Raw genomic sequence first — 50,525 nt, 5'->3', positions numbered from 1 at the left:
GAAAGCAACCGGCCGGAACCGGGTAGAAATAACACCCTAAAACCGCGTGCGCACCGCGCCCCACGCACTCCCGCGGATTGCGGTGCCAACATCGCATTGTCGACCGTCCGGCGCTTCACCCGGGGAACGATGCTCACAAAACTCACAGGATTCATCGACGGCGCCTAACTCACAAAACTCACAGAAACTCATAGGATGGGTCTGTGATTGAAAATCCATTCAGACCCTCAGCAGGAGCGACTCCACCGGAGATCGTCGGCCGGGCAGGCCTCCTTGACGAATTCCAGTACGGCCTCCGGCTTGGCTCGGGCGCCCCGGGCCTGCTCACCATCTTCACCGGCGCCCGCGGGATCGGCAAGACGGTGATGCTCGGGGCAGCCCACGACGCCGCCCGCCAGGAAGGCTGGGCAGTCATCGCCGAGACCGCAACGGAAGGCTTCATGGGCCGCATCGGCGAGGCGATGCGCACTCTGACCGAGGAACTTGGCGGCGGTCCGCAGAACCGGCGCATCACCGCCATCGGCGCGGCAGGCTTCAGCATCACCACCCAGTTGGCACCCGAACGCCAGGTGGCATGGCGCAGGCTCGGCGAAGAACTTCTCCAACTCCTCAACGACAGAAACACCGGCCTGATCATCACCGTGGATGAGATTCACGCCGCGGACCGCAACGAACTGGCGCAGTTGGCGGCCAGCGTTCAACACTTCATTCAGGACCGGCTGCCGATCGGTTTGGTCTTCGCCGGACTGCCCGCCGCGGTATCGGACCTGCTCAACGAAGGCGTTGCGACGTTCCTGCGCCGGGCCGACAAAATCGACCTCCACGCAGCGGGCATCCGCGACGTCGAAAGATCCTTCACCTCCATTTTCGCCGCGGCCGGTTTCGACATACCGCCGCATCTCGTCCAGGAAGCAGCCGCCTCTACCGGCGGCTACCCCTTCCTGATCCAGCTCGTCGGCTACTTCCTCTGGCGCGAAGCCGAGAACAACAACGGCGCAGTGACCGCTGCCGAGGCGGACCGGGCAGTACAGGCCGCACACCGGCGCAACGCCCGAACCGTCATCGAAGCCGCCCTCTCAACCGCGTCCGGAAAGGACCTCGATTTCCTGCGCGCCATGGCCCAAGATGACGGACCGTCCATCGCTGGCGACATCGGACAGCGCCTCAAAGCGAAGACCAACCTCATTGCCAATTACCGCTCACGCCTGCTGGCCGCCGGCCTGGTCGAACCAGCCGGCCACGGCAAAATCGACTTCGCGATACCAGGCCTTCGCCAGTACCTGCGCAAGCTCAACGCCGACTAAACCACCCAACCGGAACAGTGCAGCCCCCGGGACCCAAGTCAGAACTCACCGGCCAGCACACGGGTTCAGCGCAGGAATGTCCAGGAACGCTGGGGCCAAGGCGAGTCGGAACCGGTCATACCGGCCACCCATGAGGCGTGTTCGCCGTGGTCCGAGGCGCGACGGGTCTGCCACGGCTTCCATATGTCCTCACGATGGGGCGCCGGGGCGCAAGCGGGTCGCTGGCGAAGAACCGGTACAAATGCGCGTACTCCCACCCAAAAGCTGCCTGGAGTAACCTGATGGCCGTCGCTCAGGGGCATGCTCCCCCGGAAAATAGAAGGGCCCGGGTTGAGACAGTCTTGAGCGAACATTGTGCCTAACAGGGGCTGCCGTGGTAACCGGTCCTAGCCTTGAACCAAGTTCCCGCCGATTGGGGGGGTGGGGTCTTGATGTGGGGAAGGGCCGGCGGCGGGGCCATCCATCAACTTCGGTGGGCCCCACCGCCGGCCCGCCACAGTGAATTCTTGGCTGGCCCCACTCTGCGCGCACAGCGGCCGAGGTCAGTCGGGCGGTGAAGTGAATCGTCGAGTATCCGCGTTGCAAACCGTCATGCCAACCATTGGGCCGAACCGATGGCCCGGAGCCCCGGCCTTAGGCGCAGGCCCGGCTCCAACTTGGCCCAACGGGCATGGACGCAGTCTCCAGCGTCGAAGGTGAGCACGTCGCGCGTCTCTGCTGTCACCGCCACAGGCTCCGGGCAGCCGTTTGCCCGGACACTTCCTGGACAAACGGCGTTCACATCGGCCCGCAGCTGCAACTGGGCTGGCTCACTCCGCGGGATTGCGTCGAAGAATCCGGAGCAGATCGCCGACCACCATCCGTAATTCCTCGAACCCGTGTTGATAGTACAGAGAGGTCATCTGGTTCAGCGGGGCATCGTCCAACTCCGCCAGCAACCTGATGGCCTCTTCGATGACCTCCTGATCGCTCTCGTAGATCTGTGGGCGTTTCGGGATATCGGGCTCTTCTGTCATGGGTTCCTCGCTTGCCGGGTGGGTTTCGGCGGAGCCGCCTGGGCCGCCCGTCATTGGCGGTGCCGCCGTCAGCGGCTGAGACCGTTTTTCGCCCGCTCCGTGCCGACGGCTGCACCTGTCCGGGTTTTGCGTGCCCTCGTTGCACCTTTGCCGATGGTGATGGCGGTGTCGGGGTGCGTCCCCTCACTCCGAACTGCGGTGAGCCGGCCGCGGATCTGCGCGTCGCTGGCCCCGGTGTCCTCCAGGGACTCGGCAAACTTTGCGTGGTGTTCGGCTGATCCGTAACCGGCGGACGACGTGCTTTCGGCTGCCCGGCCCTGGTCTGTAAGTCGATTGCTGTCGTTGCCGGTGACGCGGTTTTCGATGTGCCGGCCGACGCCGTCGAGGCGGGCGAAGAGTTCCTTTTCGGCCCGCTCATACCGCTGTTCCGAGGAAAGGAACTGAGTGCCTGTGAAGCCGCCCTCGGCAAGGAGTTTGGCTTCGTGCAGTTCCTTGGCTGCTTTCACGAACCGGGGATCTTTGAAGTGGGCGTCGCCTGCGCCGTTGAGGTTCGAAGTGGTTTCTTTGCGCAGCTGCTCGATGTCGGGCCCGTGGACGCCGTCCTTGCCGATGAGGAACAGTCGCTCTCTAATGTCGGTGTCTGCGGCCGCAGCGGCCTTGGGCGTTTTCGCGTTGTGGGACCGCTGCAAGGCTTGGGCCAGTTCGGGGTTTGCCAGGTACTCCACAGGCACGTTGTGGCGCTCCATAACAGGAGCCAGCTTCTCAGCCTGGGCTCGACGTTCTTCTGCCTGCGCAGCCGCGATCAGCTGCATAGCCTTCTCATGTTCGGCGGCGGCTTTCCGTGCTTCTTCCTGACTGCGTGCCAGCTCGTCACGCCGTGCCTTCTCGGTGGCGATGGTCGCGATTCCTGATTCAAGGTAGGCGGTGTCCGTGCCGACGTCGTATGTGTCGATGCCGTACCGGGCGAGGACTTCTTCACGGATTCGTGTAGAGACTTCAAGGGCGGTGGGATCGTGGTCTTTCCAGCCTTCAGCGACGGCGTACGCCGTTGCGATGTCGGCTGGCCGCGCATTGTCCCACCACTCGTCTTTCTGGACAGGTGCGAGGGCGGCACGGGCTGAGCCGCGTTCGGCTACGAGGCGCGCCTGGGTTTCGTGCGCCGCCTGGGCGTCGTGGTCTTCCTGCTGCAGCTGGGCTTCCTGCCGGCGGCGTGCCAGCGTCTCGGCGATCCGCGCGGCGACCATCAGGGATTGCCGCATGCTGTTGTCGAGAAAGTCGTCGATGCCGTCTGATTCACTCATGGTGTCCCCTTGCACTAGTGGTGTGATTCTTATCGGTCGAGTCCCGGCCCGGTGCCCCGGTTGGGTTGATAGGTCTTAGTTGGTGTGGCCGGGGTGGGAGTCGTGGGGACCACCGAACCGGGACGGATCGGGGCCATGCCGCGGCGGGCAATATCAACTGCCCTGGGCGGCACCGCGGCCGCCTCCCCCGGCTGGTGTTCTGCTCCTACGGGAACGGTCTTGGGCATGGTTGCGGTGAACGGGGCGAGCTGGTTCTCGACTACTGCCCGGATGCGTTGGGCTTCGCGGGTACGGCCGGACTGGGCGTGCATCTCGTACACGGCGAACGCGGTGTTGATCAGCTGCACCATGAGCGCCGTCTGAGCCGCTGTTTTGTTCTTGCTGGACGCTGCCATGAACAACATGGCGGTACCGGCAATGGAGGGAAGTGCCACGGGTTTGCCGTGCTGCCGGGGGTTGCGGAGCTGGGCTGTGCGGGACAGTTCAGCGGCCGTTGCGGCCAGCGGGCCAGGGGTTGGTTCGAGCCGGTAGGACCAGGCGGCGAAGGCACCGGAAACGTCGTGGGCTGCTTTGGCCCAGGTCGGGTGATCGTCCCGGGGGATGCTGCGGAGCTGGTCTGCCAGGGCGGTCACGTTGCGGGTGTAGTCGACCCACAGCTGCGGGTCCGGTGTAGTTCTTTCCGGGCCGTGGGTGTTGGCCTTGCGTTTGTTCCGTGCTGCGGCGTTCCATTCGGCCGCGGCCTCGGTCGCCGCTTGCGGGGTGTCCGCCCATTCCTGGCGCAGTTGTCCGAGGCGGAGGTCGGTGGCGAGGGTGCCGCCGCCGAACCAGATCGGCCGCTCCCCCGGTCGCGGGCGTTCGGCGACGGAGTAGCCAACGATGACGTCGGTGGTGTTCTTCGCGTAGCGGGGGCGGACCAGCAGACCGGTGTCTCTGGCGCGGCGGATGAACTCCGCTTCGCTGCCCGACGCGGTGGCGCTGGCCCGAACCTTCCGGGCCAGGGAGGCGCGGTACATTTCGCGGTCGTCCCGTGCGGCGGTGGCCTTCTCGGCCCGGTCATAACCGCGGGTCGCGTGGACGCTGGAGAGCTCTTCCAGGCCGTACTTGGTTTCCAGGGCGCGGCAGGTCTTTTGGGCTTTGGCGTAGTCGCCGTGGGTGGAGGCTTTGGTGCCGTCTTCACGGACCAGGGACACGGCGATGTGGATGTGGTGGTTGCCGTTCTCGCTCGTTCCGTGGTTGATCGCGACCCACCGGCACTGGGCCTTTCCACTGGCTTCGGTGAAGCCCATCGCGTCAACAAAGTCGTTCGCGATGTCACCCCACTGCTGGTCCGTCAGGGCGCCTTCCTCGGCGCGCAGACTCAGCGAGCAATGCCACACATCGGCCTGCTTGTGCCCGTTCGGAACCCGTTCCTTCGTCACCGGGTCCCAGCGGAAATCCTTCTGCAGCACCTCGACCCCGAACGCCTTCCGGGGCTGGTCCAGATGTTTCGCGATCGCCGCCGCATCATCCTTGTCCAGGACACCGTCGTCGTACCAAGCCATGATCGCCGCGTCCCCGGCGACGAGGTGCGGGTCGGTGTGCGCGTTCTTCGTCTTGTCCGTGTCCGTCGAGACCAGGTACACCATCAGGCCGGCCATCCTCGAGCCGCGGGTGATGTTCGGAATCATCCCTACATCAACCCCTCAATGGTGCGGTCGATCCGCATCGCCACTTCACGCACATACGCCAGAGCAGCCTTTGCATCCTGAGGGAACTCGTCGCCGGCGTTTGCGTGTCGGGCGATCTGGTTCACGTTGTTCGACACCCGGGCCAGCAGCGTGTGGATTGACATCAGTTCAGCAATAGCCGCCCGCCGCTCCGTCGGGGTCTCCGAGCCTTCCGACAACGCAGCGCTGACCAGCAGGTTCGGGACGGTGACTTTATGCCGGGCAGCCTTCGCGATCAGCGCTGCCTCTTCCTCCGCCGTCACCCACACATCGCGGCGCTTCTTCGTCCCCGCAGGGGAATTCGCCCGCCGCCGCCGGGAAAGCTGGGAGCGCGGCACATCCTTCTCAGACACGCACTCCCCCAATCCCTCGGTTCCCGCAGTCAAAAGCCCAGCGCAGCGACCCCGAAACCCGGGGACCCACAAGCCAGTGTGCCAAACGCCGACGCAGGAGACGTGCAGGACACGCCCGTTTACACCCGTGTAAACATATAGCTTGCTCTGCTCCAAAATGTCGCGGGGTCGGCGGCGTGTTGCGCCGTAATGGATGCAGCCTTCGGGCTAGGGTGGAGGTACGCCACGACACGCTTTCTCAGGGGGAGATAATGCGTCCAATCGAAACGTCCACCGACCGGCTGCGATCAGGCAGCCTGACCTACGAGCCCGAAGCCGCGGCCATCTGGGGCGGGAGAATTACGATCGACCTGCCGGTCGATCCGCCGGCCCCACGCCAGCATCTCCTCAAAGCAGCAACCGACCAGGTGTTGATCGGAAAACATCATGAGAGCGGCAACGAATGGGATGACGACTGGGCCGACGCCCCGGCCGTGACAATCCAGAGCTGCATCGACAAGGTCGCTAACGTGCACCTCAAGGACGCCACCGGATCAAGTGCCCACATTTGGCTCGGCGCCGAACGCCTAACAGCGTGGGTTATCCTGCCAACTCCCCTGCCCGAGCGTCCCGAAACCCAACAGCCCGGCCCCCTCTTCAAGGAGTACGCGCCGGAACCTGAGACCTATCTGCGCCACATCGAACCCAGGGCGCTGACGCCCGACCAAGAAGCCATTCTCCCGGCGGTCGTCGACTCAGTCCGCGACGTTCTCCCACCGGCACTCCAACCCCACCTCGACGACATCTCCCACCTGGTCGCCCAGGAGATCCCCGCCGCGGAAGACCTGCTGCGCGCCTACCAGCGCACCTCCATCCCGGAAGTCCTCGCCGAATACAACCGGGCAGGCACGCCCGAACCACTCGCGCCCCAAGACCAGCATGCGGTGAAAACCGCTCAGCTCTCCTTCCCACGCCACGCCACCGAAGCCCTCACGAGTGCCGCCCATGCCGTGGCGGCGACACCCTCAAAGACTGGCGCCGGCGTCTCCGCCGGCCCCGCCTTCGACCGCTGACCACCACCCGAAAAGGAACAGATCCAGCATGGCCGCTATCAACATCGAAGCCACCAAAAACCAAGCCCGCGCACTCCTGAACTCACGCATCAAGTCCGTGGAAGAACTCGTCCAGGCACGCCAGCGCGTCACCGACCTCAAAGAGCAGCTCACCGCCGCAGAACGCGACGACAAGCGCGCCTACGTCAAGGCAACCCGCGACGGCTGGAGCCCTGACGAACTGAAGAAACTCGGCCTCGAACCCGCCGCCGCAGGGCGCCGACGCAAAGCCCAGGCCAAGCCAGTAGAGAACCCCGGCACGTCAGACTCACACGGCTCACAGGCGAACTAGCCCCTCGCGCACATGGGCACGGCAAAAGCTAAAACCCTTCGGGCTTTTCCCGCACCCAAGTGCACGACGGGACCCACCTAACCGGCTGCACACAAACGCCAGGTCACCACACCCACGAACCTCGCCTCTGGTGGCCGGCGACTGTGCACAGCCTCGAAAGACGAAACGCACCAGCGGCAGCCTTCCCCATGGTCCAATCCCTCCGCTGCCGACGCACCAAAAGAGCGCTCGGGTTTTCTTCAGCAGGGACGACACAGGACTACGTCCCGGGTCATTCCTGGGCGCAATCGGAACCGCTCCCAGCGGGCTGGCTGCTAAGGCGCAGGGGGCTTCCCGGGCCGGTACAGGGCGGTGACAACCACAAGCTGCAGGGCGGCGCTCATCACCACCGCCTTCCGCAGGCCCGCGTGAACCAGCCGCAGCACTAGGGTTCACAACAAGGGCGACCTGACCGGAAACGAACAGAAGGCCGGCAACCCGTCAGGGATGCCGGCCTTCACCGTTCTCATCGTTCGCGGATCAGTCCTCCGCGGCAGCCTCCGTATCGGGAACCTGGCCGGAGGCGATGCGCTCCGCTGTCTTCTCATAGGCGGCATCAATGTACGCCGCCAGGTCATCCTCCCGGACCCGCCACACGCCGCGGTTATCTTGACTCTTCTCACGTGTAGGCATTGTTTGTTACAGGGACCCTGCGGCTCGTTCCTAACACTTTTTGGGTTGGGTGTGAGGCTAGCTTGTAAACGGTCCAGCTTGGTCACGACAAGCGTATCGCCGGCGTGCCGCCATCGCTCCACGGGGCCCAGGGCGCACCCGGATCGCTCCCGTCAGTCCGTGATCGACGAAGATCTGGTTCTCTTCAACACCAAGGGCAAGGAGAGCGTTTCGTTGGGCGGTCAGGTCCTAGTCGTTCGCGGAGACCCGGGCATAACCGATCTTCATTCCAGTCAAACAAGCATGGTTGCAGTAATCCCCCCATCACCGTGCATTTCATCGTCCGGGTCTTACGTACATTGCCCAGGCCAGCAACCGGCGCGGAACGCGGCGGCTGGCTTCCGCGGCACGATGATCGACCGGCTAACGGGCGGGTAGCGCAGTTCGTTCTCACAGCTTCCGCCCCGCGGATCGGCGGCAACGTGGCCACGTCTGCTGAGTAGGACATCGTTACTTGCGCGCGCGCCGACGTTGGCCCAGTGAGTGAACCTAAATACATTTGAGCCATGACATTGCCCTTTGTCGGAGATGACACAGTCCATCTCGATTCCGGTACCTCTATGTGGGTCCAGTTGACGCATTTCCTCATTGACCCGGCCCAGGACGACCAAGCCATTCTGGAGCGCTTAATCGAGAGCCCCGGCTACCAGCACGACTATGCTTCTCCATTTCCCTCGGCGGCGGAAGTCCGCCCATGGGGAATCCACGGGCGGTGGAGGATTGATGCCATCCACCCAGGTCTGTTCCAGGCATCGACGGCCGAAGCGGCGAAAGCCGAGATCGACGCCTGGGCAAAGGACCAAGACTGGACGGACCCGGGATACTCCCAACCCGCCGATGCCATTCAACGGCTGGAAACCATCTATTCAGTCTTGGGCTCAGGCACTGTACTGAAACTACGGAATCCCCCACCGGAAGCCGAACATGACTACGGCTTCGTCACCGGCAGCCTGGGTTTCTACGAGTACATCGTGATTGATCGGACTCTCCGCACGCTTCACGTCATAGTCGCTTCCGATGACTGAATTACACCACCCAGATGTCATCGATCGCTGAGCCGAACTTGGATTCGACGATGGCACGCAGCACGCTGAAGGATCCCTCAACGTGCATTCTGCGCCTGGGCTGTCGTGGGTCAGGTGGACGCAATGAGCCACCAACTTATTGCAGCCCGACTCGGCAGCGTGCGTCAGAAACTTTGGGGATTCAGGTTCGGAATCCGAGCATCCGGGTTAGGCTCACGGAATGAAGCTCCGGGGGCTACTTCTGATCGTGTTTGGGGTGCTGGCCGTTGTCTTGGCCCTGGTTGTATTTGTCCGCGGGGGTGTCAGCACCATCTGCCCCGCGGTCGGGTACGCCTACACGGGCGACGTGGAGTTGGTGTTTGCACACGAGCCGACGTCAGTCGCGGCATGTTTCGGTGAGGGCTGCACTCCGGCCTCCGTAACCAGGGACCCTGACGGCAGGTGGCTGGTGCCCCAGTCTGCGCCTTACCTGATACCGTCCGTCAGTGTCACCTCTGTCCTTGTGGACGCGGCGGGCTCTTCAGGTGTCCGTGTTGCGCGCGTGCTGCCGATAGAGTCAGAGCCGACCGGGGAGCACCCTGACGGTCCCGAATGCGGCGGGCCGGTGCGGTTCAAGCCAGTACCGGTGCCGCTCGGGTGAATAAAAATGGCCCCACCGTCGCCCGACCCACCATTCGCACGGCGTTCCACTCTTTGCATCCTGACTGTTTGGTGACAGTTAATCCTCTAGTTGGGTGTTGGCTGTTGTTTGCCTTGATTCGTCCTCGATAGCTTCCGATTGTGCGGATTTTTCAAGCGGTGGAAGTGACGGTCGAGAAGGACGAGATCGTTTGGGCTGTGGTGGATGACCGGTTCGTCCTGAGCGAGGAATGCCGGGGTTACGCGTTGTGGTTGGCGCACTCGGGCCGTGCCATCAATACCCAAAAGGCGTATCAGCTGAGGCTGGCGAGGTTTCTCTCTTGGTGCGCTGAAACGGGGACTCCGTGGGAAGGGCTTCGCTTCCACCAGCTCGCCGCATACAAGGCCAGTCTTGAAGGGTTGCGTGATAAGAGTGGGGACGGGTTGTCGGGGAAGACGGTCAATGCTCATGTGACGGCCGTGATGGTGTTCTTGCGATACGCCGTTGCCCGCGGCTTCGGGACTGACCAGCTGCGGGCGACGGTGGAGGGCGGCCGTCACGCCGTTGCTTCCCTTGGTCCTGAGGGGCAATGGAAGACGGCGCCAGCCAGGCTGGTGAAGGCCCGGGAGATCAAACGGCGGCCCGTGGTCCTGACCCCGTCACAGGTCAGCCGTGTCCTGGAGGCGGTCGAGAGGCCGCGGGACAGGCTCCTGGTGTTGCTGATGCTGCGTTGCGGGCTGCGGGCCGGCGAAGTATTAGGCCTGCGGCTGGAGGACATGCACATGCTGCCCGACTCCGGCCACCTGGGCTGCACGATTCCAGGGCCACACCTCCATGTTGAAAGGCGCTGCAACCCGAACGGGGCCTGGGCCAAGTCACCGTATGAGCGGAACGTCCCCGTGGCTGCCGATGTTTGCGAAGTCCACGCCGCCTACATGGCCCAAAGATACGCATCCCTGGGAGGCAATCAGCCGAACGCATTGTTCCTGTCCATGACGGCCAAGAACCCGGCCGCTCTGGGATACCCGGGGCTGCACCGCATGCTTGCGGTCGTTGGGAAGAGCACGGGGTTGCCGGTCCGGGAACATCAGTTCAGGCATACTGCAGCGACCGGCTGGGCACGAGCCAAGGTCGACCCCGACGTCATCATGGGACTGCTGGGCCACAGGTCGTTGGCGTCAACGTCGATCTATCTGCACCCCGCGCAGGAGGATCTCCGCAGCGCAGTGGAAGAAACACTGCCCGGCAAGGATGCAGCGCAGTGACAGCGTCCGCCGAATTCCTCCGCCGTGAATCGCCGGTCCCCGGGACCGGCTCCTATCTGGCCTTTCTGGAATCTATGCTCGAGCCCCGATGGCGGCCCGGCGAATGGGACCACAGGCTGTGGCTTTTCGCGGCAGACGCCGAAAATCCTTTGACTGGAATCTACCCCTGTCCGACGCCCGGGTGCCCCCGGGTTGCGACCGTCACTGGGCGCCTCTGCCGTTCCTGCACCGATGGAGAGCCGGATGCCGAACCGGTCCCCGCAAGGCGCTGGTCCCCGGAGCCCGACGCTCCGCGCTGCATCGTCGGCTCAGCCGGGCGCAGCTGCAAGGCCATGGGCATGATCAGGGGGCTCTGCCACTTGCACTACGGCCGCTGGCACCGCAGTTTCAACAACGGGCGTCCCCGGGTCAGCATTGAGGAGTTCGCCGCGACCGACACCATCATGTATCGGGCCGGCAAGCCCTGCGCGTCCCCGGGCTGCAGGGAAGAATCGAACCAGCGCGCGACGCGGCTCTGCCTCTGGCACCACAGCATGTACCGAAGACTCACCAAGCTCGGCGTCGACCTCGAGACCTTCACCGCGGTCGAACGCCCCCTTAACCGCCACTACCACCGCCATATCTTCTCCTTCATCGATCTGCCACCGATCCTTCGGACCGAACTGCTGCTCGTCCTCCAGGAACGAGACCGCAAGGCATTCCGGATCCTGCCGGTCATGATGCGCCGGATCGTCCGGACCGCCATGGAAACCCGTGCCCGGTCCATCCACCGGCTGCTGGATACAGAAGAGGCCCGGACTCGCCGCGATGCGAGCGTTATCGGGTTCCTCCGGCACGCCGGCCTGCTCACGGCCCGTTGGCGATACTGCCACTCCGGCCGGGACATGCGATCAGAGGACGTCTGGGATTCCGCCGTCATTGGTCTTCGCATAGACCGGACTACCGACACGCTTTGTTCCAAAGGCACTCTGGATTTCCGACCCATCGGTGTCGACTGGCTGCGCGAGGCCGCAAAGGACTACTCCCGGCACTTCGATCTCGCCGCCGACCAGGTCCGGGATGTCATCCGCACCATCCAAGTCGTTTCGGACGCCCTGGCACGCCGCCCCCACGGAACCCGGCCGAGCTCCTGACCCGAACAGACGCGAACGCAGTCGTGGACGCCTACCGCCACCTCACCGACACCGACGGCGAACCCCGCACGGACTCCGTGAAATACGCCTACTTCAAGCTCTTCCAGCGGATCCTCCGCAATGGCGGGGACCTTGAAAGCCTGGCCCGGGTCAGCCCCAAGTTCATGTTCATCACGGCCGATTCCCTCCCAACCTCGGCGCGCGCCAGGAACCCCGGAAAGGCAATCCCGGAACACATCATCAGGATTCTCGATGCGAACCTGGTACTGCTCGCCGTGGACGAGGCTTTCGCCAATCCGGTCGGTCGTACTAGGGCCCTCCACAACCTGATGCTTCAGACCATTTACCAGTTGCTGCGGGACCTCGGCCGGCGGCCCACGGAAATCTACTCCCTGCCCCGCGACACCCTCCGGGAAACCGGCGACGGCCAGCCTTACATCATCTACAACAGCCACAAAACCGGCGAGTACGGGCTGGAACTTCCCATCCACCGCTCCACCGCCCGCGTCATCCAGACCTGGCAGGACGCGCTTGGCACCGTCGAGGGCATCCACCCCGACGCCGCCGGCTACCTGTTTCCCTCGCCACGGCCCTACGGCCCCCAGTCACGGACCCACATCACACCCACTGGCTTTCACACCAACTACTGGCGCTGGATCGACCGGATCCGGAAGCTGCCAGACGTCCGCGACGACCCCGCGAAACCCGCCGACTTCCTCAGCAGGTCCCGGATGGGGCTCTATAACTGGCGCCATACCTACGCCCAACGGCTCAGCGACAACAGCACGCCGCCGGATGTCATTCAGGAGCTGATGAATCACAAGAGCTTCACGACTTCCACCGGATACATCAAAATCACTAGGGAACGACAGCGTCAGGCCATCGAGATCGTCAACAGCACCACGATCGACCGCCGGGGGCTGCTCCACGGACCCAAAGACTATGCAGCCTATGTCCGGGAATCCGTAGCGACGCCACTGGGCCTCTGCACCGAGCCCAGCAACGTCAAAGCAGCCGGACAATCCTGCCCCGTCCGCAACAAATGCGGCGGATGCCAGTACTACCGGGCCAACCTCTCCCATCTACCCCAGATCGACGCCCACATCGTCGCCCTCACAGCAGATCTGGCAGCGGCCGGCGACATCGCCGAACCATGGATCCACCAGTCACTCAAGGAAGAGATCAGCTCCTACAAACGAATGCGCACCGCGCTGCTGAAAGAAAAATCCAGGCTGACCCCCGAGGACAAGGCCGCCATCGATGACGCCGTCACGCTCCTGCAGCAAATCCCTCCCGCAGCGCCTCACCTTGAAGCCGCCGGAGAACGCCGGATGTTGCCACTGACACCCGTCCGAACCACGGACCGCACGTGAGCGAAAAACGACAGGCAGCCATCGCCGCGCTTATCACGGCCAAGAAGAAGGAAAGCAAAACCAAACAAGCCCTCGTCCGGAGAGCAATAACCCGGCACATCAACGGCCCCGAGCTGCTCACCGTCTCCTCAGTCGCACGGGCAGCCGGCGTCAGCCGCTGGCTGATCTATAACACCCCGGAACTGAAAACCGCGGTCACCCGCGCAGCGGCGCAGCAGCGCGCGACCTGGGCACAGGGCCATGAACAGGCCGGGATGACACCCAAAGGCGCCGTGACCGAACTCCTGCGGCTCCAGGAACGACTCGCCACCGTCACCCGCCAACGCGATCACTACAAACGCGCAGTGAACACCAACCTCGCCGAAGCCCTGGCCGGAAGAACCCCGGAACAGATGGCCAGCTACATCAGCGAACTGGAAACCCAACTCAGCACAGAACGCAAAAGCACTGAACAGGTCCGCACCGCCAACTCGCTACTCGAGGCCCAGGTCGAAGACCTAAACGACCAGCTGCGCGCCGCGCAATCCATCAACAGGACCATGATGAAACAACGTAACGACACGGCGCCCGTCACGAAGCTCGAGGCCCGAATGCCTGAAAAGCGCTAGACACCGTCCGACACGGGCCGGCCCTCAGCAGACTGCGCACGGACATACTCGGCGGTCTTCTCATAACCCCGGGAAATGTATTCCTCTAAAAGGCGCGACTCAACCCGCCACTGCCCCCGGCCCCCAACCTGAATCGCAGGCAACTCGCCTGACCGGACCAGGGCATACGCCTGGGCTGAGGAGATATTCAGAATCTCCGAAACATCAGCCAACGCCAGAAACCGCTTCTCAGCCACAGCACATCACGCCCCAAAGACTACCCAACCGGGGCCTACGATCCTCACGAACCGCACAGAAATCAATCACCGGAATCAGGCCCTCTGGCCGTGAGCTCCGGGCAGAAATGGCATCGACCCACGTGACTGAGCAAGATAACCCCGGCCGCCAAACTGCGCCGCCCTCAACTCTCCACTCCGAACCAGCGCGTAGACCAACGGCTTACCAAGATTCAGGACCTCCTCAACCTGGTCCAGGGTCAACATCCGCGGGAACGGGCTAGCCACCGGGCCGCCGCTCCTGCTTACATCCTCGGTCCTCTTAGCCACGCTTACGCATCCTCGTTTCGGTGCCGCATCTCATCCATCGTCCGCTGCCCGCGCCGCAGCTCGCCGGCCGGCACGGGAGGCCACGGCTTACCGCCGTTGTACTTGCGCTGCAGACGTTTCACTTCACGCATCGTCGCCCGGACGATCAGGTCCGACACACTGGCGTCGCCTTCCTGCATGCCGGCCGCCTTGAACGCCGCCCGGACCTGCCCGGCCTGGTCCTCGGTGTAGTACGGCGTGAACGCCGGAACCCGCTTCGGCTTCGCCATCAGCAACGTCCCTGGTTAGACGGCACGCAACGCACGCGGCCACGGGTGCAGGCTATCCAGGTAGCCCTTTCCGCGCGTCATCGAGCCGTCCTCGTTGAAGCGGATATCGGAGTGCTGGTGGCTGCCGCCGGCGTGGGCGATAGCGGCCAGGACCAGGTCCAGGTTCTCCCTGTCCAGTCCTGACACGAGGTCACCCAGAACCACGGGAACATCCTCGGCAAGGGACGCGGCCAGCATGAGGAAGCGGCGTTCCCCGCCAGAGAGTGCGCCGGCCTCGTCGGGGATGGACGCGAAGTCGATCCACGCGTTCTCCTGGTACCCCTCCTCGGAAGTGCGGGCTGCATGGACCCAAGGATTGCCCGGCGCTGCGAAGCGGCCGCCGAACGCCTTCAGCAGCAGCTCCGTTGCCGCCTCGGTGGTGTACATGCCGCGCGCCCAGGCACGGAGGTCATCTGCATGCGTCATCGTCGTCTGTCCCTCTACTCATGGTTTTGATGGTGCGGTGCCTGCCAGGGCCAGCGTATCTGCTGACCCCGACAGGTGTACTGCCTAGAAAGGGGGTTCAGCGTCCGGCCCGTTGCCCCAACCACCGGCGGCGTTGCTGTTCGCCGGCACTGCCCAGGGGTCATCCTGGGGCGCCGACTGGCCTCCCCGGCACCGTTCCCCTGGTTCCCGAAACCGCCACCGGCCTGACCGCCCTGGCCGCCGCTGCGCTGGGTGCGGTTGACCTTGGCATTCGCGTACCGAAGGGACGGGCCGATCTCGTCCACTTCGAGCTCGATCACGGTGCGCTTCTCGCCTTCCTTCGTTTCGTAGGAACGGGACTTCAGCCGGCCCGTGACGATCACGCGCATGCCCTTGGTCAGGGACTCAGCCACGTTCTCAGCCGCTTCCCGCCACACACTGGCCCGGAGAAACAGCGTCTCCCCGTCCTTCCACTCGTTGGACTGACGGTCGAACGTCCTGGGCGTGGATGCGATGGTGAAATTCGCGACGGCCGACCCACTCGGGGTGAACCGCAACTCCGGGTCCGATGTCAGGTTTCCAATAACAGTAATCGTGGTTTCGCCGGCCATGATGGTTCCTTTTCCTCGTGCGCTGGTGATGTTCTCGATGGGTGTTGTCGGTTCATTCTGAAGTTCGGCCCCACCCGGTTCGTCGTGAGTGAGGTCGTTGGGCTGGTACTGGTTCGCAGTGTGCGCGTCCCAAAGACCGCCGTCCCCGAGCGGCGCGCGGGTGATCGTCTGAAGGTACCGATCATCCCCTCCCCTGTCCGGGACGGAGTAACCGTCGTACAGGCCCTCCGCGAGGGGTTCCACAATGGCGGGTTCTACAACGTAGGGGTCCACAACATCGGAGGGAATCCGGCCGCTGGGGTTAACCTGCCGGAACAGGTCCACCTCCAACGGGATCCGCGGGCTCAGCTTGTACCCGACGACCGGGCGCAGGGCGGCCATCGTCCTCACGCCGCCTTGTGACTCATGGCTGCCTGGACGAGCTTGTCGCGGCGGAGGCCCGACCAGTGGTCCTGGTCATCGGCGTTGTTCACGACGACCGGCGCCTGGGAGTAGCCGAGTTCGACTGTGATGTACTCAAGCGCTGCCGGAACTTCCGTGATGTCAACGGCCGTGTAAGTGATGCCCTTGGAGTCGAAGTAGTCCTTCGTCTTCTCGCAGTTGGGGCAGTCGGGCTTGGTGTAGACCGTGTAAGCGGTCGGTGTTGCAGTCATTTTCAGTACCTGGTTTCGTATCACATGAGTATCGTTCGTCTGGCTGACTTGCTACCTCAATTCTAGCAATCATTCAACTGAATGAATAGAGGTATTTCCGCGTATTTTAGGGATTTTTCGGGTTACATCGTCCTCCAGAATGAGTGCAGGTGACCCCGCATCTGAACCCCGGATGGAAGGCGGGTAACTCCGCCGGCGACTGTGGTCATCCCCGCAGGTTCCCCCGGCGGAAGCCCCCGTGCGTCGTAGAAGGTTTGTGCCGGCTGTGGTGACGTGAGGGTCCTTGAGTCATTGCCGATGTGAAGAGGTGTCGTCCCGGCTGAAAGAAGTGTCTGTCCTGGCATGGGTGTGCCGGTGGTGTCGGTGGTGGACCATGGGAAAAGTTCCCGGCCGGGCAGGATGCCCGGCAGTGGGTAGCCTGCCGTGAGGTACTGTCCAAGGATTGGTTGGCTGGTGCGGAATGTGGGGGGGTTGGCGTATGGGTGGTGCGCGGCGTGCTGCACCGAATCCGGAGTGGGTGCAGATGTATCGGAGGGGTCTGCCCGCGTCCAGGATCGCCTCGCTATCGGATGCCGCGGGATCCACGGTCCGGTACCACCTGCACATAGCAGCGAACGAAGACCCGTCGATCCGGGCCGAGCATCGCCGGGCGGCATCGCCCCGTCCGGTCAGGATGGACGGCCGCAGCCTGAAAAACCTCGAGGACGTTATTGCCCTGTACCGGGCGGAGCGCCGGCTGCCCAGCTCCCGGGCGAAGTCCGCACGGGAGCGGGCCCTTAGCAGCTGGCTCGGGCGCAAACGTCAGGACTCCGCGAATGGCACCCTCTCCCCCACTGTCAAAGACCGACTTGCCGAAATTCCCGGCTGGGACGCGCCGCGCCGGCAAAAGGAACACCGTGAAGACCTGTGGAATCGGCGCCTGGCCGAACTCACCGCCTACCGGGCCGAGGGCAATGACTGGCCTCTGCACAAGAAGGCCGGCACCGAGCAGGAGCGGGTGCTTGGGGTGTGGCTCCACGGCCAAAGAATCACCTCCCGTCAAGGCACATTAACCCCCGTCAGGCGGGCGCTGCTGGACGCGGAGTTGCCGGGATGGCGGGAAGGCCGGCCCCGGCGGGGCGGGCGACCGAAACCAGCCACGCCTTGAAAACTAAGCATGCTTTCTATTAGTTTGGTGTCAGCTTCTCCGCCTGTCCCCCATCAGGCGGAGCGGCTGCCAGGAAGGCCCCGCACGACGAACGTTTTGCGGGGTTTTTCGCTATCCGCACTTGCGCAGCGGGTGCCATTATCCGAACGGCAGAGGGAGTATGCAGTGGCTCAGGGCGATATCGAGACGTATTACGAAGACGGCCAGTGGAAGAACAAGCGTGAGGGTGCTGACCGCGCGTTTGGCGCCGGTTACGGCACCAAGGAAGAAGCGGTGGCTGCGGGCCGGGAAGCGGCCCGGGCTGACAAGGTGGAGCACGTCATCAAGAACCAGGACGGCCAGATCGCTGAGAAGAACAGCTACGGCAACGATCCGCGGAACGTCCCGGGCTGATTGCCGAGTGACGCTTTTGCGTTGCGGTTTGTCTGGAGATACAAGAATGGCCGGCGGTTAGGCCGGCCATTCTGCGTTCTCCTCGGCAAAGGAAACTTATGGGTTCAGCGTAGCTGAATGTTCTTCTTCGGGTACTGGAGTTGGTGGGAGCGTCGTTGTTCCCTGGGGGCGCGGCACCTGGTGGGCGTGGTCGTGGGGTGCGTTAATCGGCGGTCCGTCGCTGGTGAGTGGCTGCTGTGGTTCGCCCCGGGCGGCGGACCGCCCGACTTCTGGAAGGTTCCTGGCCTTCCTGCGGCGATTGGGGTGGGGCCTGTGCCGGGCGGGGTTTGGGATCCGCCGCCCGGCACAGAAGCCGTGGTTTATCCGGCTGTCTCGGTCTTGTCGCCGCTGTCGATGATGATCTGCTCGGTCTCGGAGGCGGTGTATCCCCAAAGGACCAGTTGGTTCAGGTAGTCCCGGTGGGTTTGGCTCGGTGAGCGCCACGAGTCTTTCTGGATGGTCTTTTCGTACCCGGCGCAGATCAGGGCAATCAGTGCGAACTCCGGGCGGGCGGTCGTTTTGGCGACATGGTCCCGCAGCGGGTTCCACGCCCACTGGTTGGATTCTTCAATCTTCACTCCGGCCATTTCGGCGGCCACCTTGCCCTCGTAGCCGCTGGCGGTTTCTGGGTGGTGGGTGATCGCGTGTGCGGTGAAGTACTGCCAGCCCTTGGGGGCCTGCTTCTTTGCCAGCAGGTTTTTGACCCATTCGCGGCGGACGGTTGTAGCGGACTGCATCAGCTTGTTGTTCTCGATCAGGGTCTTCCGTTCGGCCTTCTGTTCCTCGGTCATGGGGCCTTTGGGGGCCGAAGAGGAGCCGTAGCCGCCGTAGTAGCGGAGCGTGAAACCGAGGTCTTTCCAGCCGGTCACGACGGGAACGGCGGAGTGCTCGCCGCGGTAGCCGGTCTCGATGTAGACGGCGTTGCCGTCCTCGTCGGTGGCCGGTTCCCCATCTGCCCTTTTCAGGGACGTGACGCGGAGCGTTTCGCTGTCCTCCCCGTACCCGCACTCGGGAACCACGATGATTCCGGCGGCTTCCAGCTCTGCGGTGAGTCCGGCCAGCGCGGCGGCGCGGTCGCGCTTGTCGCGCAGCTGCTGGGTGACGTGCAGGAGCATGTCGGGTTCGTCCATGATGACCGATTCCAGTTCGGCCGTCGCGTCCTCGTCCGCCTCAAATTCGGCCAGAATCAGGGCTTCTTCGATGGTGTACCCCTTGCCCAGGGCGGCGGCTCCGGTCTCGGTGGACTTGGCTTTGAGGGCACTCTCGACGGTGGACTTGGTCCGCCCGGTCTTCTTGGCGATCGCGGCGGCGGAGACGCCAATCAGGGACAGCTGGTGGTAGGCGTCGGCCTCGTCGGCTGCGGTGAGTCCGGCGCGCTGGATGTTCTCCACTACCTGCGTCACGATGCGTTCTGCTTCCTCTGGGCTGTCGATGATCATGACCGGAATCAGGGGCCGGGCGGCTTCGACGGCGGCGCGGGTGCGGCGCTGGCCCATCAGGACGTGCACGGTTCCGTCGTCCTTGCGGTGGGCGATCACGGGTTCCATCACGCCGTGTTCCTTAACGCTGGCGACGAAGTCAGTGGTCAGGGCGGCGTCCTTGCGGACGTTGATGTCCACGGTCAGGGTTGCCGGGTCGAGCATTTCAAGCGTGGGTGCTGCATTCATTGGTGTTGCTCCTTCTTGCCGAGAAGTTGGGTGGGTGGGGCGGCTCAGGTGACCGGCCAGCTCCCCTCTCCCCGTTGTTTTTGGCTGCTGGCGAAGCTTGCGGAGCTGTGCACGTGCAGGCCCGTCTACCCGCAGGGCAAGACCCGGGAAATCTTCGGAGGAAATAAGCGACGAAGGAGCGCCGGAGAAGACTTTCCGGGGCGCAGGCCCCGGAGGAACGGAGGGGCTAGAGGCGCCGGAACGGGCACGTACAATCCGAAGGACAGCAGCCAAAAACGGTAATACTGGAACAGTCCTTGAGCCAGCGTGACCCAGCCAAAAACTGACGTACCAGGCGGAACTGTCTTCCCGACGATCTGTCCGCCGGCTCAAGGTCCGTTAAAGGGGTGTCGAGCCAGGCGGACATGACCTCATAGCGCCTCTGTGTGTCAAGCAGCCAGTTTTTGGGCTTGGTGGTGATCGTGCAGGATCCGCCTGTAGAGGACATTGGAGAGGCGTCGTTTAAGTGCCCTGCGGGCTTCGCGGGGTGTTTTTCCTTCGGCGGTTTTCTTCAGGTAGTACTCCCGGCCTGGTCCGGGGTCACGGCTTTGGCAGACGGCCATGGTGTGCAGCACGGAATTGAGCTGCCGGTTGCCTCCGGTGTTGAGTCTGTGGCGGTTTTGTTGGCCGCTGGAGGCGTCCAGGGGTGCTGTTCCGGTGTAGCTGGCGAAGTGTGAGGCGCTGGGGAATCTGGTGATGTCCCCGACATGGCCGAGGAGTTTCGCCGCGAGGACGACCCCGACTCCTGGGATTTCCTGCAGTGTCGTGGCGGACGCGGCCAGGGCGTCGCGGGTTTGTGCTTCGTTGTTTTTGATGCCGGCGTCGATGCGTCGCAGATCGGCCAGCAATTCCCTGGCGAGTTCGCGTCTGACCGCGTCGGTGGCTGTTGCCGGCCGGATGGTACGCATCGCGGCGGCAGCCTTTTCGGCGCTAAGGCCGGGCTCAACTCCTCCCGGTATCAGCTCGCGCAGCAGCCGGTGCAGGCGGTTGAGCAGCCGGGCGCGTTCGTGGCCGAGGTCTTCGCGGCGTTCGGCCAGCAGGCGCAGAATTGTGCTCTGGTTTTCGGCAGCGACTGGGCGCAGATGCTCCTGACGGAGTGCAGTGACAGCGACGGCGAACGCATCTGCCGGGTCGCTCTTACGGCCACCGCCGGTCGAAAGTACCCTGACCTTCATGGCCAGTGTCGAGGGGACATCGACCACGGATTCGCCGCCGGCCACCAGGATCTGGGCAATTCGGCGGCCGAGACCGTTGGCGCCCTCGATAGCGAATCTGCGTTCGGACCATTGCGCGGCCCATCCCAGCAGTTGCTTGGCCGTGCCTGCGTTGACCACGAAACGCCGCACCGCGAGCTGACAACCCGTGGGATCGATGGCTGAGGCGGTAATGGAGGATTTATGAGGGTCGATGCCGATAACGATCATGTCCGGGTTCCTTTCGCCGACGTCGGTGATGGATCACCCGTGGCGGGCACCCTGACTTGAAGTGTTTGCATGCCTCTGTCGAGCCACGCCCCGGGCGGGTGTCAGCGGCGCGGCACGCTATCAGTGAGCCAACCCGTTCGCAACGGGCGGCAAGGAGCTTGCGGACCTGTGCCGGCTGACACCCTGGACGCTACAAGACTGCAGATCCCGCAGCATCCCACCACCAATGGAACAAGTCAGGAGCCTGATGCGACCAGTCCCGTTACCGTTTTGTCTGCCCACCTGGCCCGCGCCCGATCGATCAGCATTCGACGCGACTGAGGGGCAAATTTCCATCGTGGCAAGCGAACCAACAAAAGTCATCGCAGGTATCGACACCCACGCCGACACGCACCACGTCGCCGTGATCAACGAGCACGGCAAACCCCTCGCGGACAAGGAATTCCTGGCCGTGGGATCGGGATACCGGAAAATCATCGACTTCATCACCAGCTACGGGACAGTCACCGCCGTCGGTGTCGAAGGAACAGGCTCCTACGGCGCCGAGCTCGCCAGAACCCTCCGCGGTGAAGGGCTTACCGTTCTGGAGGTAAACCGCCCGAACCGGGCCGCCCGCCGACTCAACGGAAAATCCGACCCTTTGGATGCCTACCAGGCCGCCAAGTCCGTGCTCGAGGGACGGACGAAGGCGATCCCGAAGGCCAAGGACGGGCCCGTTGAATGCCTGCGGATCGTACGTGCCGGGCGCGCATCAGCGGTCAAGGCCCGAACCGCGGCCATCAACCAGATCAAAGCGCTCCTCGTTTCGGCACCGGACAAGATCCGGGCGAAATACCGGGCAATGGCCGCCTCAGCGCTGATCCCCGCCCTGCAGCGGACGAGACCTTCAGGACACCTGGCGGACCCCGAGTACGTGATCCTTACGACGCTCAAGGCGTTGGCAGCACGCTGCCAAGCACTGGGAGCAGAAATCGACGCTGCTGACGCGGCGCTCAAGGCAATCCTCGACAGCTATGCTCCGATGCTCTGTGATCTCCCAGGAGTCGGGACCGAAGTAGCCAGCCAGCTATTAACCACCTTCGGTGACAACCCGGACCGTCTGGGGAACGAAGCCCAGTTCGCTTCGCTTGTAGGCGTCGCCCCGGTACCAGCCTCATCCGGCAAAACAACCCGCCACCGGCTCAGTAGAGGCGGCGACCGCAGCGCCAATAACGCCTTGCACCAGGTGGTCCTGGTCCGCATGGGCTCGTGCCAACGGACCAAGGAATACGTGGCCAAACGTACCTCCGAGGGCAAGAGCAAACGCGAAATCATGCGCTGCCTCAAACGCTACGCAGCCAGAGAAATCTACCGCCAGATCACCAACCCCCAGCCGGCACCAGACAACTCCGACCTCCGCCGGATGCGGACCGAACTCGGCATGACTATCACGACCGTAGCCGGCGAACTTGGCCAATGGGTATCCATCCTTTCGCGCCTGGAACGCGGACGCATCCGCAACGACGACCTCGCCTCGACCTACCGCCAATGGCTCACCGAGCAAAAAGTAGCCTAAGCCGGGAAGTCCCGGGCTAGGCACGCTGCCACTGCAATGCCAGGCATGCCACCATGTCCGTAGCGGCGGATGATCCGGGTCTTTGGCCTCAGCTAGGGCTTCATCAGGTGCCTAGTGATTACCCGGCAGTGCCCGGGTTTCTCTACAGTAGAAGGTGGCAGTACCGGATGAAAGGGTGGCGAATGGCATGAGTGCGCCCTTCCGTTTCCCTCGCACCGTTGCTTTTACCGCCGCCATGTTTACTCTGGCCGCCGGGGCCCACGTGCTGGCAGGAGGTTTCCTGCCGCAGCCGGCCATCATCGCCGGACTCGTTGCCCTGATGCTGGCGCCTGTGATGATCCTGTCGAAAATAAAGATCAACGCGCCGGTCATGATCGGACTCCTGAGTTTGGGCCAGCTGGTCCTCCACGAGGCCTTCACTGCCTTTTCCGTCTCAACGGCCTTCAGTCCTGTTGACGGCGGGCACATTCATGACGCCGCGCAAGCACACTCCTTAGCCGGGGCAGCAATGCCGGAGCAAGGCGGGGTGCCTGCTGTCCTGATGCTGGTCTTCCACGGTGCCGCGACGCTGGCCACAGGCATGGTCCTGGCCCGCGGAGAAGCAGCTGTCTGGGCCCTGGCCGCGTGGCTGCTCCCGCTGGTTCGAATCCTAACGGCCCTGGTCATCCCAGATTGGCCGCATGTTCCGGCCGCGCCCGCCGCCGTAGTTCCTTCGCGCTGGCGGAGCCTCCGACTGCCTGCCCTGCGCGGCCCGCCAGCCTTCCAGGCCGCGCTTTAGCCAGCTTCTGACCCTCCACACCGTCCCGGGCCCTGTCGTTTAGTAGGGATCCCCCGTGTCCGTGTTGCCCCATTTTTGCGCCGTCGCACTAGCGGCTTCCTTGGCGCACCCACACTTTTGGAAGGCTTGTCTTGAAAACCTCACTCCGTCGTACCCTGAAATCCTTGACCGCCGCCGCAGCCGCCGCGGGAATCATCGCTGTAGGTGCCACCGCCGCATCCGCGCACGTGACCGTGAACCCCGATGACACCGGAGCTAACGGCTACTCGCACCTGACGTTCAACGTCCCCAACGAATCCCCCACCGCCAAGACCAGCAAGCTCGAGGTCAGCCTGCCCACAGACACCCCTTTCACGTCCGTCTCGGTCAAACCCGTCGAGGGCTGGACCGCGCAGGTCATCACCAGCGACCTGCCCAAGCCCGTGACCGTCTCCGGCACTACGGTTACCAAGGCACCGACCTCCGTGGTCTGGACAGCTGACGAAGCCCACCAACTGGGTCAAAACCAGTACCAGGCGTTCTCGCTGTCCGTCGGCAAACTCCCCGCCGAGGGCACCAAAGTCACCTTGAAGGCCGCTCAGACTTACACCGACGGCTCCGTGGTGAACTGGGACGAAGAAAGCGCTGAGGGCCAGCCCGAGCCCAAGCACCCTGCCCCGTCCTTCGTCACAACGGCCGCCGACGAGAAGGCTTCGGCCACCGCATCAGCAACACCCACCGCTGCTGCCGCGGCCCAAACCTCACAGGTCTCCAGCGACGGCGGCTCGGTATGGGGCATCGTCCTGGGCGCAGCCGGCTTCGTCCTGGGAGCAGTAGCACTGGGCCTGGTCCTCGCCGGCCGCCGCACCCGCAGCACCACCAACTAGGTTCACTTACAGGAGCTGCGGCGGGGGCTTCGGCCCCGCCGCAGCTCCTGTAAGTCACAGAGAGAGGACGCGCATGAAAAACCAGCCCCCAGGTCCGGCAACCTGGCTGGGACGTCTGCTCCTCATTTTGACCACAGCGGCGTTTGTGATGGCATCCCCTGTGGCGGCACAGGCCCACGATGTCCTTGTGTCCAGCGACCCGGCCAATGGCTCAACCGTGAGCACTGTCCCGGTGAAGGTCGGGCTGACCTTCGACCACACCCCTATCGCCATCAACTCAATCGTCCGAGTCGAAGATTCCACCGGCACAGATCAGGCAGACGGGCCAGTAAGCATCGTCGACAACCAGGTCACCCAAGCCGTCAAACAAGGCGCTCCCAGCGGAAAGTACACGGTGGTCTGGCGCGTGGTTTCCTCTGACGGCCACCCCATCGAAGGAACCTTCACCTTTACCGCCGGCACGGCGAACACAGCGGCTCCGCCACCGACAACCCCCACGAACGGAAGTACTGGAAACGGTGCGCAGGCGGGACCAACCGCAGCAATCATTGTGGGAGTCGTCCTGTTAAGCGCGTTAGTCGCCTTGGCTCTCATCGTCAGGCGACGGCTAAGAACCGCGGAAACTGGCGACTAACCGCACAGCCCTCATCCTCGCCCCCCTTCTTCACTGGGGAACACCCCTTGCCCCGCCATTTCTGCTCTGAAACAAGAATTTGACGCCACCGGCTCAGTAGAGGCGGCGACCGCAACGCCAATAACGCCTTACACCAGGTAGTCCTGGTCCGCATGGGCTCGTGCCAACGGACCAAGGACTACGTCGCTAAACGCACGTCCGAGGGCAAGAGCAAACGCGAAATCATGCGCTGCCTCAAACGCTACGCAGCCAGAGAAATCTACCGCCAAATCACCAACCCCCAGCCGGCACCAGACAACTCCGACCTCCGCCGTATACGGACCGAACTCGGTGTAACCATCACCACCGCTGCCGGCGAACTTGGTCAATGGGTATCCATCATTTCGCGCCTGGAACAGGGACACATCCGTAACGACGACCTCGCTGTGACCTACCGACAATGGCTTACGGAGCGAGCCGCGGGTCCGCTAGAACCCAGTCGAATCGATGAGCCGAACGTCACCTCCGCGCTGAGACAGCAAAAAACAACCACGGTTCCTTTCCCCAAGTTGATTGCGGGTCGCCCCGTTCATGCCAAGATGAGCCTGTGATCAACCAGTTGGCTATCGAGGCCGGCAACATCAGTCATCAGGGGCCGCGATGAATGCGCAGGAACGTCATTCGCGGCGCTTCCCTCGAATCAAGATCACAGTTCTCGAGCTCTTTTCCTGATCACGGCGATCGTTTTCGCTGCCATAAATCCCACACCCGGCCAGCTCATAATCTCCGGAGTACAACTCGCTGTGGTCGCAATCGCAATGACCGTCACCAACCTGAGGAAAGAACCGGCACCGCCCGAAATATTTCTTGAGGAGGAGCACTTCGACGGCGGCGGCACCATACCCGTGAAAGCCAAAGCCGTATCCAGAATGTGGGGAAACCAACCGGTGGTCTTTTCGGTCTCTCCGCAGTTGCGGATGCTGATGCTGAGCCCCTCGGCCGAAACTTTGGAATTCAGCCTCTCGTATGGCCTGGGACGGTTCTTTGGGCCCTGGATTCTCAAGCGGGAGGACGTAGTAGAGATCCAACGTGTGCGGACATGGTTAGCCCCATACCAAGGTGTCAGAGCTATACCTGTCGTTGGTCGCCCATGGACATTCGTAACACGCGAACCCGCCACCGTGCTCGCGTGCTTGGAGGAACTTGGCTACCCGAAGGCCACCGATGCGTTCAGTCTGTTTTGAGCCGTGAACAGAATCCTGATCTATGTCTTTTGTGCCTTTGTTGGCCAAGCTGGGGCTTACTGGGGACGCTACAGGAATCCCGCCCTGAAGAGGGGGTCACGGATGGACATAATCCTTGGCGTCATCAACGCCTTCTGCAACGCGGGACTCTGTCTTCTGGCAATGATTCTCCCCCTGACCACCGCTTTCGTCGGGATACCCGCGCTGGCCTTCATCGCGGCAGTCCTCCTTCTATCGTCGCTATTCCTATACCGCGTCAAGGTCAGGGACTTGCGGACCAGGCTCGCCAGCAATAACGGACGCAGGGCCCTCCCTGCAGATGCCCAAGCCAAAACGAGATGGCCCTATACGCTCGTCTATGTTCTCGGATACGCCTTCATGGCCACCTACATCGCAACCATCAACGGGACCGTCCCCCTGGAAATATCTCGTCGGTAGCGGGCACCAGCTCCACCTCGATTGATCCACGTCGCACGCAGCGCTACGGTATCTTCGGCTCAGCCACCCAGTGGGTCTGCGATAGCCGTCCAGCCAGGCAATAACCAGTTGACAGAATCACCCAGTCCCCTTGAAATCCAATTTGACGACTATAGGAGCATCGTCGAAGACAAGACAGGGCCAGGGACGGCGGAGCCCTGCGGAGCCGACACTGGCCCAACAGCCGGCCGCGCCAGCGGACGCCCATTCTGATCTTTGGTCCCTTAGGCTGGGGCCATGAACAACACCAGAAGAGCAACGCTCATTTGGTCGCTGGGGGCAGTTGTTTTCTCTCTCATCGGCGTATACATCGCTCTGAGTTCCAACGAGACTTGGTACTCCGTCGTATCGGCAGTCATCCTGCTTCTCGCGGGAACCACTTTCGCGGCTCGTGCGATGTTGTCCCTCCGCGCATCCGGCACGTAGCCCAACACGGGACACCGGCTTTAGCAGTAGACCCGAACTGATGACAGCTAAACAAGCCACCACTCACGGGCGGAGGCCGCCGACCGGGAGGTCCATGAAAATCCTGGCGGTGGTGTTCGGCATCGCAGCGGGCACCTCGGTGGTGTTGGTGGCCGTGGACCTGGTCATTGGTCGGCCCGCTGCCGGCGATATCTATATTGCGGTGCTTAACAGTGCTGTGGCCGCCGTTTGCTGGTGGATGGCTTCTGCCAGTCGGCGCGCCTAAGGAATCCGGCAGGACAGCAGCCAAAACAGAAAGAGCGCTTCTGCAGCCCGAGCGGAGCGAGGCCCTTTCAGTGGTTAAAGGGCTGAGGCCGGCCCTTGGGGCCGGCCTCAGCTTTTCCCTCAGCAAAAGGAAAATCAGTGCTGCAGCGTCATTGCTGCCACAAGTTACAGGTCAAGCGGGAATTTCTCCCAGGAGATATCGACAATGGGGGCGCCTGCCTGCGGCATGGTCAACATGGAGAGTTCGAGAACGTCCTGGGCGTGGGTGGCGTCGGGGGGTGCGGCGTCGTCGTCCGTGAGGATGTACTCGTGGCTCATGTGCTGCCCCCAGGCTGTTAGTGGATCATGTTCGTTTTCCACTGTAGCCCGGCGGCCGGCTGTTACCGGCTTCTGGGGCTGCGCCCGCGGCAGCGTGATCGGCGGCCGGAGGAGCGCACGCGGGGAGGCCGCCCGGCGCACCCAAGGGGGCGGGCCGTTTCCCGGCCCGGCCCCCACCCGTTTAGCGGTGCCGCTTGTAGGCGGTGTCCTGGTTCTTTGCGACGGGGGCGATGGTTCCCCGGCTGACCAGCTGGTCCATGAGTTCTGCGAGTCGGTAGCCCGGCGTGTCAGTCAGGGCGAGCTTGAAGTGGTCTCCGGCGACTGATGATTGGCCTTTGAGGTACGCCAGCCAGCCGATCAGGGTCAGCAGGGGTGCCCGGTACCCTTCGGGTGCGGCGTTGATGAGGTCGCGGGCGGTTTCCTGTGCCCGGTCCACGCGGTCCCAGTCCGGGGTGATCCCCTCCCCCACGAGCAGGTTCCCGCTTCCCTCGGCGTCCGGGGCCTCCGGGTCGATCACGTTGCAGAATAATGTGTCGAGAAGGTCCGGGCGCTGGAAGCACGCCAGCAGCTCCACCGCGGTCTGCGGGTCCAACCAGCCGCCCCGGGTCAGGGTCTGGGCCCACAGTTCCCGGCCCGGGGCCAGCTCTGCACCGAGCACTCCCGGGAGCGCGTGACGGATCTGCTCCTCCCTGTCTGCCGGGCCTGCGAACGGGCCGTAGGTGGTGCCGGGCGTCTTCTGGTAGCTGCTGCCGCGGAACACCAGTTCCGCGTTCAGTTGTCCGTCGGTGATGGATTCCAGCGGTTCGGGCGGGCAGCACCCGGCGTCGCTGTCACACAGCAGGTTTTGCCAGTGCGACGGTGTGACCAGCCAGCCGTCCTGCAGCGGCGTCCCTGCAGTGTCCAGCGCCTCGATGACGGCCTCGACGTGGTCGTGGAAGGGGCGCTCCTTCCCGGGCGCGGGGTTGGTGGCCGTGTAGATCGTCAGCAGCACCGCCGTGGCCTGCGTGTCCAGTGCGAGGTACTCCGTCATGGAGGCGGCGAACTCGGCAGGTTCCGCGGACGCGGGGGCATCAACGCGCAGTGTCGCGCCCAGCGTCTTGCCCCGCATGGTCAGGAACACAAAGGATTCCCGCGGTACGAACCCAAGGGAGTGCGGGATGAAACCGAGGATGTCGGCCGGGCTGGAAATGCGGATTGCGTCAGTCATGTCGAAAGTCCTTTGCTGAGGATCAGGCGGGTGGGGCGGCTCAGGTGACCGGCCAGCGTCCCCTCTCCCCCTTGTTGTTTTGGCTGCTGGCGAAGCTTGCGGAGCTGTGGCCGAGGGAGGCCTGTCTACCCGTGAGGGCAAGGGGCGGGAAATTTCCGGAGGAAATCAGCGACGAAGGAGCGCCGCAGGGACATTTCCCGCACCGCGGGCCCCGGAGGAACGGAGGGGCTAGACGGGCCGGAGCGGACACGTACAATCCGTCAGGACAGCAGCCAAAATGTCGAAGACAATATAGGGCCGGGGGCGGCGGAGCCCTGCGGAGCCGGCACTGGCCCCACAGCCGGCCGCGCCAGCGGACGCCCTTTCCTGGTGAGCTCAGCGAACCTTCCCTCAGCACCCCGGGCTTGCTTTCGGCACCCCAAATAACGGGAGGCCGCGCGCCCCCGGGCCGCCGGCACCTGCGTGTGCGAAACGGCGGTCCGCCCGCGGTGACCCATAGCGCAAGCGGGCCACGACGGCGGACCGCCCGCGGTGACCGCCCCGGCAACGGGACGGCCACCTCAAGGGCTCAGCCTGCGAGGAGTTCGGCCAGTTCGGCCGCATCGGCCACCAGCACCGCCGCCCCTTCTCTCAGGAGCCGGTGGCATCCTGCCGAGTTGGCGCTGTGCACGCTCCCGGGGACGGCCGCGACATGCCGGGCGATGGTCTCCGCGTGATGTGCCGTGTTCAGCGCCCCTGAGCGCCAGCGGGCTTCCACGACACATGTCACGCCTGCGAGGGCGGCAATGATGCGGTTCCTCTGCAGAAACCTGTACCGGGTCGGGGCGGAACCGGGCGGCAGCTCTGAGAGCGTCAGGCCGTTGCCTCGGATCACGGCCGCGAGGTCAGCGTTACCGGACGGGTAGTCCCGATCAAGGCCTCCGGCCAGCACCGCAAGGGTCGCAGGTCCGTCTCCCTGGCTTCCGGCCAAAGCGGCCCGGTGCGCGTGCGCATCGATGCCATAGGCAAGACCCGAGATCACGCAGATTCCACGTTGGGCCAAGCCATACGCCATGGCCCCTGTCACGGAGGCGCCGTAGCTGGTGGAGTCCCGGGACCCTGTCAGGGCCACACACTTCGAAAGTGCTGGGATGCCGTTGTCGACGTTGCCCCGGTACCAGAGCCCGTATGGGGCGTCGGGCAGATCGTCCAGGCCTTCCGGCCAGTGTTCATCCCCCGGGATGAGGAACCCTCCGCCCAGCCGTTCGATGGTGGCCAGGTCCTTTTCCGGGTCCAGGTCAGGCACGCGGGGCGCCCAGCGCTTCAACGCACCTGACAGTTCTTCGGCCGTGATGTCCGGGAGGGTGTGGGCGGGTTGGGCGCCGGTGGCAAGCCGCAGTGCGGCGTACGCGCCGAGCCTGCCCACGAGGGCACGGCCGACACGGTCGCCGGGTTCGAAGAGGCGGGTCAGGGCGGCGCGTGCAATGCGATCGTTCATGGTTTCTCTCGTCCTTTGCTGAGGATCCGGTGAGCGGGCGGCCTTGGTGACCGGCCAGCGTCCCCTCTCCCCCGGGCGTTTTTTGCCTGCTGGCGGAGCAACGCGTAGCTGTGCCCGACGGAGCCGGGGCAACCCGAAGGGCAAGCAGCGGATGGATTGTGGGAGGAAGTAAGCGAAGCGCCGACACAAGGCATCGGCTGCGCAGCCGTCCGCAGGATGGTTGAGCCGGTGGAGCGGGCACGTACGATCCGCAGGACAGCAGCAAAAAAACAGGAAAATGCTTGTACAGCCCGAGCGAAGCGGGGACCGATTCCGGTGCGGCCTACCGTGCCGGCTTACGTCTCTGTCACCATAGGCAGTCAGAGGTGGCGTTCTGGCGCGCCGAGGACGGACCGTCTAATTTGGGACCTGGTTGAGGTCGGCCCGGGACTGACGCCGCAGTCCCCACGGCCCGACCTCAAGAATCTGGGCGCCGGGAAGTGCGGAGGGGACCGGCGAATGCGTGGACAAAATGACCTGAGACTGACCCATCTTCGATCGGGGCCTTCAGGAACGATAGCAGGCCCTGGCCGCCGGCGAAGGACAGTTCAGATCAGTGCAGATTCCCGCTCGTCCACCACACAGTCCCCGCCCGTGGAACGGATCAACAGCCGTCCGAAGGGTTCCCCGGGATCGGAGCTTGAAGCGAAGCCAGCCTAGGACCTGACGCAACGTCAGGATCAAGCCCCGTGCGCGTTGGTCCTGATAGGACGGCCAACCCAATTTGACTCCTATAGGAGGATCGTCGCAGACATAGGGCCAGGGCGCTGGCGCGCTGCGACGCCCTGGCCCCAACATCCGGCCTCGCCAGCGGACGCCCTTGTGGTCGCTCGCAGCCGGCGTTTGGGTCTTACTGGCGATTGCGCGGGCGGTGGAGCATACTCAGGGAAAGCAGCTGCACGCGCTGCTCCATCGTCCTCTTCTGTCCGGCTGAGGGTTGTCAGGGCGGAAGAGGAATGAGACCACTACATGGCCGCCGAACCACGTCCACAGTTGACGGACCTCTTGGTGGACCATTTGCAGGATCTCGTCCTGAAAACTGAGGACGTCAAAGAAATGCTCGACGAACTCGCTGAGTACTCCGCCGTTACCTTGACGGACCCGGCGGAGGCGTTTTGCAGCATCACGCTGATTCAACGGAAAAAGCCAGTCACCGTGGCCCGCAGCGAAGAGAGCGCAGTCCGTCTGGACGAAACCCAATACGCTGCCGACGATGGTCCCTGCCTGACGGCGATCCGAGAGCAGTCCGTGGTGCATGTGCCGGATTTGAGTAACGACGACCGGTGGCCCGCCTTCAGGGCAGCCGCGCTGGAGGCGGGAATAGGATCCAGCCTGTCCGTGCCGCTGCTCCTTGAGGGGGAAGCGGAAGCAGGCCTGAACCTATATTCCGCCCGGTCCCATGGCTTCAGCGGCGACGACATCAGCATGGTTGAGACATATTCCTACCACGCCTCGAAGGCGCTCCGACTTGCCGTGCGGATCAGCCAACTGGCCGAGGCGAAAGCCCACCTCATCGCTGCCATGGAATCCCGGACCACCATCGACCTCGCCGCCGGCGCCATCATGGCTCAGAACCGCTGCAACCAGGAGACAGCCATGAAGATCCTGACAATCGCCTCCAACACCCGGAACGTCAAACTCCGCGACATCGCCGCAGCAGTGGTCGAGTCCGTTTCCCATGACCCGACAGTCCGGACGCACTTCGACGCGTAACGAACTTCGCCGCGCAACCCGCCACCCGGCGGTTGTCAGGCAGCCAACACCGTTACGGCCAGCGGCACCGGCGTCTTGTGCGAGCACGCTTCGGTACTCCCATCGACCAGCGCATCCAGCCGCAGCTGAAGCTCTAGCGGGGCCGGCGGGCAGTGCCGGCTGGTATGTTGCCGCAGCGCTGTACGGCCCGTGAGCCCGGCCCGTTTGCCGGAGCGGTCGGGGCCTGGAACAGCTATCGCCAACTCGCCGCAATGTGGGGATCGATTTTATGCCCCTCCTGTGGGCTACTGTTTTCTCGGATGTGAGACGTACTGTTGGCGAACTCCCCCTCACGCGGGGTCCGGTTCGGCAGGAATGGTGAGGATGGGCCGGAGGAGATGAGCCTCAGTGAGCTGTGGGACCGGATTGACGCAGAGACACGCCAGTGGCTCTTGGATAACCCTGCGTGCGTGCTCGTTCCGAACACGATCACAGCGCGGATCCAGGAAACTTCTGACCGGCAGCTGGACGTCGATGAGCACGGACAGATGATTCTCCGCCGTGAAGATCTTGATTTCGTCCGCGAAAAAGGTGCCGGCGCGGGCGCGGCCCAGATCAGCGACGACCTTCGGTTCTTCGATGCGAACCAACCCAGGCAGAGCAACTAGGCCTGCACCTCTCCTCAGGGCATCCTTCCCCGTATATGCGGTTGCAGAGCATCGCCGCGACATCGCCACGCGGGGCACGGTCAGTGCAGATCAGGTGCGCTGGAAATGAAGTAGTCGGCAGCTGCCGGTCCTTTCATCCCGACATGGTTATGCCCGGGCGTGATGTTGTGGGCCTTCAGCGCTTCCCACAGCGCCGCAGGGGGCCGCGGTTTTTCCTTGTTCAGCAGACACCAGCTCGTGTAAAGACCGTAGAGCTCATCCGGGCCAAGTCCGGTGTCTTTGTCCTTTTCTTCATCGATGGCCTGGGCGAAGAAGGCCTCAAAGTGCGGTCGGCTCACCATTACTGCCTTTCATCAACCCAACCCGGGGTGCCAGGTTCTCCGAACGTTCTGTTGGTGAATCTACACTCCGGTTCACAGACCGTCATACCGTGCAGCGTGCCTTTGGTTAGCCAGGCAGGACAGTGAGGTTCCGGAAACGGAGATGTGCTTGGGCAGAGGAAGAGCCAGCAGAAGGAGAGGACCCGGCGCTTCCCACGTCCCCCTAATGTTCGGGCCTGGCAGAGATTAGGTAACCCGGTGCCCTCCAGGCAGTCGTTGGTAAATTTAGGATGGTGTCAGGTCACATGAGTTTCCCGGTCCGGGGGCCCGGGTTAGGTGTGGCCGGCGCCGAGAGGTCCCGGTGAGAGCATTCGCTCTGGGACCCGAGGACCCACCCCCAGCCGGCGCCGGTCACTTTCACTGCCCGGCCACCGAAAGGCCAGTCACGGCGGGGCCTGAGGGATAGGGAGGTCGGGTCTTTGGCCCTTAGCCCCCCGGATGTGCGCGCTGCATGATGTCACTATGCCCTACTTCCTGCAATACGTGACCGGTGTTACGGTCGGCCTCTTTGCGATCGAGGGCCTGGATGTCAGCAATATCCTGTCCAGCGCGCAAGAGGCCGTGCGGGGCTTGGACTGCCGCCGCGCGGCGTTGTTGTATTCCCCGGACCCGGTCCCGGCCTTCGGCAAAGGCATGCCCCTCGCGGCCTATACCAGTATCTGCCGGTGGGTCATCGAGGAGGAATGGCCAGAGTAATCCCTCCCCGGCCATGGACCAGTAAGTTCAACGTGGTCGGTCCCGGACCCTAGGATGGGGAACAAAACCGCAGGCCAACAGGGGGTTCACCATGCCTGACGCTACTCCAACCCGCCCTGGCGACAGCCGGCGTGAGGACTTTCTGGACCGGTTCAAGTCCTGGGCGTTGCCCGTGCTGGTCGTGGTGCTCGCCGCAGGGCTTGGTACCGCCGGTGTCGTCAATGGCCTTACCGATCGGGACCGAAAGGCGCAGGAGACCGCCGCGAGCCGCGCCGCCGAAGCGATTCCGGTGTGTGAGGTGACTGACCGGAAAGACCTGGCCCCGGAGTCCCGGGCCCTGTTTGGTGTCAACCTGAGCCTGGACGCGAAACCGCTGGCGCAGTACGCGGCCGATCTCGGGCACAGGCCGGCGGTGAGTGTGTCCTTCGCTGACTTCCCGTACACCGCCGCCGAACGGGTGCAATTGCAGCAGGCCGCGGCCCAGATGCGGGCGGACGGGCACATCATGCTGCTGACTCTTGAACCGAAGCAGGGCCTGGCGGCGATCACCGCGGACACCGTGACCGGCCTCGTGAGCGACCTGTCCGCAATGAATTCCGAGGGCGTCCCGGTGATCGTCCGGTTCGCCCACGAAATGAACGGCTCCTGGTACCCGTGGTCCCAGCAACCCATCGAATACAAGGCAGCATTTGCCCGGGTGGCCGCCGCGATCCATGCCGGCGCTCCGGGGTCGGCCATGATGTGGGCGCCGAACTACGCCGGCGGGTATCCCTTTACCGGCGGCCAGTATGAAGCCAAGCCGGGCACCCCGGACTTTGCTGCCCTGGACACGGATCACGACGGCGCCCTGACCATGGCCGACGACTCCTATGCCCCCTACTACCCCGGGGATGAGGCCGTGGATTGGGTGGGCATGTCCCTTTACCACTGGGGCGCGAAGTACCCGTGGGGCGAAAACGAGCTCCCCGAAGCCAACAAGTTCGCGGACCAGCTGACCGGGAACTATGCCGGCGCCAACGGCGATGACACCCTGCTCCCGGACTTTTACCAGGTCTACGGCCACGACCACGGCAAGCCCGTCGCGATCCCCGAAACCGCGGCCCTGTACAACCCGGCCGCGGGAGGGGCCGCGGAAATCGACATCAAACGCCTCTGGTGGGAACAGGTCTTCAGCCCGGACACCGCCGCTAAATTCCCGAACCTGAAGATGATCAACTGGTTCGAATGGGACAAGAACGAAGTCGAAGTCAACGGCCGGATCGACTGGACCGTGACCAACAGCCCTTCCATCCGGGACTCCTTCACCGCGGCACTGCCGGGCTGGCTGCACTACGGCACCGGGACGACCTGCCGGCCGGCCTCGTCCTGACCACCGACCGTCCCGCCGCCCAGATTCGACGCGACTGCAGGGCATCATCGATGTCGAGCCGGTCACTGTTCCGCGGACTGGATCAGCAGACAGTGACGGGGTTCGGTGTGCTCGACCAGGCGTAGCTGGTTCCCGGGACCTTGTATTGGGCATCGATGCTGTAGGTCCACTTGTTTCCCGGGCTCGGTGCCGTGTAGGTCCCGCCGGGGTTGAGCGTCACGGGGGACGCTGCGAGTCCGGTGGAATCCTTGACGACCAGCACGTAGTTGTTCGCCTTGGCGACAACCCCATGGTTGGTGACGGTGATGGTGAGCCGGAATTTCCCGCTGCCGCCGTTCGGGGTACAGGTCACGGTGACGGTGTTCCCGGTCGGGCTGGCCAGCTTGTAGGAGCCGATCGAGGTGGTGCCGGCGTTCAGGGTCCGGGTGAACATCGCGTTGGCCGCGGGAGCGCCGACCATCAGGCATGCCGTGACGAGACCGGCCAGCAGAACCTGCCCGCGCCGTCCCAGGCGCCTGATCAATGCCACCGCCAACCCCCTTCACGCGCTTTACGTGCCGCGGCCGCGGGCACACCTTGTTGAGCTCACCATCAACCATCCCGTCCGAGTCTCAAGGAAGGGTCAAGGGTCGATCATGTTGCCCGAAATTTGGTTCCACCATCGGGGCTGAGGCGCCCGCGGACCCCTGAACTGCGGAAACTTTGACACGGTCTTGATGGAAGCCAAAGTCCTTCCTTGATGATCCGACGGCAAAGTGGTCCACGGACAGGCCGATCGGGTCTGTGACAGCTCGGCCGGCCCTAGGGGGAAGGCCCTCACGCAGGAGATCATCATGGGTATCAGTCTGAAAACCACCACCGGGAAGATCATCGCTTCCGTCGCCCTGGTCGGCACCGCCGCCAGCGTCGCGGGACTGGGCACCTTCGGTGCCTTCACCTCCACCACCTCAGCCAGCCAGGCCGTCACCGCCGGCACCGTCACTATCGCCCTGCCGGCCGCCGGCGTGGACAACACCCTGAACGTCGCCGTGACCGGCATGCTGCCCGGTGACAAGGTCGAGAAGCTGGTCAAGCTCTCCAACACCGGGAACTCCGACCTGAACAACGTCACCCTCGCCACCGACGCCGGCGCGACCGCGTCCCTGCTGACCACCGACGGCACCAACGGCCTGCAGCTGACTGTCGAGAACTGCAGCGTCCCGTGGACCGGAGCCGCCGGCGCCTACGCCTGCACCGGCACCCAGTCCACGGTCCTCGCCAGCGGCCCCATCATCACCGGGACCGCCAAGACCCTGGCCAACCTGACCGCGCTGACCGCCACGAAGACCGACAACCTGAAGGTCACCACCGCACTCCCGGCCTCCGCCGACAACACCTTCCAGGGCCTGACCAGCACCATCGGGTTCACCTTCACGGCCACCCAGCGCACCGCCGTTTCCAAGTAAACCCTGCACACCGGAGCGAGGACCCACCCATGAGCGCCGCCGTCAACAGCCCCAGCCTTCCCCTCAGCGGGACCGCGACGGCCGACGACGCGGGTCCTCGTTCCGGCACCGGCCGGTCCGTGAAGGTCCTGCGCCGGGTGGCCTCCGGGCTCGGGACAGGCCTGCTGGTCCTGGCCGTTGCCGCGTTCCTGGCCCTGGCAGTCGGGCCGCGGGTCCTCGGATACCAGACCTCGACAATGCTGACCGGTTCGATGTCCCCGCTGATCAACCCCGGCGACATCGTCGTCACGCACCCGGTACCGGTGGCGGAGATCAAGGCCGGCGACATCATCACCTACCACATCCCGGTCGAAGACCAGCGGGTCGAAACCCACCGGGTCACCCAGATAACGGCCAAGCCTGACGGCACCTATGTCGTGCAAACCAAAGGCGACGCGAACAACGGGGTAGACCCCTGGCTGGCAACGATCAGCACACCCACCGTGGACCGGCACGTCCTGACCGTCCCCTACGTCGGGGACGTGATCAGGGCCATCCGCCAGCCCCTGGTCTTGAACGCTCTGATGTATGGCGCCCCCGCGGTCCTGGTCCTCAGCATGCTCGTCGGGATCTGGCGCAAGACACCAGAAAAAGCAGCCCCGGAGCGCAATGACTGAGGGACGCCCCCTGTTCGATCCGCAGGTCATCCGAAACCTTGCGGACAACCTGGGCAGCAACAGCCTCGCGTCCCGCTTCCTGAACGACTACCTCGACCTGCTGCCCCGACGGAAAACCCGCATCATCAACGCCCTCCACGCAGAAGACCCGGACACGGCCATGGACGCCATCCTCAGCCTGAAAATCGCCTCAGCAATGGTTGGCGCACACGACGCCGAAGTCAAATGCCGCGCCCTCCAGTCCCTGATCGCCAACGGCCAACTTAACACGGCACGACGGGAAGCCACCGCGCTGGGCACCTCACTCGACACCCTGATCATCGATGCCCCGCACATTCTGGCATCCCTGCACCCACATCTGGCTGGCTAGACACAGCCGACCCGACACCGTGCTTCCAACCAAGGGTCACACCCTCGAATCCTGTCTGTTTGATGACGCAGAAGTGCGCGCTGTGTAGGATTTTCCCGTGGGGAAAGAACGGCCAGTTACAGGTGTTGTCGTTGATGGCGGCAAGGGCACCGTGGCATTACGTCCGGACGGCATCATTCACTTGATCTGGAACACCCAGGTTCGCATCGAAGCTCAGGACGCGCGGGCGGCCATGACAGCCGTCAACACCGTAGCTGGCGGGTCCGAGTACCCCATGCTCGTTGACATGGCGACCACGGAGAGCGTCGCCCGCGAAGCACGGTCGGTGTTTTCCATTCCCTGTGCGGCCAACCGTATAGCACTCCTTGGCGCGAGCCCCGTGGACCGGGTCCTCGCCAATTTCTTCCTCAATATTCACATTCCCCCCTGCCCCACCCGGTTCTTCACCTCACGGGATGACGCCCTGGCGTGGTTGGTCAAGGACGTAGACCGGTAGACCCAGCAACCGGCGCTAACCATGTATCACCGGGATTGGAGTTGACGCCCGAGGTCGAACGCACCCGGCGGCTGCCCAGCGACGGCGTGTTCGTGTCGGGCATGTCCTCGAGTGTCTTGGGCGTCCTGGCTGGGAGTACTGACCCGGGTCTAATCCGGTTGCCTCACCAAGCAATGCTGACTCGAAAATCCCCTAATGCACCTGCGGCGAGACGATATACAGCGAGACACCTTTACGAGACGTCGAGCATCTGGTTGGTCCGCTTCCCGGCACACCGTCGCAGGTCCTCCCGAAGGCCGGAGACAGTGTCTCGAAAAGCTGTGGTCTTTCGAGACAATTACCGGCCACACAGCGGCCACTTTCGTCTTCCTTCATGATGTACCGCTTGGGAGAGCCGACCCGCCGGGGTTGCCGGGTCGATGCCATCGGCGCCTGACCCGACCCGGACACTGCGGCCACGCATCGGGTGCACGTGTCCAGCACCTTAATCTGTCCACCCCCGGCCGGTCGACACGCCGCCCAAGAAGGGGTCGCCTTCCTCGGGTACTTCAGGTTCCCTGTCATTACCGGGCGCCCTATCGCCATCTTGGTACGGCAAGACCGGCTTTAGAGCCAGTCGTCCTTCCTAGAGCGGCTGTTGTCTCATTTTTTCGAGCGGTTTCGTAGTAGGTAAAAAATGTATGCCGTGACTAGCCCCATTGTTATCAGAGTGGAAAGAAGAACGCGGAGCCAGCTTTCCGGTCCGTAGAGGTACACACCAAACCCGAAGGACAGTAAGAAAACTGCTATGAACAGAGCGAGAAACAGTACCCGTTGTTTCCGGTTCAGCATTGCTGCACACCTCCTACGGCACCGGTGAACAACCCGGAGACGGTGCCAATGGCAAATCCTCCGATGGCGGCAGGAAGGCCAACTTCCGGGCCTACCACAAATCCGAAAGCCCCTAGAAGACCACCACTGATCGAGTTTTTAGCCACTTCTGACCGGATATTGCCATTCACGCATTGGACGTACGGGTCTGCGGGCCCACTTGCAGTGCCGCAAGCATTCCAGGAATAGCATCCGGTCGTGGACGAATCGACAGAGCAGACACCGTAAGCGTCGCACCAATCCAGACCCGTCGGGTCGGAGTTACTGATGGGATTCGCAGCAGTATATAGATAGCGGTTGGCTTCTTGTCCCGACGGGTCCACCTGGGTGAAGCGGCCGCGGGCGGGGTTGTAGTAGCGGGCACCGAATTTGATGCGGTTGCTACTGGTGTCGTTGTATCCGCCTGCGTAGATCCAGGGATTGACGGTTGCTTGTGCCCCGGTGGTGCTGGTTGCTTGCCCCCAGGAGTCGTAGCCGTAGGTGGCAGCTTTGGCCTGGGAGCCGTCGGTGAGCAGGATGACTGAGCCGAGCGCGTCGGTGGTGTAGTAGTAGGTGGCACCGGCACTGTCGCGCATGCTGATCAGCGTACCGTCAGGATCCCGGATAAACGAGGTGCTCGCCCCGGACTTGGTCTGCTGCGTGACACCGAGGGATCCGTTGAGGAAGCTGGTGGATCCGGCGGTTGTCCTTTCGTCGTTGCGGGTGCCGGCGTAGGTGTAGTTGGTGACGGTGGATCCGCTGGTGTTGGTGGTGAATTGGTTGAAGACGTTGTAGGCCTGGGTGGTTCCGGTGGAGCCGGCGAGGGTGGTGTTGCCGTTCGCGTCGTACCCGTACATCACGGCCCCTGAAGGGGGTGCTGCGCAGGTACCTGCGGTTGTGCCGTGCCAGCAGAGTTGGTCGGCGGCGTTGAACGTGGTGTAGACGGTGGCGGTCCCGGTTTTGGCTTCGGTGAGCCGGTTGCTGTTGGCGTCGTAGGTCCACGAATCGGTGACCGTGCCCGTGACCGATGAAGTGAGCCTGTTCAGTTTGTCGTAGGCGTAGGTGGTGACCGCGCCGGTGTCGGTGGTCATGGTTTTGCGCTGGCCGCCGTCTTTAGTCCCGTTCAGGGTGTAGGTGTAGGCGCGTTTGGCCAGGACCGCTGCGCTGGTGTTGGTCGCGGTGATGGCCGTGATCTTGCCGGCCCCGTCGTAGCTGGTGGTGTTCTTGACTCCGTTGGGGTATTTGGTGGCGGTGCGCCGGTTGGCGTTGTCGTAGTCGAAGCCGGTGCATTTGGTGCTGTTCGGGAACACCAGGGTGGCCGGGCAAGATCCGCCGGGTTCGGCCAGGGCGGTGAGCCGGTTCGCCCCGTCGTACCGGTAGGTCACGGTCCCGAGCGGGTCGACGTAGGTCAGGACGTTCGACGCACCGTCGTAGGTGACACTGGTGGTGGTCCCGCCGATGGTTTTGCCGGTGGGCCGGTTTTGGGCGTCCCACGTGTAGGTGGTGGTCCCGGCAGCGTCCACCCGGGTGGTGAGGTTCCCGGCGTTGTCGTAGGTATAGGCGACGCAGGAGGCAGGGACGCAGGTCGCGGCGTAGCGGATCTGGGTGATCCGGTCGTTGTTGTCATAGGTGTACGTGGCGGTCTGGTTCTTCCCGTCTTTCGCGGTGCTGACCCTGCCGGCGGCGTCATAGGTGTAAGTCGTGGACCCCAGGGGTGCGGGCGGGGTGACGGTGGCGACGTTGCCCGCGGCGTCGTAGGTGTAGGTGGTGTCGTTGCTGTTCCCGTCCGTGGACCGGCACAGGGAGCCGGGTTTGGCACCGCAGCTCGTGCCGGCCGCGTCGCCCTGGTAGTAGCGGCGGGGTGTGCCGCCGAGGTTGTCAGGGGTGAGGATCGCGGACGGGTTCTTGGTGTTCGGGTCGTACTGGATGGTGCTGGTGTTGCCCTCACTGCTGGTGGAGGTGTCGGGCCGGTAGTTCAGCAGTGGGTCCCCGGTCGCGGTGGGGTAGGTAAAGGAGGCCTCACCGGCGGTGCCCGTGGATCCGGCCAGCGGCGAGGTGACCTTCGTGAGCGAGTTGTTCGCGTTGTACGCCGCGGTCGTGGTCTGGGCCAGGCCGTTGGTGGTGGTGAGGCGGTTGTCGTGCCCGTCGAAGGTGGCAGAGGCGTTGTTGCCGTTCGGGTCCGTGCTGCTCATCACCCGGGTTTTGCTGGCGTCCAGGGTGTAGGTGGTTTGTTTACTGTTCGGGTCGGTCAGGTAGGAGACGCTGCCGTCCGTGTTGTGGGTGAGGGTCCAGGTGGCGGCTGCGGTGCTGCCTTGGCCGTAGGTGAGGGTGTTGACCCACCCGTCGGTGGCGTAGGCCAGGGCGGTGGTGTTGGTGCGCCCGTCGGTGAAGGAGCTGAGTTTGCCGTTGGTATAGGCGAAGGTGGTGACAGCGCCGGTGGCGTCGGTGATCTTGGACAGCCGGCCCTCTCCCCCGCCGTACTCGAGGTTCACGGTCCGGTTCAGCGAGCTGTCCGTGACCGCGGAGGGCTGGTTCAGGTTCCGGGTGTCGTTATAGACGTAGGAGACGGTGCGGCCCTGGGTGTCCGTGGTCTGGGTCAGGCGCCCATTGGCGTAGGTGTAGGTGACCGTGTTCGGGTTCGTGGTGTTCGCATCGATAGAGCGGACCAGGGCGAAGTTGGTGCCGTCGTCCTGGTAGACGTTGGTGATGCCGCTGTCGTTGAACCGCAGCTGGTATTCGGTGGTGGAGGTCTGGGTCAGGGAGGCGTTCAGCTCCGGTGCCATCGTGTACGCGCCGGCATTGTTGGTGAAGGTGTACCAGCCACCGTCCGGGGCGGTGTAGATCATGTTCCCGGTCGTGGGGTCGGCCCGCAACGCGGTTTCCAGCCGGCCCATCGACAGGGTCGGGCGGTGGTCATATCTGGTGTTGTAGCGCCAGGCAACGTTGATGTCCTGCCCGACACCCTTGATGTTGAACAGCCGGCCGGCGAAGACGGCGTTGCCGTTCGTGGGGTTCAACGCGAGTTTGCTGGCATCGGTCAGCGTGTGGGGAATCATCGAGGCTTTGCCCCGGGCCCCGGATTGGGAACCGTCGACGGTGACCGGGGGCAGCAGGTTCGCGTTGCTGAACCAGCCCTGCGAGTCGAGGATGACGTGGACGTCGCTGGGACCGGCGTTGTAGATCTTCACTTTGCCGGTTGTCGTGCTGGGCCGGACCACGACCGTGTTGGACACCGAATCCGCGGTGTAGTTCACGGTGCTGGTATTCGGTTGCGGCTCATCCGAGGGCCACACGGACAGGTTGCCGTTCCCGGTGGTGATCGGTGTGATGTTCATGGCGACGCCGGCAAGGTTCGTTGACGCGGCCGGCAGGCCGCCGACCCCGGCGATTTGGACCTCGGTGGAGCTGAAGCCCGGGATCGGCGTGTTGGTGACACGGGAATCGTAGATCCGGGACTCCACAGTGGTGAAGGCGCTGTTGGAGACCTGCCCGTCGAAATAGCCCTGAATGTCGACAAGGACATGGAAGCCCGTCGTGTACGAGGGGGTGTATTTGATATCGACCACACCGGCTGCGTTGAGGTTCAACACCGCCGCAACGGCCGTGGTGGAGGAGCCACGGAAATTGATCGTTGTCCCCGGGTCCGCCCCATTAGCGAAACCACCACCAGGCATGGTGGTGAAGGTGACCTGCGAAGGGTCTGTGTCGTTGATGACCGTGATGTTGGCAAAGACCGCCGTCGCAGTATCGGGGACGGCGCCGCCCTTCAACGTCAGGCTTTTGATCCCGCCGCCGGACCACATACCTGCCGGGTAACCGGTCCCGCTGCGTGTATCAACCGCCCGGAACGCCGGGACGGAAACGAAAGCGCCCGGCGCCGGGGTGTCCCCGGACGTGAAGTAGCCCTGGACATCGACGATGAACTGCTGCGAAGTCGTCGAATACAGTGCCAGCATCCCATCGGTTCCAACCGCGACCGCGACGGTGTTGGAGATGGTGTCATCGTTCCCGGAATACAGGTCAGTGGTGTCGTGATGGCGTGCAGTGTTCGGCACCAGTTGGGCAACGTTCACGCTGGTCCCGCCAACGACCGTCAAACTCACCAGCACCGTGTCCACGCCCGTGGTGGGCACACCGGCCCGGCCAAGAATCTGGAATGGCAGCCACGTCTGCGCCGGCACGGGCCCGGTAATCCCTCCCACACCGGACCGTGTGTCCAACGCACGTCCTTGGACCGGGACGAAGACCCCGGCCTGGACCGACGGCGTCGACTGCGCCGGCACCATGGCCGGGGCCTGAACAGGTGCTGCAGCAAGCCCTGCAGATTCAGCGGTCAACGGGGCGGCGAAAGCCGGAGCAGACAGCCCCGCGACCATGACACTCAGAGCAACAACGGCGGCGATAACCAGTTTGGCGGTGAGAAGACCAGCTGAGACTGGCCGAAAAAGGGCAGAGCGGATCGAGCGCGGAACAGTAGACATCCCCCAAGAACTTTCTACGAATGATCCGCGGCAATCCCCAGTTCACCGAACGCCCGAACCCCCAACGAGTGATGCCCCGACGCTAACCGTCACGGCAAGAGCCAGCAATGATCTTGATCAAATCCTTGGACAAACCTGAGGAAAACCCCACCAGCATTCCAGCCGCTCATGCATCACCATCACCTCCAAGGTTGCACTCAAGACCTCAAAGCCCTGAGATTGTAGAGCCGCCCACCATTCAGGGTGATGTCGGTGGTACGCACCTTCCCGCTAAGAAGCTGAACCAATCAACGGAGCAGCGGCAGGTTCCGCGGCCGCATACAGGGTATTGAGTTGGCGGTAGAGGGTCCGGGCGAGGTAGCGCTTGAGGGATCTTCGGATTTCGCGGTAACTGCGCCCTTCCTGAGTGCGCTTAGCGACGTACTCTTGTGTTCCGGGGTCGTGGGTCATCCGAGTCATGGTGATGGTGTGCAAGGCCCGGTTGAGGCGCCTGTCACCGCCCCGGTTAAGCCGGTGCCGTACAGTGTTGCCGCTTGAGGCAGGCAATGGATTTACCCCTGCCAGCGACGCGAAGGCAGCTTCGCTGCGAACCCTTCCGGATGCGACCACGCGGTCAGGACAGTCGCGACCGTGACAGCGCCGGCGCCGACCATTTCCAGCAGCGGCGCAGCTGGGCTTTGTTGGATTAGTTCCGTCATGCGTTTCTGGTTCGCAGCCAACTGGGCGGTCACTTCGAGGACGCGGCGTGCCAACCGGACGGCTTCCTCACGCGCGATTGACAGTTCGATTGGTTCCTGCCTATCTCGCCACCTGGCGATCGTTGCGATCTGAGCGGGAACCAGCGGTTTACGGGCGTCGATTCCGAGATCATGGGCCCGGAGCAAGGCAAGGAGCGCGTTCGCATTCAATGTTCGATCCCGGGTCAACTGATCCCGCGCGGCGCTCAGAATCCTCAGTCCGGCCCGGGCTCCTTCACCCTGTCGGGGAGCACGGAGCTGGGACTCCTCCAGCCCTAGGACGGCGGTTCCGATGGCGACCGCGTCCAGGGGATCGGACTTGCCGAGCCACCGGCGGCCGCGGGCGTTCATCCGTGGAGCCTCGGCTACCTCGTAGCCGGCCTCGGTTACGGCCTTGGCAAGACGGGCCCCGTAGGTGCCGACACCTTCAATTGCCCATAAACACCCCATATCGCCATCCGTCCTCCGGCCTACCCAGGCCAGTGCACGGGAAATCCCTGCCGGGGTCGTAGGGAACTGTTCGCAGGCGACTTGTCGCTTGGTGCTGGCCTCAATGACGGCGAATGTGTGGGTGCGGGCGTGACAGTCCACGCCGATGACAAACGGGTTGGTCTCGGCAACAAGAGTCAACGCTGCCACCCTCCTTCCTTTCGAACGGACAGAGAATTGCCGCATCACGGCCGGCATCTAACCCGGGAAGAGTCACCTCGAGGCAAAACTGTGATGAGCCACAACCAAACAAAAAGGCTGGGCAAGCTTCTAATCAAGCCACCGACGTGGGACAGGCCAACGCCGGCCGCTCCACCCAGCGCGGACATGTCGGGGGAAACGCACCCACAAGAGGGCAAATTGTTTTTCGAGTCACGTACCAGGCAGAACGACCGGCACCAACACTGCCAGCTAGTCCCAGACCAACCACGTCAAGACTCACAGTTGTTTTTTGGCTGCTGGCGAAGCTTGCGGAGCTGTGCACGTGCAGGCCCGTCTACCCGCAGGGCAAGACCCGGGAAATCTTCGGAGGAAATAAGCGACGAAGGAGCGCCGGAGAAGACTTTCCCGGGCCGCAGGCCCCGGAGGAACGAAGGGGCTAGAGGGACCGGAACGGGCACGTACAATCCGAAGGACAGCAGCCAAAAACGTCGTAGACAAAGCAGGGCCAGGGGGTCCGGAGCTCTGCGACGGCGCACCCTGGACCCAACAGCCGGCCGCGCCAGCGGACGCCCAACAAAGTGGTTGAAGCGCAGCGGAAACCAAGGCGTCGTCAAGAGGGCGCTTTGCTCCCCCCGCGCCTGGCTCCAGGCGGGCAGTGCCGAGAGGCGGACCCACGGACTGTGGCCCGCCTCTCGCTTGTTTTATGTTTCCTGGTCCTTCCGGGTCTTGGCGGTGGCGCGGTAGGCGGTGATGGAAGCGCCAAGTGCTGCCAGGGAGAGCACGAAGTTGATGATGGTCAGTGGCTCCATGATGGTTTCCTTATCGTTGAACAGGACTTAGTCTGGGAAGGAGCCGGTGGCCGCAGCCTTGCGGTTACGACCACCGGGTTCGTAGCTACACCTACTTCCTTGCTTTACGCTTACGCTTCCGAGTTGCCGCTCGGGAGCGTTTGCTCGTTATGAGCGCGTTCCGCGTGGAGAGCAGAGCGATGACAGCTGTCATCAGGCTCACGACCGCTGTCGCGAGCTTGATCGCTTCGTCGATGCTCATGTAGCCACCTCCTTCCTGCCCCGCCGTGCGAGGCCCCCGCTGTCGCGGCCGGTCGAGGGTGGGCCGTCAACCCCGAAGAGTGCGCGGGGAAGCCCGCGAAATAAGGGAGCCTTGGCGACCGCGTGGGATTGTCCGTGTACGTGGGTTGATGGGTCGGGCCCCCGGCCGGCTACGATGAGCGGCCTTGTACGGAGAACAACCCAGCCAGATGTAAGGGAAAAACAAGCATTTACAGGCCGGAGCGCAGCGAAGGACCGTCTCCTGGGCGCAGCGCAGCGAAAGACCAGGGCTCTTAGCCCGGGTTATGCCCATTGGCGGGCAGGTGGAGCCCTCCGCACAGCTCAAAGCTGGGCAGCTTCTCACGAACGTCGCAACACCAATCTGAAAGAGGTGTTGGATCATGCGCAGTTCGACGCGCCGATCGCGGAAAATGGGCCCAGAGGGCTTGGTTGAGAAGAAGCCCTTGTACGTTCAGCTCATGAAAGAAGGCCACTCCAACTCGGCAGCATGCAGGATTCTTGGAATCCACAAAAACACGGGCAGGCGTTGGTTGCATGGACGCAACGGGGTCGAGGGTCTGGTGCAGCAAGGCTTGGACCCGAGACCTGGTAAAGCGGTTCCTGCCACAGGTGGGCCCAGCCGCTATTTGTCAGAGAACGAACGCATCTTCATTGCCGACCGGTTGCTGGCTAAAGCGAGTCTTCGATCTATCGCCCGCGATCTCGGCCGGCCACCCTCCACAATCAGCAGAGAGCTGGCTAGAAACCGACCGGACTCACGTCGCTATCATCCGTTCCGCGCCCAGCAAATGGCACAGAAGAGAAGGCCACGACCCAGGCTGGCAAAGCTTGCTGGGGATGATGAGCTCGGGGACTACGTCGTGGCCTGTCTATCGAAGCGGTGGAGCCCTCAGCAGGTCTCCCAGGCCCTGAGGGAACGGTTTCCTGGAGAAAAGCACCGGCACCTGGCTCATGAAACGATCTACCGTGCGCTCTACCAACTGAGCATCCGCCCCGTTCCGGCGGGGTCTGCTCGCCTGCTGCGTTCGGGTAAGTTCAGCAGGCGACCCAGGTCCAGGACCAAGGTGAAGCCACGCCAGTACATTACTGATGCTCTGAAGATCGGAGACCGCCCAGTCCACATTGCCACCAGAGAGGAAGCTGGCCATTGGGAGGGTGACCTCATCATGGGGAAGGGAAACAAATCAGCGATAGTGACGCTGGTTGAACGCTCTTCTCGACTCCTCGTCGCTTTCGTTCTCCGTCCAGGGAGCAGATCCGACAACATCCGGGACCAGCTCATCGAAGTGCTCGGTGTCATGCCGGCTACCTTGCGGAGGACGTTGACGTGGGACCGGGGATCAGAGATGGCCAAGCACGCCGAGGTCACAGCTGCGCTGGGGACGCTGGTCTACTTCTGCGATCCGGCCAGTCCCTGGCAGCGCGCATCCAACGAGAACGCCAACGGCCTACTTCGTCAGTACTTTCGGAAGGGAGATGACCTAAGCACCATCAAACCGGCGGATGTACTCTTCGCCGCGGCGGAGATCAACAGCCGCCCCAGATCTGTGCTGAATTGGTCCAGCGCATCCGCCAAGTTCGCGACTTATCACGCCGCGGCGGCCAAGTTGGCAGGATCCGGTTCCTCCGTCTCGTAAGGAGATCCTTTAGCCAAACGCCCCGATGCTCGAAGCTTGTCCCGTCGAGCGCTAGTCTCACTCCATGAAGCGTCGGTGGGCACTACTCCTTGCAGTCGGCAGCGTTGTCGCAGTGTTGGCAGTCATTGCTGTGATTGGCGGCGTGTCCCGTGTTCCCCGTGTGTGCCCAGCCATTGGTTATGCCTATACGGGTCCCGTTGAGTTAGTGTTTTCCTCCGCGCCGGCGTCGGTTGCGGCTTGTTTTGGGGAAGGGTGCGTGCCTGAGCCGGTGGCACAGAATGATGAGCGGAAGTGGCTGGTGCCCCAATCCGCGCCTTACCTGATCGCGCCGGTAAGCGTGACTTCGATCCACGTTAAGGCCGCAGCTGCGGTTGGCGGCCAAACCGCGGTTGAACTGCCAGTAGAAACTGAATCCACCGGAGAACATCCCTTCGGAGTTGGATGTGGGGGGCCTTTCAGGTTCAAGCCCGTTCAGGTCACCTTTAACTGAGGACGTCGGCTAAAGGATCCGCCACTGGGAGTCGGGCAAGTGAGATCTTCGGTGTGTTGAGGGCAGAAGTGGCTTCCGCGTGTTGGAAACCTTCCCGGACTGGTGTCCAGGTGCGATGCTAAAGGCGCGAGCACCGCTTATAGCGGTTGCAAAAATTGGGGGACAAAAACATGCAACGGAACAATCCGAAGAATGCAGCGCCATCATATGCCAAGAGAATTTTTCTCCCGGTTTCCGGTTTGGTTGGAGTTGCTGTTATTACACTGCTCTGTGGCTGTTCGACTTCCGATCCGCAGAAGGCATCAAATGCTGCTTCGCCGGCTCGGACGGGAGCCAGTCAGGCTGCTGCACCACCTGACTCCATTCCCAGCGCAAATGGCCGGGAAAAGACTGCCGACTTCAAGACAGCAAAGAAGAACGCGCCATGGTTGGGCAAAATCAAATCCGTAACCGAAACCGAAGCGGGCAGGATTCGCATCGAAACCAGCCTCGTGGATCCTCGCGGCGCTGACGGTGGCGAGGAGGCCAAGAGCGCGATCGCCATCTGCGAATCAGTAGTCTCTCTCTTCGGTCCGAGCTACGTGTCGGTTCTTGAGGATGATGGCACCAATTTCGTCCTGTTCGGACACCCCTCGGTACCTAGGGGTGCTTGCGCTGAAGTCTGACTAGGACGAGGATCTATGGATTTAGCTGGACACATCGTTAGGGAAATTGATCGCTACTGGGCGGATGAGGTGAATATTCTCGGTTACTGGCAGGACGGGCCGGCTACGGTCTGGGTTGTGTATCGCCGCACTATTGACCCCACGGTGGTGCTGGGACGTCGGCTCGCATTTCACTCAGAGGCGGCGGATGGCACCGTTGAGGGCTTTGCACGTGATGTGGCCATAAACATGGCCGAGCCAATTGGTCGTGCCGCCAGCCGTCCTGATCAACACGGGGTTGTCTGGGTGGGCGTTCCCAAGGACCGCCGGATCCCTGAGCCTCCGAGCGAGGTCTTGCAAATCCTGAGGAACAATGAGTCCAGCTAGCTTCCGATTCCTAATGTCCGAGATTTCGAGAGGCTAGTACCTGCATCAGAGCGCTGTCCTCGTTCGCTCCACCCAGCCCGTAAGCCGGTCCCCCACGGGCCGTTTCAGAGCAGGGATTCCTGGAGAAGGCCAATGAGTCTTACTCATCCCACAAGACTCGCCTGCAAAATTACCCGGTGACGGCGCCCGAAGGGCCACCCTCACACCCGAGAGTAGTACTGGTATTCGATCCCCGAATCAGCAGGTATGTTCAAGGCAACCCCCTGTTGCAACGTCCATGAGAAACCGCCCTGTCCCCACTGGGTCTAAGCCGGGGGCCTCGTTGTCGTACCTCTCCCCCATGATGAGAGCCGGCGGCCAGCACCATGGCCGCCGTTCTTTGGCGTGTCTATTCGAATATATGTTCTAAGGTTGTGGTATGTCCTCCGAGAGTTTTGCGGCCGCGCTGCAGGCGCAGTACGCACGGCGGGCCGGCCCAATCGGACTGACCGCGGAAGAACTCGATTTCGAGCACTTCCCGGTCAAGAACGGGTACCCAGGCATCCCGGTAAAGGCGTGGATCCGGTTCCCGAACTGCGCCGAGCTGGTAGACGGCGAAGTCTTTGCCTGGACAGCGAAAGCAGCCGAAGTGACATGGAAGGACGGGCCGGTCACGTACCGGACCTGGGTGTGGAGCTCGGCGGTCACCCGCCGGGAGGACATGATGAACAGGAATTTGGGAGAGCGGACCCGTGGCAAGAACAACAACTGACAAACCCCTGGACGTCCCGGTCCAGGTCCGATTTACCGCGAAAGGCATACCCCTGGCCGTCAGATATGACGACCGGATCTGGGCCGTAGCCGCCGAGCCGGTGCGCTGGTTCACCCGCTCGGACTGGTGGAACACCGCTCAACGGGCACCGGTGGGCTGCGGCGACCTGGTGAGCGTCGAGCACTGGCAGGTCCAGGTCCGCCTGACCTCTACCTCTGCGCTGCGCACGTTCGAGCTGCGCCGCGACCCGCTGTCGGAGCAGTGGGTGCTGGCTGGCATCACGGACGCAGGAGCTGCCGCCGCCTAAGCCCGACAGGGCCTTGGCACGGGTCGACTATGCGGTTCAGGCTCCCGGCGATTTTGTTGCCAGCCTTCGGATCTTGGGAGAATCAGCACATGACGACTGATGTGCTTTTTGGGGTTCCATTGGCCCGCGTTGAACCTGGCGACTGGGACTGGACCGCCTGGGGAACGATCGCAACCGCCGTTGCGGCGATTGTTACCGCGGTGACGGTTGTGTTCGTAGCGTTTCAAACCCGGGCGACACGAAAAGCGGCAAACGAGGCTAAACGGAGCGCCGATGCTGCGAACAGTGCACTCGATTACGCTCGTCAGCAGCATCTTCAGTCGTTATATATGACCGCGGAAACAGTCAAAGCTCGGATAGATTCGGAAATGCCTCGTTTGCTTATCGAAGAGGCAAAAGTGCTCCCCGAATGGACAGTGGATGGCGGCTCACCGCC

The 50,525-nt window shown here is 63.3% G+C and carries 49 protein-coding genes and 4 pseudogenes (1 of these 53 cut by a window edge); 32 read left to right on the top strand and 21 right to left on the bottom strand.

Annotated features, from left to right (window positions below; genetic code table 11):
• Positions 1-203 precede the first annotated feature (203 nt).
• Entirely contained in the window at positions 204-1,304 is a 1,101-nt protein-coding gene (locus ACX5I6_RS21255) for an ATP-binding protein (RefSeq protein ID WP_461841993.1), read from the top strand.
• 589 nt (positions 1,305-1,893) lie between these two features.
• Here the strand turns inward: ACX5I6_RS21255 and ACX5I6_RS21250 are convergent.
• The 5 genes from ACX5I6_RS21250 to ACX5I6_RS21230 all read right to left on the bottom strand — a co-directional run bounded on the left by ACX5I6_RS21250 (position 1,894) and on the right by ACX5I6_RS21230 (position 5,680).
• The gene (locus tag ACX5I6_RS21250) at positions 1,894-2,028 is read right to left on the bottom strand and encodes a hypothetical protein (protein ID WP_461841992.1); all 135 of its coding nucleotides are present in this window, start codon (positions 2,026-2,028) and stop codon (positions 1,894-1,896) included.
• An 85-nt stretch (positions 2,029-2,113) separates the two neighbouring features.
• Positions 2,114-2,320: a hypothetical protein gene (locus tag ACX5I6_RS21245; RefSeq protein ID WP_461841991.1), complete on the bottom strand. Its 207-nt coding sequence runs from the start codon at positions 2,318-2,320 to the stop codon at positions 2,114-2,116.
• Between the two features lie 68 nt (positions 2,321-2,388).
• Positions 2,389-3,621 carry a hypothetical protein gene (locus tag ACX5I6_RS21240; RefSeq protein ID WP_461841990.1) on the bottom strand — a complete coding sequence of 411 codons (1,233 nt, stop codon included), beginning with the start codon at positions 3,619-3,621 and terminating at the stop codon, positions 2,389-2,391.
• A gap of 29 nt (positions 3,622-3,650) precedes the next feature.
• Positions 3,651-5,288: a relaxase/mobilization nuclease domain-containing protein gene (locus tag ACX5I6_RS21235; RefSeq protein ID WP_461841989.1), complete on the bottom strand. Its 1,638-nt coding sequence runs from the start codon at positions 5,286-5,288 to the stop codon at positions 3,651-3,653.
• A gap of 2 nt (positions 5,289-5,290) precedes the next feature.
• On the bottom strand, positions 5,291-5,680 hold the full coding sequence (locus tag ACX5I6_RS21230) for a MobC family plasmid mobilization relaxosome protein (protein WP_461841988.1): 390 nt from the start codon (positions 5,678-5,680) through the stop codon (positions 5,291-5,293).
• Positions 5,681-5,931: 251 nt separating this feature from the next.
• Here ACX5I6_RS21230 and ACX5I6_RS21225 point away from each other — a divergent pair, with 251 nt between their 5' ends.
• The 7 genes from ACX5I6_RS21225 (at position 5,932) to ACX5I6_RS21195 (ending at position 13,797) form a co-directional block, all read left to right on the top strand.
• Complete coding sequence (locus tag ACX5I6_RS21225) at positions 5,932-6,732, top strand: hypothetical protein (RefSeq protein WP_461841987.1); 801 nt, start codon at positions 5,932-5,934, stop codon at positions 6,730-6,732.
• Positions 6,733-6,760: 28 nt separating this feature from the next.
• On the top strand, positions 6,761-7,063 hold the full coding sequence (locus tag ACX5I6_RS21220; RefSeq protein ID WP_461841986.1) for a hypothetical protein: 303 nt from the start codon (positions 6,761-6,763) through the stop codon (positions 7,061-7,063).
• A gap of 1,217 nt (positions 7,064-8,280) precedes the next feature.
• Positions 8,281-8,799: a hypothetical protein gene (locus tag ACX5I6_RS21215; RefSeq protein ID WP_268159033.1), complete on the top strand. Its 519-nt coding sequence runs from the start codon at positions 8,281-8,283 to the stop codon at positions 8,797-8,799.
• A gap of 780 nt (positions 8,800-9,579) precedes the next feature.
• Positions 9,580-10,683: a tyrosine-type recombinase/integrase gene (locus tag ACX5I6_RS21210; RefSeq protein WP_461841985.1), complete on the top strand. Its 1,104-nt coding sequence runs from the start codon at positions 9,580-9,582 to the stop codon at positions 10,681-10,683.
• A 338-nt stretch (positions 10,684-11,021) separates the two neighbouring features.
• Positions 11,022-11,816, top strand: a complete 795-nt coding sequence (locus ACX5I6_RS21205) for a hypothetical protein (RefSeq protein WP_461841984.1) — start codon at positions 11,022-11,024, stop codon at positions 11,814-11,816.
• 23 nt (positions 11,817-11,839) lie between these two features.
• On the top strand, positions 11,840-13,189 hold the full coding sequence (locus tag ACX5I6_RS21200; RefSeq protein ID WP_461841983.1) for a hypothetical protein: 1,350 nt from the start codon (positions 11,840-11,842) through the stop codon (positions 13,187-13,189).
• The gene (locus ACX5I6_RS21195; RefSeq protein WP_461841982.1) at positions 13,186-13,797 is read left to right on the top strand and encodes a DUF6262 family protein; all 612 of its coding nucleotides are present in this window, start codon (positions 13,186-13,188) and stop codon (positions 13,795-13,797) included. Before ACX5I6_RS21200 ends, ACX5I6_RS21195 begins: the two co-directional genes overlap by 4 nt.
• Here the strand turns inward: ACX5I6_RS21195 and ACX5I6_RS21190 are convergent.
• From ACX5I6_RS21190 to ACX5I6_RS21165, 6 genes and pseudogenes are all read right to left on the bottom strand, one after another.
• Positions 13,794-14,033 (bottom strand): helix-turn-helix domain-containing protein, encoded by a 240-nt coding sequence (locus ACX5I6_RS21190; protein ID WP_461841981.1) that lies wholly within the window; start codon positions 14,031-14,033, stop codon positions 13,794-13,796. The genes ACX5I6_RS21195 and ACX5I6_RS21190 overlap by 4 nt on opposite strands.
• 138 nt (positions 14,034-14,171) lie before the next feature.
• Positions 14,172-14,342, bottom strand: a pseudogene (locus tag ACX5I6_RS21185) (helix-turn-helix domain-containing protein); the annotation flags it as partial.
• Positions 14,343-14,344: 2 nt separating this feature from the next.
• The gene (locus tag ACX5I6_RS21180) at positions 14,345-14,611 is read right to left on the bottom strand and encodes a ParB family protein (RefSeq protein ID WP_461841980.1); all 267 of its coding nucleotides are present in this window, start codon (positions 14,609-14,611) and stop codon (positions 14,345-14,347) included.
• Positions 14,612-14,626: 15 nt separating this feature from the next.
• Positions 14,627-15,076, bottom strand: coding sequence for an ATP-binding cassette domain-containing protein (locus tag ACX5I6_RS21175; protein WP_461841979.1), 450 nt, complete (start codon positions 15,074-15,076; stop codon positions 14,627-14,629).
• A gap of 84 nt (positions 15,077-15,160) precedes the next feature.
• Positions 15,161-15,687, bottom strand: a pseudogene (locus ACX5I6_RS21170) (single-stranded DNA-binding protein).
• A 386-nt stretch (positions 15,688-16,073) separates the two neighbouring features.
• Positions 16,074-16,340: a glutaredoxin family protein gene (locus ACX5I6_RS21165; protein ID WP_461841978.1), complete on the bottom strand. Its 267-nt coding sequence runs from the start codon at positions 16,338-16,340 to the stop codon at positions 16,074-16,076.
• 523 nt (positions 16,341-16,863) lie between these two features.
• On the opposite strand from ACX5I6_RS21165, the gene ACX5I6_RS21160 reads away from it, so the two are divergent.
• Together ACX5I6_RS21160 and ACX5I6_RS21155 are read left to right on the top strand one after the other, a co-directional pair.
• Positions 16,864-17,487, top strand: coding sequence for a helicase associated domain-containing protein (locus ACX5I6_RS21160; RefSeq protein ID WP_461841977.1), 624 nt, complete (start codon positions 16,864-16,866; stop codon positions 17,485-17,487).
• Between the two features lie 165 nt (positions 17,488-17,652).
• Positions 17,653-17,880, top strand: a complete 228-nt coding sequence (locus ACX5I6_RS21155) for a DUF2188 domain-containing protein (RefSeq protein ID WP_461841976.1) — start codon at positions 17,653-17,655, stop codon at positions 17,878-17,880.
• Positions 17,881-18,239: 359 nt separating this feature from the next.
• Here ACX5I6_RS21155 and ACX5I6_RS21150 read toward each other — a convergent pair whose 3' ends face one another.
• Both ACX5I6_RS21150 and ACX5I6_RS21145 read right to left on the bottom strand, forming a co-directional pair.
• Positions 18,240-19,586: a ParB/RepB/Spo0J family partition protein gene (locus ACX5I6_RS21150; protein ID WP_461841975.1), complete on the bottom strand. Its 1,347-nt coding sequence runs from the start codon at positions 19,584-19,586 to the stop codon at positions 18,240-18,242.
• 428 nt (positions 19,587-20,014) lie between these two features.
• Positions 20,015-21,049, bottom strand: coding sequence for an IS110 family RNA-guided transposase (locus ACX5I6_RS21145; protein ID WP_461841974.1), 1,035 nt, complete (start codon positions 21,047-21,049; stop codon positions 20,015-20,017).
• Between the two features lie 337 nt (positions 21,050-21,386).
• Here ACX5I6_RS21145 and ACX5I6_RS21140 point away from each other — a divergent pair, with 337 nt between their 5' ends.
• The 8 genes and pseudogenes from ACX5I6_RS21140 (at position 21,387) to ACX5I6_RS21105 (ending at position 27,273) form a co-directional block, all read left to right on the top strand.
• Positions 21,387-22,604 (top strand): IS110 family RNA-guided transposase, encoded by a 1,218-nt coding sequence (locus ACX5I6_RS21140; RefSeq protein WP_461841973.1) that lies wholly within the window; start codon positions 21,387-21,389, stop codon positions 22,602-22,604.
• Between the two features lie 235 nt (positions 22,605-22,839).
• Positions 22,840-23,382, top strand: a complete 543-nt coding sequence (locus ACX5I6_RS21135; RefSeq protein ID WP_461841972.1) for a hypothetical protein — start codon at positions 22,840-22,842, stop codon at positions 23,380-23,382.
• A 131-nt stretch (positions 23,383-23,513) separates the two neighbouring features.
• A complete protein-coding gene (locus ACX5I6_RS21130) occupies positions 23,514-24,248 on the top strand; it encodes a YcnI family copper-binding membrane protein (RefSeq protein ID WP_461841971.1) in 735 nt (244 codons plus the stop codon).
• 73 nt (positions 24,249-24,321) lie between these two features.
• Positions 24,322-24,882: a copper resistance CopC family protein gene (locus ACX5I6_RS21125; protein ID WP_461841970.1), complete on the top strand. Its 561-nt coding sequence runs from the start codon at positions 24,322-24,324 to the stop codon at positions 24,880-24,882.
• Positions 24,883-24,965: 83 nt separating this feature from the next.
• A pseudogene (locus tag ACX5I6_RS21120) lies at positions 24,966-25,145 on the top strand (IS110 family transposase); the annotation flags it as partial.
• 534 nt (positions 25,146-25,679) lie between these two features.
• The gene (locus tag ACX5I6_RS21115) at positions 25,680-26,105 is read left to right on the top strand and encodes a hypothetical protein (RefSeq protein WP_461841969.1); all 426 of its coding nucleotides are present in this window, start codon (positions 25,680-25,682) and stop codon (positions 26,103-26,105) included.
• 3 nt (positions 26,106-26,108) lie between these two features.
• Positions 26,109-26,543 carry a hypothetical protein gene (locus ACX5I6_RS21110; RefSeq protein ID WP_461841968.1) on the top strand — a complete coding sequence of 145 codons (435 nt, stop codon included), beginning with the start codon at positions 26,109-26,111 and terminating at the stop codon, positions 26,541-26,543.
• A gap of 559 nt (positions 26,544-27,102) precedes the next feature.
• Positions 27,103-27,273, top strand: coding sequence for a hypothetical protein (locus ACX5I6_RS21105; RefSeq protein WP_461841967.1), 171 nt, complete (start codon positions 27,103-27,105; stop codon positions 27,271-27,273).
• 164 nt (positions 27,274-27,437) lie between these two features.
• Here the strand turns inward: ACX5I6_RS21105 and ACX5I6_RS21100 are convergent, their stop codons facing one another.
• The 3 genes from ACX5I6_RS21100 to dprA form a co-directional block, all read right to left on the bottom strand.
• Positions 27,438-27,590 carry a hypothetical protein gene (locus ACX5I6_RS21100; RefSeq protein ID WP_461841966.1) on the bottom strand — a complete coding sequence of 51 codons (153 nt, stop codon included), beginning with the start codon at positions 27,588-27,590 and terminating at the stop codon, positions 27,438-27,440.
• 181 nt (positions 27,591-27,771) lie between these two features.
• Positions 27,772-28,797 carry a DUF4192 domain-containing protein gene (locus ACX5I6_RS21095; RefSeq protein WP_461841965.1) on the bottom strand — a complete coding sequence of 342 codons (1,026 nt, stop codon included), beginning with the start codon at positions 28,795-28,797 and terminating at the stop codon, positions 27,772-27,774.
• A 568-nt stretch (positions 28,798-29,365) separates the two neighbouring features.
• Positions 29,366-30,274 carry a DNA-processing protein DprA gene (gene dprA, locus ACX5I6_RS21090; protein WP_461841964.1) on the bottom strand — a complete coding sequence of 303 codons (909 nt, stop codon included), beginning with the start codon at positions 30,272-30,274 and terminating at the stop codon, positions 29,366-29,368.
• 1,008 nt (positions 30,275-31,282) lie between these two features.
• Here dprA and ACX5I6_RS21085 point away from each other — a divergent pair.
• Entirely contained in the window at positions 31,283-32,026 is a 744-nt protein-coding gene (locus tag ACX5I6_RS21085; protein ID WP_461841963.1) for a GAF and ANTAR domain-containing protein, read from the top strand.
• Between the two features lie 377 nt (positions 32,027-32,403).
• Positions 32,404-32,673, top strand: a complete 270-nt coding sequence (locus tag ACX5I6_RS21080) for a hypothetical protein (protein WP_461841962.1) — start codon at positions 32,404-32,406, stop codon at positions 32,671-32,673.
• Between the two features lie 80 nt (positions 32,674-32,753).
• Here the strand turns inward: ACX5I6_RS21080 and ACX5I6_RS21075 are convergent, their stop codons facing one another.
• Positions 32,754-33,014, bottom strand: coding sequence for a hypothetical protein (locus ACX5I6_RS21075; RefSeq protein WP_461841961.1), 261 nt, complete (start codon positions 33,012-33,014; stop codon positions 32,754-32,756).
• Between the two features lie 501 nt (positions 33,015-33,515).
• Here ACX5I6_RS21075 and ACX5I6_RS21070 point away from each other — a divergent pair.
• Both ACX5I6_RS21070 and ACX5I6_RS21065 read left to right on the top strand, forming a co-directional pair.
• A complete protein-coding gene (locus ACX5I6_RS21070; RefSeq protein ID WP_461841960.1) occupies positions 33,516-33,749 on the top strand; it encodes a hypothetical protein in 234 nt (77 codons plus the stop codon).
• 91 nt (positions 33,750-33,840) lie between these two features.
• The gene (locus ACX5I6_RS21065) at positions 33,841-35,118 is read left to right on the top strand and encodes a glycosyl hydrolase (RefSeq protein WP_461841959.1); all 1,278 of its coding nucleotides are present in this window, start codon (positions 33,841-33,843) and stop codon (positions 35,116-35,118) included.
• An 82-nt stretch (positions 35,119-35,200) separates the two neighbouring features.
• Here the strand turns inward: ACX5I6_RS21065 and ACX5I6_RS21060 are convergent, their stop codons facing one another.
• Positions 35,201-35,647, bottom strand: a complete 447-nt coding sequence (locus ACX5I6_RS21060) for a hypothetical protein (RefSeq protein WP_461841958.1) — start codon at positions 35,645-35,647, stop codon at positions 35,201-35,203.
• Positions 35,648-35,951: 304 nt separating this feature from the next.
• Here ACX5I6_RS21060 and ACX5I6_RS21055 point away from each other — a divergent pair, with 304 nt between their 5' ends.
• From ACX5I6_RS21055 to ACX5I6_RS21040, 4 genes are all read left to right on the top strand, one after another.
• Entirely contained in the window at positions 35,952-36,563 is a 612-nt protein-coding gene (locus ACX5I6_RS21055; RefSeq protein ID WP_461841957.1) for a TasA family protein, read from the top strand.
• A 29-nt stretch (positions 36,564-36,592) separates the two neighbouring features.
• Entirely contained in the window at positions 36,593-37,219 is a 627-nt protein-coding gene (locus ACX5I6_RS21050; RefSeq protein WP_461841956.1) for a signal peptidase I, read from the top strand.
• Positions 37,212-37,589, top strand: coding sequence for an Hpt domain-containing protein (locus tag ACX5I6_RS21045; protein WP_461841955.1), 378 nt, complete (start codon positions 37,212-37,214; stop codon positions 37,587-37,589). Before ACX5I6_RS21050 ends, ACX5I6_RS21045 begins: the two co-directional genes overlap by 8 nt.
• Before the next feature lie 97 nt (positions 37,590-37,686).
• Positions 37,687-38,085: a SpoIIAA family protein gene (locus ACX5I6_RS21040; protein WP_461841954.1), complete on the top strand. Its 399-nt coding sequence runs from the start codon at positions 37,687-37,689 to the stop codon at positions 38,083-38,085.
• 824 nt (positions 38,086-38,909) lie between these two features.
• Here ACX5I6_RS21040 and ACX5I6_RS21035 read toward each other — a convergent pair.
• From ACX5I6_RS21035 to ACX5I6_RS21025, 3 genes and pseudogenes are all read right to left on the bottom strand, one after another.
• Complete coding sequence (locus ACX5I6_RS21035) at positions 38,910-43,271, bottom strand: RHS repeat domain-containing protein (RefSeq protein WP_461841953.1); 4,362 nt, start codon at positions 43,269-43,271, stop codon at positions 38,910-38,912.
• 414 nt (positions 43,272-43,685) lie between these two features.
• Positions 43,686-44,782 (bottom strand): annotated as a pseudogene (locus tag ACX5I6_RS21030) (IS110 family RNA-guided transposase).
• 921 nt (positions 44,783-45,703) lie between these two features.
• Complete coding sequence (locus tag ACX5I6_RS21025; RefSeq protein WP_461841952.1) at positions 45,704-45,853, bottom strand: hypothetical protein; 150 nt, start codon at positions 45,851-45,853, stop codon at positions 45,704-45,706.
• A gap of 400 nt (positions 45,854-46,253) precedes the next feature.
• On the opposite strand from ACX5I6_RS21025, the gene ACX5I6_RS21020 reads away from it, so the two are divergent.
• From ACX5I6_RS21020 to ACX5I6_RS20995, 6 genes are all read left to right on the top strand, one after another.
• Positions 46,254-47,510, top strand: a complete 1,257-nt coding sequence (locus ACX5I6_RS21020; RefSeq protein ID WP_461841951.1) for an IS30 family transposase — start codon at positions 46,254-46,256, stop codon at positions 47,508-47,510.
• A gap of 660 nt (positions 47,511-48,170) precedes the next feature.
• Positions 48,171-48,665, top strand: a complete 495-nt coding sequence (locus ACX5I6_RS21015) for a hypothetical protein (RefSeq protein ID WP_461841950.1) — start codon at positions 48,171-48,173, stop codon at positions 48,663-48,665.
• Positions 48,666-48,680: 15 nt separating this feature from the next.
• Positions 48,681-49,031 (top strand): hypothetical protein, encoded by a 351-nt coding sequence (locus tag ACX5I6_RS21010; RefSeq protein WP_461841949.1) that lies wholly within the window; start codon positions 48,681-48,683, stop codon positions 49,029-49,031.
• Between the two features lie 418 nt (positions 49,032-49,449).
• Entirely contained in the window at positions 49,450-49,782 is a 333-nt protein-coding gene (locus tag ACX5I6_RS21005; RefSeq protein ID WP_461841948.1) for a hypothetical protein, read from the top strand.
• Positions 49,763-50,089: a hypothetical protein gene (locus ACX5I6_RS21000; RefSeq protein ID WP_461841947.1), complete on the top strand. Its 327-nt coding sequence runs from the start codon at positions 49,763-49,765 to the stop codon at positions 50,087-50,089. Before ACX5I6_RS21005 ends, ACX5I6_RS21000 begins: the two co-directional genes overlap by 20 nt.
• A gap of 89 nt (positions 50,090-50,178) precedes the next feature.
• Positions 50,179-50,525 carry the 5' portion of a hypothetical protein gene (locus tag ACX5I6_RS20995; RefSeq protein WP_461841946.1) on the top strand. 598 nt of this gene lie beyond the right edge of the window, so only the first 347 of its 945 coding nucleotides appear in the window; its start codon is at positions 50,179-50,181; its stop codon lies beyond the right edge, outside the window.

It is taken from the genome of Arthrobacter sp. MMS24-T111 (assembly GCF_054888995.1).
This window is presented reverse-complemented; position numbering and strand designations above follow the sequence as displayed.

What these genes read in the sequence shown, in the direction of transcription:
- ACX5I6_RS21245 (WP_461841991.1), bottom strand. Translation starts at nt 2,320, where the DNA reads ATGACAGAAGAGCCCGATATCCCGAAACGCCCACAGATCTACGAGAGC.
- ACX5I6_RS21240 (WP_461841990.1), bottom strand. Translation starts at nt 3,621, where the DNA reads ATGAGTGAATCAGACGGCATCGACGACTTTCTCGACAACAGCATGCGG.
- ACX5I6_RS21235 (WP_461841989.1), bottom strand. Translation starts at nt 5,288, where the DNA reads ATGATTCCGAACATCACCCGCGGCTCGAGGATGGCCGGCCTGATGGTG.
- ACX5I6_RS21225 (WP_461841987.1), top strand. Translation starts at nt 5,932, where the DNA reads ATGCGTCCAATCGAAACGTCCACCGACCGGCTGCGATCAGGCAGCCTG.
- ACX5I6_RS21220 (WP_461841986.1), top strand. Translation starts at nt 6,761, where the DNA reads ATGGCCGCTATCAACATCGAAGCCACCAAAAACCAAGCCCGCGCACTC.
- ACX5I6_RS21215 (WP_268159033.1), top strand. Translation starts at nt 8,281, where the DNA reads ATGACATTGCCCTTTGTCGGAGATGACACAGTCCATCTCGATTCCGGT.
- ACX5I6_RS21205 (WP_461841984.1), top strand. Translation starts at nt 11,022, where the DNA reads ATGATCAGGGGGCTCTGCCACTTGCACTACGGCCGCTGGCACCGCAGT.
- ACX5I6_RS21180 (WP_461841980.1), bottom strand. Translation starts at nt 14,611, where the DNA reads ATGGCGAAGCCGAAGCGGGTTCCGGCGTTCACGCCGTACTACACCGAG.
- ACX5I6_RS21175 (WP_461841979.1), bottom strand. Translation starts at nt 15,076, where the DNA reads ATGACGCATGCAGATGACCTCCGTGCCTGGGCGCGCGGCATGTACACC.
- ACX5I6_RS21165 (WP_461841978.1), bottom strand. Translation starts at nt 16,340, where the DNA reads ATGACTGCAACACCGACCGCTTACACGGTCTACACCAAGCCCGACTGC.
- ACX5I6_RS21160 (WP_461841977.1), top strand. Translation starts at nt 16,864, where the DNA reads ATGTATCGGAGGGGTCTGCCCGCGTCCAGGATCGCCTCGCTATCGGAT.
- ACX5I6_RS21150 (WP_461841975.1), bottom strand. Translation starts at nt 19,586, where the DNA reads ATGAATGCAGCACCCACGCTTGAAATGCTCGACCCGGCAACCCTGACC.
- ACX5I6_RS21145 (WP_461841974.1), bottom strand. Translation starts at nt 21,049, where the DNA reads ATGATCGTTATCGGCATCGACCCTCATAAATCCTCCATTACCGCCTCA.
- ACX5I6_RS21135 (WP_461841972.1), top strand. Translation starts at nt 22,840, where the DNA reads ATGTTTACTCTGGCCGCCGGGGCCCACGTGCTGGCAGGAGGTTTCCTG.
- ACX5I6_RS21125 (WP_461841970.1), top strand. Translation starts at nt 24,322, where the DNA reads ATGAAAAACCAGCCCCCAGGTCCGGCAACCTGGCTGGGACGTCTGCTC.
- ACX5I6_RS21115 (WP_461841969.1), top strand. Translation starts at nt 25,680, where the DNA reads ATGACCGTCACCAACCTGAGGAAAGAACCGGCACCGCCCGAAATATTT.
- ACX5I6_RS21105 (WP_461841967.1), top strand. Translation starts at nt 27,103, where the DNA reads ATGAAAATCCTGGCGGTGGTGTTCGGCATCGCAGCGGGCACCTCGGTG.
- ACX5I6_RS21100 (WP_461841966.1), bottom strand. Translation starts at nt 27,590, where the DNA reads ATGAGCCACGAGTACATCCTCACGGACGACGACGCCGCACCCCCCGAC.
- ACX5I6_RS21095 (WP_461841965.1), bottom strand. Translation starts at nt 28,797, where the DNA reads ATGACTGACGCAATCCGCATTTCCAGCCCGGCCGACATCCTCGGTTTC.
- dprA (WP_461841964.1), bottom strand. Translation starts at nt 30,274, where the DNA reads ATGAACGATCGCATTGCACGCGCCGCCCTGACCCGCCTCTTCGAACCC.
- ACX5I6_RS21085 (WP_461841963.1), top strand. Translation starts at nt 31,283, where the DNA reads ATGGCCGCCGAACCACGTCCACAGTTGACGGACCTCTTGGTGGACCAT.
- ACX5I6_RS21080 (WP_461841962.1), top strand. Translation starts at nt 32,404, where the DNA reads ATGAGCCTCAGTGAGCTGTGGGACCGGATTGACGCAGAGACACGCCAG.
- ACX5I6_RS21075 (WP_461841961.1), bottom strand. Translation starts at nt 33,014, where the DNA reads ATGGTGAGCCGACCGCACTTTGAGGCCTTCTTCGCCCAGGCCATCGAT.
- ACX5I6_RS21070 (WP_461841960.1), top strand. Translation starts at nt 33,516, where the DNA reads ATGCCCTACTTCCTGCAATACGTGACCGGTGTTACGGTCGGCCTCTTT.
- ACX5I6_RS21065 (WP_461841959.1), top strand. Translation starts at nt 33,841, where the DNA reads ATGCCTGACGCTACTCCAACCCGCCCTGGCGACAGCCGGCGTGAGGAC.
- ACX5I6_RS21055 (WP_461841957.1), top strand. Translation starts at nt 35,952, where the DNA reads ATGGGTATCAGTCTGAAAACCACCACCGGGAAGATCATCGCTTCCGTC.
- ACX5I6_RS21050 (WP_461841956.1), top strand. Translation starts at nt 36,593, where the DNA reads ATGAGCGCCGCCGTCAACAGCCCCAGCCTTCCCCTCAGCGGGACCGCG.
- ACX5I6_RS21045 (WP_461841955.1), top strand. Translation starts at nt 37,212, where the DNA reads ATGACTGAGGGACGCCCCCTGTTCGATCCGCAGGTCATCCGAAACCTT.
- ACX5I6_RS21025 (WP_461841952.1), bottom strand. Translation starts at nt 45,853, where the DNA reads ATGAGCATCGACGAAGCGATCAAGCTCGCGACAGCGGTCGTGAGCCTG.
- ACX5I6_RS21020 (WP_461841951.1), top strand. Translation starts at nt 46,254, where the DNA reads ATGCGCAGTTCGACGCGCCGATCGCGGAAAATGGGCCCAGAGGGCTTG.
- ACX5I6_RS21015 (WP_461841950.1), top strand. Translation starts at nt 48,171, where the DNA reads ATGCAACGGAACAATCCGAAGAATGCAGCGCCATCATATGCCAAGAGA.
- ACX5I6_RS21010 (WP_461841949.1), top strand. Translation starts at nt 48,681, where the DNA reads ATGGATTTAGCTGGACACATCGTTAGGGAAATTGATCGCTACTGGGCG.
- ACX5I6_RS21005 (WP_461841948.1), top strand. Translation starts at nt 49,450, where the DNA reads ATGTCCTCCGAGAGTTTTGCGGCCGCGCTGCAGGCGCAGTACGCACGG.